We start from the raw sequence: 52,506 nt of genomic DNA, 5'->3' as shown, positions 1-52,506 counted from the left end.
CGCGCCAGGGCGCCCGGTTCTACCGCGCCCGCTCCACGCGCCGCTCGTCCCACACCGGTTCCGGGGTCTCCCGGACCCGGCCGTCGCTGCCGAAGACCAGGAAGCGGTCGAAGGAGCGGGCGAACCAGCGGTCGTGGGTGACGGCGAGGACCGTGCCGTCGAAGGCCTCCAGGCCCTCCTGAAGGGCTTCCGCGGACTCCAGGTCGAGGTTGTCGGTGGGCTCGTCGAGCAGCAGGGCGGTGACGCCCTCCAGCTCCAGCAGCAGGATCTGGAAGCGGGCCTGCTGTCCGCCCGAGAGCCGGTCGAAGGTCTGCTCGGCCTGCTGGGTCAGCTCGTAGCGGCGCAGCCGGGACATGGCCGCGCCCCGGTCCTGGGAGTGTTCCTTCCACAGGATGTCGAGCAGGGTGCGCCCGTGCAGCTCGGGATGGGCGTGGGTCTGCGCGAAGTGGCCGGGCACGACGCGCGCGCCGAGCCTCCACTCCCCCGTGTGGGCCACGTCCTCGCCGGCGAGCAGCCGCAGGAAGTGCGACTTGCCCGAGCCGTTGGAGCCGAGGACGGCGACGCGTTCGCCGTAGAAGACCTCCAGGTCGAAGGGCTTCATCAGGCCGGTCAGCTCCAGTCGCTCGCAGGTGACGGCCCTTACGCCGGTACGGCCTCCCTTGAGGCGCATGGTGATGTCCTGCTCGCGCGGCGGCTCGGGCGGCGGGCCCGCCTCCTCGAACTTGCGCAACCGGGTCTGCGCGGCGTGGTACCGGGAGGCCATCTCATGGCTGATGGACGCGGCCTGACGGAGGTTCAGCACCAGCTTCTTCAGCTGCGCGTGCTTCTCGTCCCAGCGTCTGCGCAACTCCTCGAAGCGCGCGAAGCGTTCACGGCGGGCCTCGTGGTAGGTGGCGAAGCCGCCGCCGTGCACCCAGGCGTCGGCGCCGGCCGGGCCGGGCTCCACCGAGACGATCTTCTGGGCGGCGCGGGAGAGGAGTTCACGGTCGTGGGAGACGAACAGGACCGTCTTGCGGGTCTCCTCGAGCCGCTCCTCCAGCCACCGTTTGCCCGGGACGTCGAGGTAGTTGTCGGGCTCGTCGAGCAGCAGCACCTCGTCGGTGCCGCGCAGCAGGGCCTCCAGGACCAGCCGCTTCTGCTCGCCGCCGGAGAGGGTGCGCACCTGCCGCCACTGAGCCTTCTCGTACGGCACGCCGAGCGCGGCCGTGGTGCACATGTCCCACAGGGTCTCCGCCTCGTACCCGCGCGCCTCGGCCCAGTCGGCGAGGGCCTGCGCGTACCGCATCTGGGCGGCCTCGTCGTCGACGGTCATGATGGCGTGCTCGGCCCGGTCGACGGCCCGCGCGGCCTCGCGGACGCGGGGCGGTGCCACCGACACGAGCAGGTCGCGCACGGTCGTCTCGTCGCGCACGGAGCCCACGAACTGGCGCATCACGCCGAGGCCGCCGCTGACGGTGACGGTGCCGCCGTGCGGCTTCAGCTCGCCGGAGATCAGTCGCAGCAGCGTCGTCTTGCCGGCCCCGTTGGGTCCGACCAGAGCGACGACGGCGCCTTCCCCGACCCTGAAGGACACGTCGCCGAGCAACGCCCTCCCGTCGGGGAGGTAGTACTCGAGGTGCGCGGCTTCCAGATGTCCCATGGTCAGGCATTGTGCGGGCGGCCCGCGAGGCGCGGCAAACCGTTATCCGACCGGTTCCCCCGCCGGTCCGCCCTCGCCCGCGGGACTCACCGTCGCGCCCGCCCACGACAGGGCCTTCCAGCCGTCCGCCGGAGACCCCTCCAGGACCACCGTGCCGGTGTTGGCGAGGCGGTGGGCGGCGGCGAAGGACACGTCGACGTTGTGGGCACGGGCCGCCGACCAGACGCGGATCGCGGCACCGTGGCTGACCACGGCGACGCTCCCGGCGCCGCTCCCGGCGGCCTCGGCGACCACCGCGTCGTAGCGGGCGAGGAACTCGGTGCCGTTCTCGCCGCCGGGCATGCGCAGTTCCGTGTCCCCGGCCGCCCAGGCGAAGACGGTGCGCACATACAGCCTGCCGCGCTCGGACTCGCCGGGCAGCATCTCCAGGTCGCCGGCGGTGATCTCCCGGACGCCGTCGCGGACCCGCACCTCCAGACCGCGCGCGGCGGCCAGCGGGGCGGCCGTGAGCTGGGTGCGGACGAGGGTGGAGGCGTACAGGGCGTCGATGTCCTCGCCGGCGAGGGCGTCGGGCAGCGCGGCGGCCTGCCGCTCGCCGAGCGCGGTCAGCCCCGGCCCCGGGACGGCGGTGTCCAGCAGGTGTTCCACGTTGGTGGGGGTCTCACCGTGGCGGACGAGGATCAGACGCATACGGGCCTCCGGTGTCGTGAATCGTCCCGCGCGGGAAACGGCCACCGCAGGGTACCCGCAAGGCCATGAGTCCCGATGTCGATCTGACCGCCCCCCGGCCCGGCCGCCACCCCTTGCGCGACCGGCTGCTCGCCCTCGACTGCCGTCTGTTCGAGTTCGCCGCCGAACGTCGCTGGCCCGGTGCCGAGCGGGTCCTGCCACGCCTGAGCCGCAGCGCCGACCACGGCGTGCTGTGGTTCGCGACGGCCGCCGCGATCGCGGCGAGCCGCACCCCCAGGGCCCGCCGGGCCGCCGCCCGCGGCATCGCCTCGCTGAGCCTGGCCTCGCTGACGATCAACACCCTCGGCAAGCGCTCGGTGCGCCGCCCCCGGCCCGTGCTGGATCCGGTGCCGCTGGTGCGGCAGCTCAGGCGGCAGCCGATCACCACGTCCTTCCCGTCCGGCCACTCCGCGTCGGCGGCGGCCTTCGCGGCCGGGGTCGCCCTGGAGTCGCCGGCGTGGGGCGCGGCGGTGGCACCGGTCGCGTTCTCGGTGGCCATGTCCCGCGTCTACACGGGCGTCCACTTCCCGAGCGACGTCCTCGCGGGCGCCGCCCTGGGCGCGGGCGCCGCGTTCGCCGTACGGGCCCTGGTGCCGACGCGCGCGGGGGCCGTACCGCCCGCGCGGCCGCGCACCGAGGCGCCGGCGCTGCCCGACGGGGAGGGCCTGGTCGTGGTGGCCAACTCCGCGGCCGGCACCGCCGACCGGATCCGGGCCCTGCACGACGAACTGCCCCGCGCGCGGATCGTGGAGTGCGGGCCGGGCGAGGTGCGGGCCATGGCGGAGCAGGCGGCGGCCGGCGCCCGGGCCCTCGCGGTGTGCGGCGGCGACGGCACGGTGAACACGGCCGCCGAGGTCGCCCTGCGCCACGGGCTGCCGCTCGCCGTCGTGCCCGGCGGCACGCTCAACCACTTCGCCCACGACCTGGGCGTGGAGGACGTCCGCGCGTCGGCCCGGGCGGTGCGCGAGGGCGCGGCGGTGCGCGTCGACGTCGGACGGTTCGTCTGCGGGTCACGGCAGGGCGTGTTCCTCAACACGTGCAGCCTGGGCGTCTACCCGGAGCTGGTGCGCACCCGGGACCAGTGGTCGCCCCGGATCGGCGGCTGGCCGGCCGGCATGCTCGCGGCCCTGCGGGTGCTGCGCGCGGACCGGCATCCGCTGGAGGTCGAGATGAGCGGCCGGCCCCACCCCTTGTGGCTGCTGTTCGCCGGGAACGGCACCTACCACCGGATGGGCCTCGCCCCGGGCCGCCGGGTCGACCTGGCCGACGGCCGGCTCGACGTACGGGTGGTACATGGCGGCCGCAGGCCCGCCCTGCGTCTGCTCGCCGCGGCCCTCGCGGGCCCGCTCACCCGCTCCCCCGCCCACGCGGCCGTGCAGGTGAACCGTCTGCACCTGTCGGGCGTCGCCCCCGGCACGCTTCTCGCGCACGACGGCGAGGTCACCGACGTCGAAGGGGACGTGACGCTGGAGAAGCTGCCGCAGGCGCTGACGGTCTACCGTCCCAGCATGTGACGGCCCGACACTCCGGGAACCATTGGCTGACACACCGTCAGTCCATATGCCAGGACGAACTGTCTCAACATACGGCTGCCCGCGTACGGTGACGCGTATCGCCCCGGGTACGCCTGCGCACGCCCGGGGGCCGGTCCGTCGGGAAGGGGCACAGCCATGCCGGAAGCGCGGGAGACCGCCGTCTACACGCACGGGCACCACGAGTCGGTGCTGCGGTCGCACACCTGGCGGACCGCCGCCAACTCCGCGGCCTACCTGCTCGGTTCGCTGAAACCCCAGATGCGGATCCTGGACATCGGCTGCGGGCCGGGCACCATCACCGCCGACCTCGCCGCCCTGGTCCCCGAGGGGCACGTCACCGGCGTCGACCGCGCGCCGGGCATCCTGGAGCGGGCGCGGGCCACCGCCGGCCAACGAGGCCTGACCAACACCGACTTCGCGGTCGGCGACGTACACGCCCTGGACTTCCCCGACGACACCTTCTGCGTGGTCCACGCCCACCAGGTGCTCCAGCACGTCGGCGACCCGGTGCGGGCACTGCGCGAGATGCGGCGGGTCACCCGGCCCGGCGGACTCGTCGCCGTCCGCGACGCCGACTACGCCGCCATGACCTGGTATCCGGCGTCACCCGGCCTGGACGACTGGCTGGACCTCTACCACCGGGTGGCCCGCGCCAACGGCGGCGAGCCGGACGCGGGACGCCGGTTGAAATCCTGGGCGCTGGCCGCCGGTTTCACGGACATCACCGCGACCTCTGCCACCTGGACCTTCAGCACTCCCGAGGAACGGCAGTGGTGGAGCGCCCTGTGGGCCGACCGCACCCTGGCCTCGGCGTACGCCGACCGCGCCACGCGGGGCGGGCACGCCACCGAGGAACGGCTGCGGGCCGTGTCGGAGGCCTGGCGGGAATGGGGGCGGCGGGAGGACGGCTGGTTCGCTGTTCTGCACGGAGAGATTCTGTGCCGAAAGGATGTCTGAAGCACGTCTGATTCGCGTATTCCGGGAAACCCTAAAAGCAGGAGGTTCACACTATGGTTCCCATCCTGCTCGTTCTGTTGTTGGCGCTGCTTCTTTTCGGTGCCGGATTCGCCGTCAAACTGCTGTGGTGGATCGCGCTGGCCGTTCTCGTCGTATGGCTGCTGGGATTCCTGATGCGCGGCACCACCGCGGCGGGAGGCAGGGGCCGCTGGTACAGGTGGTGAGATCACTCACGGGGTAGCAACGGTCCCAGCGGCCCGAGGTCCAGATTGAGGTCCTCGGGCCGCAGTCCGTAGCGCTCCCGCAGCTCGGTCATGCGGTCGTCGAGCAGCATCAGGGTCAGCCCGATCCGCTCCTCCTGCTCCTCGCTGAGATCCCCCTGGTCGAAGCGGCGCAGCGCCTGCCGTTCCATCAGCTGGCGCAGGAGTTCCACCACCGTGAGGACGAGCTTCACCAGATCGCGCTCGACGGTGTCGGGCTCCAGGTCGAGCCGGCCCCGCGGGGTCGGACGGTTGGGCGGGGTCGTCACACCAGCTCCCCCCAGGGCGACGGGACATTCTTGTTGACGGAACTGATCAGGGCGTTCAGGTCGATGCGGACCAGGTCGACGTCCGCGATCCGCAGCGTGATGTCCCCCGTGATGACGACCCCGCCGGCCAGCAGCCGGTCGAGGAGGTCCACGAGGGCGACCTCACGGCGCTCGACGACGGTCATACGCCCTCCTCGGATTCCACGGAAGTCCCGGAATCCTTTGTTTCATCGGTTTCCGCGAACGTTTCATCGGATTCCACGAACGAATAGGCGGCCCACGGGCCGGTGAGTTCTACGCGTATCCCGGGTTCTTCACCCTTCGTACGGTCCACGATTTCCACGAATTCCTCGGACTCCCCGCGGGGCACCAGATAGGCGGCGTTCAGCACGTTCTGTCCGGCGGCCCGGGACAGCGCGGAATTCTGCGGCGCGTGCAGCCGGGAGGCGTCCGCGTGCGCGGACAGCAGCGAGTGCAGCCGCCCGGCGAACCGCTCCGCCCGCTGCCAGCTGTCCTCCTGCGCCTTTGCCTTCATGCTCCGCTGCCGCAGGTAGTCCCGGCCCGAGCCGGCCGCCGGGGACGTGGCCGGTACGGCGGTCTCCCGTGCCCCGGCCGTCTCCGCCTCGGGCTCGATGTAGACCTTCACGCCCCATTCGACGCGCCCCTGCAACCGCTCCAGGGTGCGCCGGAAGTCCTCCTCGCGTTCCTCCATCATCACGCGCACCCCGCTGTCGTCCCGGAAGACGGTGCCGAGCCGCAGCGGCAGCGGAGTGGTGACCGCCGTGAGCGCGTCGACGACCTGCTGGTGGGCCCGGGCGGTCTCGGTGAGCCAGTCCAGGTCCTCCAGGTGGGCGCGCAGCGGCGCCTCGTCGAAGTCCTTCGCGGGCACATGGCTGAGGACGGCCACGAGGCCGTGGTGGTGCAGCATCCTCGGCGGATCGCCCGCGACGCCCGTGAGTTGGGACTGAAGCGGCGTGCCGAAGGGCCGGCACACGGCGTAGACGTACCGCAGTCCGGTCATGGGGACTCCTCCCTGGCGGGGCGCGGTTCCAGTTCCTCCAGCCTCGCCAGCCGCTCACGCAACTCGGCGTTCTCACGGGCGAGTTGGTTGCGGCGGGCCCGGGAGGACAACTCGGGGTCGTCCTCCCACCAGTCGATGCCCATCTCCTTGGCCTTGTCGACGGAGGCGACGATGAGGCGGAGCTTGACGGTGAGCAGTTCGATGTCGAGCAGATTGATCCGGATGTCGCCGGCGATGACGATGCCCTTGTCGAGGACGCGTTCCAGGATGTCCGCGAGATTGGCGCCGCTACTCTGGCCGTACGGCTCCGGCATCCGGCTCGGCATGGTCATCGCCGGCTCCCGTCGCCCTTGTCGGTCTCGTCGCCCTCGTCGGCCTCGTCGTACTGGCCGCCCTCCTCGTACTCGGCCTCAGGGGCCTCGTCCTCTTCCTCGTCCTCCTCGTCGTACTCGCCTTCGGCCTCCTCGTCCTCCTCCGGCTCGGCCTCGTCCTCCTCGTCGTACTCGTCTTCGGCCTCCTCGTACTCGGCCTCGGGCTCCTCGTCCTCCCCCGGCTCGCCCTCGTCCTCGTACTCTTCCCGGCCCTCCTGCGCTTCCTGGTCTTCGTCTTCCTGATCCTCACGGCCCTCGGGGGCCTCGTCCTCGTCGCTCTCCTCGGCCAGCGCGTCCTCGTGGGAGCGGACGACCTCGCCGTCTTGGATCTCGCCGCGCCAGCCGTCCTCGGCCTCTCCCTTGAGGGTGATGAAGCGGACGTAGTTCTTCAGGTCGAGGCGGGCGCGGCGGCCCTGGGCGCGCCACAGGTTGCCGGTCTTCTCGAACAGCCCCTGGGGGTAGTACTCGATGACCAGCAGGACGCGGGTGAGGTTGTCGGCGAGGCGGTGGAAGGAGACGACGCCCTTCGTCGTGCCCTTGGCGCCCTCCGACGTCCAGGAGATGCGATCGTCCGGTATCTGCTCGGTGGTGTGCGCCTTCCAGCTGCGGTTGGACCAGAAGACCTTCAGCTGCCAGTCGGTGTGGGTGTCGTCGTCGCGGCTCGCGCTCTTGACGCCCTTGGCGAAGGTGCTGAAGTCCTGGTACTGGGTCCACTGGTCGTAGGCCGTGCGCAGCGGCACGCCGACGTCGACGTGCTCCATGATGACCGTGGGCTTGGCGCCCGCGCGTCCCTTGCGCTTGCCCTTGTCCTTGCCGCCGGTGAGGTTGTGCAGGGCGCCGGTCACGCTGTCCTTGGCGCGTGAGGCGCCCAGCTCCAGCGCGGTGCGCAGCGGGCTCTTGCCGTCGGCCAGCTTGCGGCCGCCGTCCAGGGCCAGCTTGGCGAAACCGGGGCTCTTGCCCTCGGCGATGTCGTTCAGTCTCGCGGTGGTCTCGCCGAGCTTGCGGCCGACGCCGACCAGCACGCGCTGGGCCTGGGCGCCGAGGTACTCCTGCACCTCCGCCTTCAGCCGGTCGGCGGCCTCGCTCTGCGCCACACCGGCGAGCGGGTTGCCCCCGGCCGCCTTGCCCGCCGTCCCGCCGGCCGCCTTGCCCGCCGAAGACACCGCCGATGTCGCCGTTCCGAGTGCCTCGGTCATCGCTCACCGCCTCCCTTCGTTCCTCCGGCGCGGGCCGTCGTGCGACGCGCCGCCGCGGCCGCCGACCGGCCGGAGGCCGCGGCCTTCTTCGCGGCCGCCGCACGGCCCGAGGCCGCCTTCCTCGCGGGCGCCTTCCCGGCGGGGGCCTTCTTCCCGGGGGCCTTCTTGGCGGCCTGCTTCCCCGGCGCCTTGCCTGCCGCGGTCTTCTGTCCCTGCGGCGATTCCTCGTCGCGGTCCTCGCCGCGGTCCTCGCCGCGAGCCTCCTCACGGGCCTCGTCCTGGCTTTCCTCCCGGCCCTCCCCCTGGCCCTCCTCCCGGCTCTCCCGGCCTTCGCGACGGTCCTCGTCGCCGGCCTCGTCCGCCTGATCGGCGGTGCCCTCGAGCCGGTCGCGGACCTGCGCCGTACGGCCGTGCAGCCGGTCGGCGAGCGCGTCGAGCTGTCGCTCCACCATGGCTCCCGAGGCCGCCTTGCCGACCCCGCGCAGATCCTCCCGGAGCTGGCCCCCGACCTCCTTGAGCTGCGGGTTCTCCTTCAGCTGCCGGGACACCAGGTCCGTCAGCGCCCGCGGGCTCACACCCGCGCGCTTGCCCGCCGCCAGCGAGCCGAGCGCGAAGGCCAGCTTCATCTTCTTGGTACGTCCGAGGACGTACCCGGCCCCTACCGCGAGGCCCAGTCCCATCCGGTTCATCGTGCTGTCCCGTCGTCCGTTCCCGCGCCGCGGCGCAGGGCGATCTCCAGCCGGTCGAGAAGTTCGTCCTCCGCCTGGTCGAATTCCTCCTCGGTGATCTCTCCGGCCTCCAGCCGCTCCTCGAGCCGGGAGAGTTCGGCCCGGACCGCTGAGGGGTCGTAGTAGATCCGTTCGGCCTCGTGGAGGACCTGTTCGATCACCCACGCGCTGCCGCGCACCGGTGCGAACGGCAGCAGCAGTACTTCCGTGATCAGGCCCATCTCCCTGCTCCTCCGCTCAGTGGTCCGCTACTCGCCCGCGCCGGCCGCCTCACCGACCGTGCCCGCGGGCTGGGCCGGGCCGGGCTCGACGAAGCTGTACGGCGGCAGCGGCCCGTTGACCCGCACATCGAGGTACGGGCGGTTCTCGCGCAGTCCCTCCGCCGCGGCGATGAAGTCCCCGGCCGTGTCCCGGGCTACCAGGAACGACACATTGGCCAGCCAGCCCGTGGACTCGGGGCCCACGCTGACGGCGGCGGCCAGCGGCTCCAGGGCCTGCTGGATCTCCGTCGCGTCCTGCGCCTCGCGGGCCTTGACCGTCGCCGCCACCATCTCGCCGAGTTGCAACCGCTGCTCGTAGGTGCCGCCGCCGGCCTGCCGGTTGGCCTCGGCGAGCGCTCGCAGTTCGGGGCTCTCGGCCATGACCTGGTGCAGCACGGCCTCCTCGACGTGGGTGGCCTTGACGTTGTACTCGACCTTGCCGTCCAGGGCTCGCAGCCGCTCGGCGTAGTGCTCGGCGCGCTCGGCGAGCACACCGGTGACGGACTTGTCGTCGGGGGCGACGCTGCCGAACCGCATGGGCAGCACACAGCCCGCCGCGCCCGCCTCGGCGAGGACGTTCTGGTGCGCCAGCAGGTCCTTGCGCTTGGGGCGCAGGTTCTCCGGTGCGTCGCTGACGATCGCCGCCAGGTCGCCCTCCTTCAGCACCCGCACCGGCATGGGCGGCTCGCCCACACCGCCCATGTCTTCGGGGAGGGCCGGATGCGAGCTCGCGGTGATGCCGTAGACGTACGTGCTCACTCCTGCTCCTCCTTCCGGCGCGAGGCCGTGGACTTGCGGGGCCGCGGCCGGGACTCCGTCTCGCCGGAGGCCTCGTCACGGGCCTGCTTGAAGGCGTCGGAGACGGTCTCGGCGGCGCCGGACAGCGCCCCCTTGGACTTGCCGCGCGCGCCGGACTCGGTGATCTCGCCCACGACGTCGGGCAGCCCCGGGCTCTTGCGCGGGCCGGCCTCCAGGTCGAGTCGGTTGCACGCCTCGGCGAAGCGCAGATACGTGTCGACGCTGGCCACGACGACACGCACGTCGATCTTCAGGATCTCTATACCGACCAGGGAGACCCGCACGAACGCGTCGATGACGAGCCCCCTGTCGAGTACGAGCTCCAGGACGTCGTAGAGGCCGCTGGAGCCGCCTCCGCCACCGGACTGCTGTGCCGGGACTACGGTCATGCCGACCGCACCTCCTTGTCTGACGGGTGATGTCTGCCGGGTGATCTGGCGAATGATGTGGACGGTGCCCTTTTGGAGTGTGGCCCTGAGCCGGCTAGCGCCCGCCGGGCCGGTGGGCGTCGGCCCGCCCGCGTTCGTAGCGGCGGACGCGGCGGTAGCCGGTGAGCTGCCCCTCGGGGTCGAGTTCGACCTGGTAGCTCGCCATCAGGCTCATGGTGTCGGGCACCCGCTCCAGTTCGAGGACCTCCACCTCCAGGGACCAGCCGTCCTCCGTCTGCTCGAAGGACGAGACGCTCTCGGCGGTCATGCCGGTCAGCTCGGACAACTGGGCGCGCGCCTGACGCAGCACCTCCATAGGGCTCGGCATGTCGCCCTCGCCTTTCCGGCCGTCGTGTGAAGTCTGGGGATCAGATGTGCTTTTTGTGTTCGACATGGCCACCTCTCCTTCCGGGTGGCCGGAAGGTCCTTGGCCAAACCTTCACGAGGGCATGCGGCACCGTCACAGGTCCCCAGAGCCTGCACACCGGCGGTATGTGTATCAGCCACGCAGTGCGTCGAGGCGGCGCCGGGCGGGCCCGAGCGCGCGGCCCCGGCGCGGCAGGTCCGACCACGGCCCGGTACGGGCCTGCTCGACGGCGTCGGCGATGGTCCAGCGACGCGGCCCGAGCTCGGGATCGTCGAGCTGTGCCCAGCTGACGGGCACGGCGACGGGCGCGCCGGGCCGGGCTCGGACGGTGTAGGGGGCGACCGCGGTCTGCGCGTAGCCGTTGCGCTGCACGTCCAGGTAGAGCCGCTCGCCGCGGTCCTTCTTGCGGGCGGCGGTGGTGAGCCGGTCGGGATGTTCGGCGGCGAGCAGGTCGGCGGCGTCCCGGGCGAAGGCGCGCACCTCGTCGACGTGGTGGCGCCCGTCGAGAGGGACGACGACGTGCAGTCCGCGCGAGCCGGTCGTCATCAGGGCCGACGGCAGCCGCAGCTCGTCCAGCAGCTCGCCCAGCCACCGGGCCGCGTCACGGACGGGCGTGAAATCGTCACCGCCCGGGTCGAGGTCGAAGACCATCAGGTCCGGGTGGTCGATCCGGTCGGCCCGCGACAGCCAGCGGTGCAGGGTGAGGCAGGCCTGGTCGGCGAGGAAGGCGAGGGTGGCGGAGTCGTCGCACACGGTGTGGCGGACGGTGCCGTCCTCCTTGGGCACCTCCACCCGCCTGATCCACTCCGGGTAGTGCTCGGGGGTGTTCTTCTGCATGAACCGGGGCCCGTCCGGGCCGTCGGGGTGGCGCTCCAGCATCAGCGGACGTCCGCGCAGGTGCGGCAGCATGAACGCGGCGACCGACCGGTAGTACGCGACGAGGTCGGCCTTGGTGCGGTCCTTGCCGGTGCCGTCGCCGGGGAGGAGCACCTTGTCCGGCCGGTGCACCTCGACGGTCCGGCGGCCGGCCCGCACCCGGCGGACGTCCGCACCGCTCACGGTACGACCGCCGTCTCCACCAGCAGCCGGGCGGAGACCGCGATCGACTCGGCGTCGATGCCGGCCGCGTGCAGCTGCTCCTCGGGGCTCGCCGAGCCCGGCATGGTCCGCACGGCCAGCCGCACCAGGCGGGGCACGGGCCGGCCGTCGACGAAGGCGTCCAGGACGGCGTCCCCGAGACCGCCCTCCTCGTGGTGGTCCTCCACGGTCACCAGACAGCCGGTCTCCTCGGCGGCCCGCCGCAGACACTCCTTGTCGACGGGCTTGACCGAGTACAGGTCGACGACCCGTACGGAGATGCCCTCGCCGGCCAGTGCGTCGGCGGCCTTCAGTGCCTCGTGGACGGTGACGCCGGCCGCGACGAGGGTGAGCCGGTCCCCGTCGGACGAGCGCAGCACCTTGCTGCCGCCCACCGGGAAGTCCTCGTCGGGGCCGTAGATCACCGGCGAGGCGCCGCGCGAGGTGCGCAGGTAGCGGATGCCGTCGAGATCGGCCATGGCGGCCGTCAGCCGTGCCGTCTGGTTCGCGTCGCACGGGTACAGCACGGTCGAACCGTGCACGGCCCGCATCATCGCCAGGTCCTCCAGGCCCATCTGCGAGGGCCCGTCCTGTCCGATGGCGACCCCGGCGTGCGAGCCGACCAGGTTGATCGCGGCCCCGCTGATGGAGGCCATGCGCACGAAGTCGTAGGCGCGGGTCAGGAAGGCCGCGAAGGTGGAGGCGTACGGCACCCGGCCGCGCGCCGCCATCCCCACCGAGGCGGCGACCAGCTGCTGCTCGGCGATGTAGCACTCGAAGAAGCGGTCGGGGTGTTCCTTGGCGAAGAACTCGGTGCGGGTGGAGTCGCCGACCTCCCCGTCGAGGGCGACGACGTCGGCGCGGGCGCCGCCGAGCGCGGCCAGCGCCCGGCCGAACGCGTCACGGGTGGCGACCTCCTCGCCGCTCTCCCAGCGGGGCAGGTCGAGACGGCCGGCCGGCACGGAGTGCAGCACGCGGGCCGGGGCCGGCTCGTGCACCTCGACGCTCAGGTCACGGATCCCGCCGAGTTCCTGGATCGCCTCGTCGGCCTCCGGCAGCGGCTTGCCGTGCAGGCCCTCGCGGTCCTGGACGGACTCGACGCCCTTGCCCTTCAGGGTGCGGGCGAGGATCGCGGTGGGCTGGCCCTTGGTCGACTCGGCCTCGCCGTACGCCCGGTCGATCGCGTCGACGTCGTGGCCGTCCACCTCGACGGTGTGCCAGCCGAAGGCCTGGAAGCGGCGGGCGTAGGCGTCGAGGTCGTGGCCGTGCCGGGTCGGACCGCGCTGGCCGAGCCGGTTGACGTCGACGATCGCGACGAGGTTGTCGAGGTGCTCGTGGCCGGCGTGCTCGGCGGCCTCCCACACCGAGCCCTCGGCGAGCTCGCTGTCCCCGCACAGCACCCACACCCGGGCCTCGGAGCGGTCCAGCCGGTCGGCGGCCAGCGCGATGCCGACGCCCACCGGGAGCCCCTGCCCGAGCGAGCCGGTGGCGGTCTCCACCCACGGCAGCCGCTGCGGGGTCGGGTGCCCCTCCAGTCGGCTGCCGAGCTTGCGGAAGGTGAGCAGTTCCTCGTCGTCGACGGCGCCGGCCGCCTTGTAGGCCGCGTACAGCAGCGGGGAGGCGTGGCCCTTGGAGAGGACGAAACGGTCGTTGCCCGGGTGGGCGGGGCGGTCGAAGTCGTAGCGGAGGTGGTTCGCCAGCAGCACGGCCATCAGGTCCGCGGCGGACATCGACGAGGTCGGGTGCCCGGATCCCGCGGCGGCGGAGGCACGGACGCTGTCCACGCGCAACTGCTGTCCGAGGTCAGTGAGTTCGGCGGTGTCCATCGGGTTACTGCTCTCCTTCCGCAGGTTCTTCGGACCGCTTGACCGGACCGGGGGCGGGCCGCTCCTCGGCACGCCCGGGGCCCGGCTGATTCTTCGCCGGCTCGGAGCCGGGCTGGTTCTTCGCGGCCTCCGGCCCCGGCTGATTCTTCGCGGCCTCCGGGCCGGGCTGGTTCTTCGCCGGCTCGGGGCCGGGTTGGTTCTTCGCGATGTCCGGCGTCGGAGCGGTGATCGTCTGGGTGTCGTCGCCCTCACGGGCCCCGCCGTGCACCTGGGCACCGGACGGCCCGTGCGTCTGCGCACGGCCCCCGCCGGGCACCTCCGGCAAGACACCCGCTCCGGCAGCCGCCCCGGATCCGGAGGCCGCCGCGGCGGGCTCGCGGCCGCCCGGCACCCGGGCCAGCTCCGGGGAAGCCGTGTCCAACGGCACCGACCAGGACCGCACGAGCCCCAACTGCACGGCCTGGCGCGGCAGTACGGCGTCCAGCAGCCAGTCGGCGGCGACCCGCACCCGGTTGCCGGGCATGGCGGCGAGGTGGTAGCCGCGGGTGACCGCGCCGGCCGCCGCACCGGAGAGGTGCACGCCGAGCGGGTTGGCGGCGGCCTTGACGCCGCCGAGGTCCACGACGAACCCCATGTCCTTGTGCCGGTAGGGCCGCAGCTCCCGCCCGGTCAGGGAGGCGGCGATGTTGTGCCCGGCGACCTTGCCCTGCCGCCAGGCGTGCTGCGCCGTCATCGGCGTGTACGCGCCGGGCTTCTCCAGGTCGGGCACGGCCGCGGCGTCCCCGCACGCGAACACCTCGGGCCTGCCCGGCACCTGGAGCGTGGGCTCGACGAGCAGCCGGCCGCGTTCCAGGGGCAGTCCGAGGGACTCGGCGAGCGGATCGGGCCGTACGCCCACGCACCACACCAGGGTGCGGGTGTCGACGAACTCGCCGTCGGTGAGCAGGACTCCGTCGCGGGTGGCCTCCTTCACCGAGGTCCCCATGCGCACCTCGACACCCCGCCCGCGCAGCGCTTCGTCGGCGGTGCGCGAGAGCCGTTCGTCCAGTTCGGGCAGGACGCGCTCGGCGACGTCGAGGAGCAGCCAGCGCGGCCGCATGCCCTTGCGCAGGGGGTGGGAGCGCACCAGCGCGTCGGTGAACAACTGCCCGTGCGCGGCGACTTCGGTGCCGGTGTAACCGGCGCCGACCACCACGAACGTACAGCGCGCGGCGCATTCCTCGGCGTTGTCGGCGGTGGCCGCCAGCTCCATCTGGCGGGTGACGTGGTCGCGCAGGTAGAGCGCCTCGGACAGGCCGCGGAAGCCGTGCGCGTGCTCGGCGACCCCGGGGATCGGCAGCAGCTTGTTGACGCTGCCGGCGGCGAGCACCAGCCGGTCGTAGGCCAGGGTGCCCGGTTCGCCCTCGGGGCCGGTGTAGTGCACGGTGCGGGCGTCGAGGTCCACCTGGCCGGCCTCGCCGAGCACCAGCCGTACGTCCGGCAGGGTGCCGGTCAGGGAGACGGTCACCCGGCGCGGTTCGAGGATGCCGGCGGCCACCTGGGGCAGCAGCGGCAGGTACAGGAAGTAGTCGGTGGGGTTGAGCAGGGTGATGTCGGCCCGGCCCCGGGCCGCCCGCGCCAGGGTGCGGGCCGTCCGGTACCCGGCGAAACCGGCTCCGACGATCACGATGCGGGGTCGACTCACGGTGCGCGCCTCCGAATGGGGGTCCCCGCGCCCTCGGGGCCGCGGGGAGTCGTACGAGGCTTTCCGCGTCCCCCTGGCCAGGGCCGTCAAACGTCCGGCGGGCCGGGCGGTGCCGGTTTCCCACCCGGCCGCCGGGTACCCGGACGGCGACCGACCCACCCGCCGCACACCCAGCGGAGGTACCCCATGCCCGAGTACGGCTACTTCCTGTCCTGCGAGGAGTTCGGCCCCGCGGATCTCGTCGAGCAGGCCAGGATGGCCGAGCAGGCCGGATTCACGGCGCTGTGGATCTCCGACCACTTCCACCCGTGGAACGACGCGCAGGGCCAGAGCCCGTTCGTGTGGTCGGTGATCGGCGCGCTGTCGGAGGCGGTGTCGCTGCCCATCGAGACGGCGGTGACCTGCCCGACGGTGCGGACGCACCCCGCGGTCGTGGCACAGGCCGCCGCGACGAGCGCGGTGATGACCAACGGCCGTTTCCGGCTCGGCGTCGGCTCGGGCGAGGCGCTCAACGAGCACATCCTCGGCGGCCCCTGGCCGCCCGCGCACGTGCGGCTGGAGATGCTGGAGGAGGCGATCCAGGTGATGCGCCGTCTGTTCACGGGCGAGGAGGTCAGCCACTACGGCACCCACTACACGGTGGAGAACGCCCGCCTCTACACCGTCCCCGACGAGCCCGTGCCGATCGACATCTCCGGCTTCGGCCCCAAGGCGACGGCGCTGGCCTCCCGGGTCGGCGACGGCTACATCACGATGATGCCCGAGGAGCCGATGGTGGAGCAGTTCCGCAAGGGCGGCGGTGGCTCCAAGCCGGTCAGCGGCGGCACCAAGGTCTGTTACGGCGCGGACCGGGAGGAGGCGGTGCGCACGGTCCGTCGGCTGTGGCCGAACCAGCTGCTGCCCGGCGAGATGGGCCAGATCCTGCCCACGCCGAGCCACTTCGAGCAGCTCGCGCCGCTGGTCACCGAGGAGATGGTGCGGGAGAACACGGTGTGCGGCGACGACGTGGACGAGCACGTCGCCGCCCTGAAGGCGTTCGCCGACGCGGGCTTCGACCGGATCTACGTCAACCAGATCGGCCCCGACCAGCGCGGCTTCTTCGACTTCTACCGCACGAAGGTGCTGCCCCAACTCCCTTGAGAGCGCCGTGTGCCGCGGGTCCGCCGGCGCAGTCCGGCGGTCACCGCGGCGCCGAGCCCGGCGGCCAGCAGCCCCGTACCCATCCGGCTCCGGTTGCGTGAGGCCCACTCCTGGGGGCTGTGTGCCACGGCCTCGTCGTCGAAGCGGCCGTGCGCCCCGTGGTCGTGTCCGTGGGGGCCGTCCGCGGGACTCCACAGATTGCCCGGGCCTCCCCGGTGCTCGTCCCTCGTCGGCTGCTCCTGCTGGGAGTCGAAGCCGGTCCGGGCCAGATACCGGTCGAGGAAGCCGGGGGCCACCGCGTTGGCGATCAGCGCGGCCGCCGTCGAACCCCCCACCCAGTACTCGCGCCGCCGCGCGTGCCCGGCGGCGTGCACGATCGCCCGGGCCGCCACCTCGGGCTGGTACACGGGCGCCACCGGCCGTGCCTGCCCCGGCATCCGGCTCAGCACCCAGTCGAACTGGGGCGTGTTGACGGCGGGCAGCTGCACCATCGTGGTCCGCACCCGGCTGCGGGAGTGCAGCAGCTCGCAGCGCAGCGACTCGTTGAACCCCTGGATCGCGTGCTTGGCCCCGCAGTACGCCGACTGGAGCGGCACCCCGCGATAGGCGAGCGCGGAGCCTACCTGCACGATCGTGCCGCGGTTCCTCGGCAGCATGTGCCGCAGCGCGGCGCGGGTGCCGAACACATACCCCAGGTACGTCACTTCGGTCACCCGCCGGAACTCGTCGGGGGTGATCTCCGTGAAGGGGGCGAAGACGCCCGCGAAGGCGTTGTTGACCCATACGTCGATGCGGCCGAAGGCGTCGGCGACCTGCTGTGCCGCGTCCTCGACCGCCTTGGCGTCGGACATGTCGACGCTCACCACGAGCGCCTCACCGCCGGCGCGCTGCACCTCGTCCGCCGCCGCGGCGAGGCCCTCGCGGCCCCGCGCCAGCAGCGCGACCCGGTCGCCGCGGGCGGCGAAGGCCCGGGCCGCGGCCCGCCCCACGCCCCCGCTGGCCCCGGTCACCACGACGGCCCTGCGTCCTTCGGCCATCGGCCGCCAAGGCGTCCGCACCGCGCATCACGCCCGGTGGTGCGGCGACTCGGGGTCGATGTCGTCGGGACGCGGCGCCGCCTGGGCCTCCGGCACGCCCGCGCCGGGCGCGGTCGGCGGCATCGGCGGGTACGGCAGTCCGAGGCCGCCGGGCGGACCGGCGGGCGGGGTCCCGCCGACGACCCGGCCGGGCGGTGCGGGCACGTCGTGGTGGGCGGGGTGCCGGTGCGGCCGGGCGGCGCCGCGCAGCAGGTACGCCAGCACGCCGAGGATCGCGGCGGTGATCAGTGCGGCGACCCAGTCCGGCAGTCCGTTGCCGAGTGCCAGGCCCACGGCGAGCGCGACGGCGCCGCCCGCGTACAGGGCGAGCGCGCCGGACGCGGCGTACAGCATGGCCGTCCGGCGCTGCTTGCGGGTCTGCTCGCGCAGTTCCTCGCGGATGGTCTCGCGTGCCACCTGCGCCAGCTCGTCGACCAGGTGCTTGTCCAGATGCTCCAGGTGATCCATGCGCTCCATGGGCGTCGGGTACCCGGCGTGACGGCGGCGTAACGGGGGCGGGCCGCCGGCCGGGGGATCAGGGGATCACGTGAAGGGATCTCCGACGCGGAGCCGCCTTGGCTAGGCTCGGCGCATGGACATCCTGGGAGCCACGCTGCGTGTCTGCGTCGACGATCTGGAAGCCGCGGTCCCCTTCTACGAGCGGCTGGCCGGCACCCCGGCGCTGCGGTTCGAGCGGGCCGGGGTGCAGGTGGCGGCGGTCGGCTGCTTCCTGCTGATGAGCGGGCCGGAGGCGGAGCTGGAGGTGCTGCGCAAGGTCACGGCGACGATCGCCGTCACGGACGTGGACGAGGCGTACAAGACGCTGACCGAGCTGGGCGCGGACGTCGTCGCCGGCCCCGTTGCCACCCCGGTGGGCCGCAACCTGATCGCCCGCCATCCGGACGGTTCCGTCTACGAGTACGTGGACCGCCGCGGGGCCTGAGCCGGCGCCCGTCAGGAGCGGCCGAGGGCGGCCACGACCACGTCGGTCAGCAGGGCGCCCGCCGTGCCGTCCGGGTCCAGGTCGGGGTCGTAGATGGTGACGTTGAGGCCCGCGCAGTGCGGGGAGGCGAGCAGCGGCCTCAGCAGGGCGACGAGTTCGTCGGGCTGAAGGCCGTCCGGGTCGGGGCTGTCGACGGCGGGCATGACGTCGGGGTCGAGCACGTCGGCGTCCAAGTGCACCCAGAAACCGTCCAGTTGGGGGATCTCGAAGGCCTGTACGGTGGCCCGGGCGAGGGTGTCCGGGCCCCACTCGCGCAGCTGTCCGACCGTCACGACGGGGATCTTCAACGCGGCGAGTTCGGCGGAGTCCTCCTCGAAGCAGTCGCGGATGCCGAAGAACCGCACGTCCTCGTCGCGCAGATAGGGCCTGAGGCCCTCCAGGTTCGTCAGGTCCTCCTGTCCGCGCCCGGTGGCCAGGGCGACCTCCTCGCCGCCCGCCGCGCCGACGTGGTCGGAGTTGCCCGGATGGCGGAAGTCGTGCGAGGCGTCGACCGCGGCCAGACCGTAGCGGCCGATGCGGCGCAACGCGAGGGAGGCGCCGAGCTGGATGGAACAGTCCCCGCCGAGGACGACGGGGAAGTCACCGGCGCGCACATGCCGCTCGATACGGTCGGCGAGCTTGCGGGTGTACGTGGCGAGGGCGGCCGCGTTGAAGACGCCGTCGCCCTCCCGCCAGTCGCCGCGGTCGTAGCGCGGCGGGACGACGACCCCGCCCTCTGCGGCGCCGAGCCGCCGCACGATCCGCTGCTCGCGCAGGGCGCCGGCGAGCTTGTAGCAGCCCGGCACGGTGCCGGGGGCGGGGGGCCGCAGCCCCAGGTTGGAGGGGGCGTCCAGCACGACGAAATTCCGCATGCGCCGCATCCTCTCCGACGTATGGTCGACAGTCCACCGAGTTCCGCGGCGAGCGGCGAGCGGCAGAAGGAGCGCACGTGAGCGAGCAGCACACCTACCGGGTGATCGTCCGGGGCACCTGGGACGGTCTCACCGACGAGGCCCGCGCCCGGCTGCTCGCGGAGGCCGGCGACCACGGCCTGAGCGGCATGCGGTTCACCGAGGACGGCACGCTGTCCTACGAGCCGCCGCTGAACCACTTCTCGATGCGCTATGTGGTGGTGTCGGACGCGGCGGACGGTCCGGAGATGGCGGGCGCGCTCGCCGAGGACCGCGCCGAGACGCGGCTGCGGGAGCTGGGCTACGGCTTCACGGGGCTGCGCTCGACGGTCACGGACCTCGACACCATGAAGATCAACCGGAAGGGCGGGAAGCGCGCCGGGGCCGCGTCTCGGCGGTGATCGCCCACCGTTCGTGGTCCCGCCACGCCCCGTCGATGTAGATCATCTTCGGGGAGAAGCCCTCCAGTCGGAATCCGCAGGCGCGGGCGAGGGCGATCGAGGCGGCGTTCAGTGGCTGGACGTTGATCTCCAGCCGGTGCAGCCGCATCGGCCCGAACGCGTGCCCGACGACGAGGTCGAGTCCCTCGCGCATCAGTCCGCGCCCGGCGGCGTGCGCGAAGGCGCCGTAGCCGAGGGCTCCGCACTGGAAGCCGCCCTCGACGATGTTGTTGATGTTGATGAAGCCGGCGATGGCCCCGTCGTCCTTGGTGCAGACGAGGAACCCGGCCTTCGTGGGGTCCTCGATCAGCCGGCCCGCGTACGCGGTGTACGCCTGGGCGGTGGCCGGCGGGAACAGCCACGGGTGGTGCAGGTCCTTGCTCTCCCGGACCCGTGCGGTGAACTCGGCCCCGTCCGCGTAGGTGAAGTGGCGTATGCCCACGCGGGGGCCCTCGGCGAGGTAGCGGGACGCGGTGTGCGGCATCGGCCCAGGGTACGACCGGGTCAGTGGCGCCGTCTGCGGAGGTAGGCGGCGTACGCCCCGCACAGTGCGCCGATGAGGCCGGTGGCGAGCAGCGCCGCCCACAGCGGCATCGTCACCACGGGGATCAGCAGTCTGATCTCCGTGCTGCTGGTGTTCTCGAAGACGAAGATCAGGGTGAGGACGGCGAGCGTCAGCACCCCGATCCGGGCGGGCGTCCACACCAGCCGTCCGCCTCCCGCCCTGCGGCCGCGTTCCGAGGTCTTCCGGCTCATACCTCCAGGGTGGGACCGCGACGGCCGGCCCGCACGGCGGGGCGCCCTCCCGGTGGCGGGCACGCCGCCCGCAGGTCATCGCAGGGCGGGCGCGTCCAGGGTGAGCGTGCCCGCGTCCGCGTCCAGTTCGGCGCCCACCCCGAACGGCACGGTCAGCGCGCCCTCGCAGTGCCCGAAGCCGAGTTCCTCGACGACGGGCACACCGAGCCCGCCGAGCCGGTCGGCGAACACCGGCCGCAGCTCCTCGTAGGAGCCGCACCGGTCCCAGGAGCCGAGCGCGATCCCCGCGACCCCGTCGAGCCAGCCGGTGCGCAGCAGCTGGGTGAGCGCCCGGTCGACGCTGTACGGCTGCTCCCCCACGTCCTCCAGCAGGAGCAGCCCGCCGCGGGCGCCGGAGCGGGTGTGCGGGGTGCCGTAGCCGGTGGCCAGGAGGGCCAGGCAGCCGCCGAGGGTGACGCCCCGCGCCCGGCCCGGGGCGAGCGGGGTGACCGCGGAGGTGAGGGTGCGGACGGTCTCCGGGGCGAACAGGGTGGCCTTGAGGTGTTCCTGCGCGCGGGCGCTCTTGACGAAGTCGACGCCGGCGGCCACCGGCCCGTACAACGTGACCAGGCCGAGGCGGACGGCGAACGCCTCGTGCAGGGCGGTCGCGTCGCTGAAGCCGATGAACACCTTCGGCCCGGCGGCCCGCATCGCCTCCCAGTCGAGCAGGTCGACCACGCGCTGGGCGCCGTATCCGCCCCGCGCGCACAGCACGGCGTCGACGGCCGGGTCGCACCAGGCACGCTGGAGGTCGGCGGCCCGGTCGGCGTCGGTGCCCGCGAGGTGTCCCAGCTCCCGGTGCCGGTCCAGGACGTGGGGGGCGACGACCGGGTCGAGGTCCCAGCCGCGCAGGATGTCCACTCCGGCCGCGAGCCGCTCCTCCGCCACGGGTCCGCTGGGCGCGACGACGGCGACGCGGGCGCCGGGGGCGAGGCGGGCGGGCCGCAGAAGGTCGTTCACCGCGTGAGCTCCAACGTCGGGATGCCGGGCGGACGCAGCCCGAACACCTGAGCGTACAGGGAGAGCTCGGCCTCCAGCGCGCGCCGCACGGTGTGTGCCCGCCGGAACCCGTGCCCCTCCCCCTCGAAGACGAGGTGGGCGTGCGGCACCCCGCGGCCCGCGAGCCGGGCGAGGAGGCGTTCGGCCTGGACGGGCGGGCAGATCACGTCGTCCAGGCCCTGGAGCAGCAGGATCGGCACGGTGATGCGGTCGGCGTGCTCGACGGGGGAACGCTGCGCGTACCGGGCGGGCACCTCGGCGAGCGGTCCGACGAGGGTGTCGAGGTAGCGGGACTCGAAGTCGTGGGTGCCGCCCGTCGCCCAGGCCACCGGGTCCAGGACGGGGTAGGCGATCGTGCCGCAGGCGTAGACGTCGGTGCCGGCGAGGGAGGCGGCGGCGGTCCAGCCGCCGGCGCTGCCGCCGCGGATCGCCAGCCGGTCGCGGTCGGCGGTGCCCTCGTCGGCGAGGGCGAGGGCGACGGCCGCGCAGTCCTCGACGTCGACCACGCCCCACTGCTCGCGCAGCCGGTCGCGGTACGCGCGGCCGTACCCGGTCGACCCGCCGTAGTCGACCTCGACGACCCCGATGCCCCGGGAGGTGAGGTAGGCGATCTCCAGGTCCAGCACGAGCGGCGCCCGGTCGGTGGGCCCGCCGTGCGCCCGGACGACGTACGGCGGCAGCTCGGCGCCGGGGGCGACGCAGCCGGGGTTGTGGGGCGGGTAGACGTGCCCGTGGACCGGGCGGCCGTCGGGCCCGGTGAAGGTGCGGATCTGCGGCTCCGGGTAGTACGCCGGGTCCACGGTGTCGTGGTGCGCGGCGCCGATCACCCGGGCGTGGCCGGTCGCGGTGTCCACTTCGACCACCTCGTGGGCGCTGCGCGGGCTCGCCCCGACGGCGACGACCCGGTCGCCCAGCACGGCGAGGGTGGGCGTGAACTCGGTCCATGGTCCGGCCACGTCGACGACCGCGCCGCTGTCCGGGTCGAGGATGCCGAGCGCGGCGGCGCCCCGGCCGTGCACGACGGCGACGAGGCCGTCCGCCAGCGGGGCGAACCAGCGCAGCCCGAGCTTCCACAGCGGCCCGCCGAACTCCTCCTCGCGCGGGCAGACCGGCCGGTGGTCGCGGTACAGGTTCCACCAGCCCGTGCGGTCGCTCGCGTACAGCAGACGGCCGTCGGCCGACCAGTCGACCTGGGCGATCGACTCGTCCGGCCCGCCGGCCACCGTCCGTGCCCCGCCGAGCGTGCCGTCGGCGCCCACCTCGGCGACGACCACCTCCGTGCCGTCCCACGGCATGCGGGGGTGGTCCCAGGCCAGCCAGGCGGCCCGCCGGCCGTCCGGCGAGAGCCGCGCCCCGGTGACGAACCGCCGCCGTTCGTCGGTGAGTTCACGCACCGCGTGCCGGTCCCGGCGGGCCGAGCCGTCCAGCGGGACGGCGGCCAGCACCCGGCGCACATCGGTGGGCCCGTCCCCGGTGAACTCCTCCATGACGCACCACACCTCACCCCGGTCGAGCAGCAGCCGGGGTTCCGCCCAGCGCAGCCCGCCGCCCACCGGTGAGACCGGGGTGAGCGGTCGGGGTTCGCCGCCGGGCTCCCAGAGGTACAGCCGCTGGTCGGCGAAGTGCGCGAACACCACGACGGCCCGCCCCGCGTGCACCGCGCCCGCCCAGGGCTGTCCGCCGTACTCGAGGACGCGGCTGCGCACGTTCCAGGGGGCGGGCAGGACGGACTCCTCGGTGCCGTCCGCGCGGCGCCGCACGAGGGTGCGCCGGCCGTCCTCCGCCGGGCGGGGCTCGGTCCACCAGATCTCGTCACCGACGAAGCCGACGTACTCCGGACGCCCGTCGTGCGCGGCGGCGAGGCGGGCGTCGAGGGGTGAGGGCCAGGACCCGTGGGGCAGGATGCGCACGCTCGTCCCCGCTCGCCTAGGCCGTGCGCAGGAAGCGGTCGAGGACGTCGACGCCGAAGTGGAGGGCCTCCACCGGGACACGTTCGTCGACGCCGTGGAAGAGGGCCTGGTAGTCGTAGCCCTCGGGCAGCTTCAGCGGCGCGAAGCCGTAGCCGGTGATCCCGAGCCGCGAGAACTGCTTGGCGTCCGTACCGCCCGACATGCAGTACGGCACCACGTGCCCCTCGGGCGCGAACTCCTCGACCGCGGCCCGCATCCGGCGGTAGGTCGGTGACTCCACGGGTGCCTGGAGGGCGACCTCGCGGTGGGCGAACTCCCACTGCACGTCCGGTCCGACGAGTTCGTCGAGGGTCGCGCGGAACTCCTCCTCGCAGCCCGCGAGATACCGGCCGTCGACGTACGCGACGGCCTCCCCGGGGATCACGTTGACCTTGTAACCAGCCTCCAGCATGGTCGGGTTGGCGCTGTTGCGGACGGTCGACTCCACCAGCCGGGCGGCCGGTCCGAGCTTGTCCAGCAGCGCGTCCACGTCGTCGAGGCCGGTCTCGATGCCGTACAGCGCGGCGAGTTCGGTGAGCGCGGCCCGCACGGTCGGCGTCAGCCGCAGCGGCCACTCGTGCTCCCCGATGCGGGCGATCGCTCCGGCGAGACGGGTCACCGCGTTCTCCCGGTTGACCTTGGAGCCGTGCCCGGCCCGCCCGCGCGCGGTCAGCTTGATCCAGCCGGTGCCGCGTTCCCCGGCGGCGATCGGGTAGATCTGCCGTCCGGCGCCGTCGTGGAAGGTGAACGCGCCGGACTCGCCGACGGCCTCCGTGCAGCCCTCGAAGAGGTGCGGATGCCGGTCGGCGAGGAAGCCGGCCCCGTCCACCGCGCTGGCCTCCTCGTCGGCGGTGAACGCGACGACGAGGTCGCGCCGGGGCCGCAGCCCCTGCCGGGCCCAGGAGCGCACCACGGCGAGGATCATCGCGTCCATGTTCTTCATGTCGACCGCGCCGCGCCCCCACACCACCCCGTCGCGCACCTCGCCCGAGAAGGGGTGCACGCTCCAGTCCGCGGCCTCGGCCGGCACGACGTCCAGGTGACCGTGCAGGAGCAGCGCGTCCGCGGCCGGGTCGGTGCCCTCGATCCGGGCGACGACGTTGGTCCGGCCCGGCGTGCGCTCCACGAGGGTCGGCTCCAGGCCCGCCCCGGCGAGCAGTTCGGCGGCGTACTCGGCGGCGGGCCGCTCCCGGCAGTCCCCGCCGCCCCGGTTGGTGGTGTCGATCCGGATGAGGTCCGAGGTGAACCGCACGACCTCGTCCCTCGCCTGCGCGTCAGCCATACTGCTCCTCCACCGCCGCCGCGACGACGGTCGTGACGGCCTTGAACGTGCGAATGCCCTCGTACATGGTGCCGCTGGTGTAGCCGGCCCTGCGCTCACCGACGCGGGCCACGCCGGGCACGAGGGTCGCGGCCATCGCCAGGTGCTCGGCGTCGAACTCCACGGTGACGGTGAACGGCCCGGCGTGCACCGGTTCCTGGCGGACCGCCAGCCGGGTGGCCGCTGCGGCCGCCGCCCGGATGTCGGCGGCGGTGCGGGCCGGGGTCCGGCACACGGCCGCGTACCGCGACACATGGTCCTTGACGGCCACCTTCAGCGCCTCAGGCGCGTATCCGAGCGCGTCCTCGCAGGCCACGTCGTCCCCGGTCACCAGCACCACCGGCACTCCGTACTCGGCGACGACACGCGCGTTGAGCAGCCCCTCGCTGGCCCGTACGCCGTCCAGCCACACCCCGGTGATGGAGTTGGCGAGGTAGGTGTGGGCGAGGACGCCCTCCTCCCCGGCCCCCGCGTGATAGCCGACGAACGCGATGCCGTCGACGTCGCCGTGCTGGACGCCCTCCACCATGGACAGCGACTTGTGCCGCCCGGTGAGCAGGCGCGCCCGCTCGTCGAGCCGTTCGAGCAGCAGGTTGCGCATGGTCCAGTGGGCCTCGTTGATCAGTACCTCGTCGGCGCCCCCGTCGAAGAACCCGAGCACGGCGGCGTTGACGTCCGAGGTGAACATCGCCCGGCACCGCTCCCACTGCGGTGTCCCCGGCAGCACGTCCGCCGGCCAGGTCACCCCGGTGGCGCCCTCCATGTCGGCGCTGATGAGGATTTTCATGGTGCGTCACGTTACGCGCCGGCGAGTGGACTTCCTACGAGGACTGGGCCGGCGAGCACTCGGCGGCCCCGCCCGCCTGGAGCGCGCGGAGCAGGGCGCGGGCCTCTTCCACGCAGGATTCGGGTACCTGGATCTCCCGGTAGATGGCGAGAGCCTGTTCCAGGGCCTGCCCGGCGGCATGACGATCACCGAGTGCCTGCTGGGTCCGGCACAGGTGGATCAGGGCTTCCGCCTCGTTGTAGCGGTGGCCCAGGGCACGGTGGATGGCCAGGGCCCGTTGGTGGCAGGTGAGCGCGCGGCGGTGATCACCGGCGTCCTGGTAGGCACAGCCGAGGGTGTCCAGCGTGGCGGCCTGCCCGCGCCGGTCGCCCAGCTCTGTCTGGATGCCCAGTGCCCGGTGACAGTGGTCCACGGCTTCCTGGTGGTTGCCCTGCCGGCCATGGTCCCAGGCCACGGCGTTGAGAGCGCGTGCGAGCCCGGGACGGTGGGCGAGCGAGTCGAACAGGTCGAGGGCCTGCCGGTCGTGCCGCAGTGCCGCGTGTTGATCGCCTTCGCGCTCATAGAGCCAGCCCAGCGCGAGGTGGGTGTGGGCCTGTGACAGGGCGTCGCCGTTCTCCGCCGCGATGGTGAGGGCCCGCGTCAGCTCCGAGTATGCCGTCCGGGTGTCGCCGGCCTCGGTGCGCTCCCAGGCCAGCGCGCGGTGGGACTCCGCCTGAGCGGCCGGATTCTTCAGCCTGGTCGCGGCGGCGAGGGCGGTGGTGTGGATCGCGGCGACATCGGTCCAGCGGCCACGGCGGGTGAGGAACGTGGTCAGCGCCCAGGCCAGCTGCCAGGTGTGGGTGTCGTGTCCGGCACGTGCGGCGTGGGGGACCGCGGCGATGAGCACGGGGTGTTCGCGCGTGAACCAGGCCATGGCCTGCTCGTGGCTCGTGATGTCCTCGGGGCGTACGCCCTCCGCGGTGGGTGGTAAGTGGATCGGGTCCCGATAGGGCAGCAGCAGCCGGTCGGCCGCAACCGCCGTGAGCAGGTAGTGGTCCAGCACCCGGGTGAGTGCCGCTCGGCTCTGACAGCCGTCTGTGACATCGGCCAGTTCGATGGCGTAGGCGCGGAGGAGGTCGTGGTAGCTGAACCGTCCTGGAGCGTGCTCCTGGAGAAGGTGGGCGACCTGTAGCCGGCGCAGAACGGTGCGGAGCCGGGCGGCGGGCAGGGCTGTGAGGCTGGCTGCCGCGGGCAGCGAGATGTCGGGGCCGGGGGCTTGAGCGAGCTGCCGGAACACCTGGGCGGTCTCATGGTCGAGGGCCTGGTACGAGGAGGCGAAGACGGTCCGCACGTCCATACCGCTCTCGCCGGTCTCCAGGACGTCCAGCCGGTGGGCCGAATCGCGCAGTTCCGCCGCCAGCGCGGTGAGCGTGAGGGCGGGGTTCGTGGAGATCCGGGCGGCCAGAACACTCAGGGCCAGCGGCAGCCCGGCGCAGTGGTCCACCAGCGCGGTGGTGGCGTCGGGCTCGGCGGTGATGCGTTCCGCGTCAGCGAAGAGGCCGAGCAGTTCGCGTGCCGTGGTGTGGTCGAAGGTTCCCAGGGTGACGTGGACGGGCTGGTGCGAGGCGACCAGGCCGGTCAGCTGGTGGCGGCTGGTGATCATCACGGTGCAGGTGGGGCTGCCGGGGAGGAGCGGCAGAACGTGCCTGGTGTCGCGGGCGTTGTCCAGCATGATGAGCATGCGTTTGTCCGCCACGAGGCTGCGGTAGAGCGCGGCCTGGGTGTCGGGGTCGGCGGGGATGTCCTCGGCGTCGACTCCGAGCGTGTCCAGGAATCCCCTGATCACCAGGGACGGGTCGAGGGGTTCCGCTGAGGGGGTGTAGCCCCGCAGATCGACGAAGAGCTGCCCGTCGGGGAAGTGGCGGAGATGGTCGTGGGCCCAGCTCAGGGCCAGCCACGTCTTGCCGGTGCCCCCGGCGCCGCAGATCACGGAGACCGGCATCGCGGCGCGTCGTTGCTCCTTCGGAGCGAGCAGTTCGTCCAGGTGGCGCAGTTCACCGGCGCGGCCGATCAACCGCGTCGCAGGGGCGGGGAGCTGGCGGGGGACCGGCCTCGCCGCAAGGGCCGTCGGCGTCCTCGGCGGAGGGGCCAGCACCGCGTCGTTGGTCAGGATCTGCTGGTGAAGGGTGCGTAAGTGCGGACCCAGGTCGACGCCCAGTTCCTGCGCCAGCCGCCGCCGGACGTCCTCGTACGCGCTCAGGGCGTCAGCGGTGTGCCCACTGCGGTACAGCGCCAGCAGGTACTGGCCGGCCAGACGTTCGTCGAGGGGGTGCTGCTCCACCCATCGGGACAGCTCGGCCAGCAGCTCTCCATGGTGGCCGAGCCTCAGCAGGACGTCGTTCCGGTCCAGCACGGCGGCCCAGCGCTCGCGCAGCAGACTTTCCCGCAGCGTTCGGAACCACGGTGTATCACCGAGTTCGAGCGGCTCGCCCAGCCACAGAGTGAACGCCTGCTCGAACAGCATGGCGGCCTGGGCGGCTTCGTCGGCTGCGCGTGCCTGTTCGACGAGGAGACGGAAGCGGTGCAGGTCCACGGTGTCCCGGTCGACGACCAGTGCGTAGCCGCCGGAGCGCCGGGCGATGACCGCGTCCTTCTCCGCCGGTGCCAGCGCGCCCCGCAGGCGGGACAGGTAGCTGTACAGCGTCCCCTTGACGCGCTGCGGCGGCCGGTCCCCCCACACCCGTCCGATGAGCTGCTCCGTCGACAGGTGACGAGGCGCCTCGACGAGCAGCACCGCCAGCACCGAACGCTGCTGCGGAGGGCCCAGTTCCAGGGCCACGCCGTCGACGTACGCCGCGATGTCGTCGAGTAATCGGAATTCGACCGCCATCACACCTCCCCGTGTGCCAGCTCACCTTTCCCCAGTGGCTTTCACCAGCCAATTCAAGATTGCGACAAGGTTCGACCATGGTCGGCCGGACAGGCTGTTCAGCGTTGTCCCGGAGATCGCCTGAGCCCGTGCGGCTCTGTACGGACATATGGCGATCTGCGATGCGAGCCGTGGCCGAAAGGAGGCACCCCGTGGATGTCCGGTATCCGGCCTACTGCCTGGCGGACAAGAGGTTCTACGACTCGCCGGACCGCGTGCGGCCCGGTGGCGGATGGCTCGACTTCCGCGACAGCGTCCGCCTGCCTCCCGGATGGCAGCAGGAATCCGACGGACAGTGGACGCGCGTACGGCCGCCGGCGGGAGGCGCCGAACTGCCCGCGCAAGGCTGGAAGATTCACGTTTCGGCCACGACCGAAAACGCGGTCGCCGTCCTGGAGTGTGTATCCCGGTACTGCTTCGAACAGCGCCTTCCTTTCAAGTTCCTTCCCAACTCGCTCGTCTTCCAGTCGAGGAACGCCAAGTACGCCCCTCGGGAAGCGAGCGGCAAGTTCATCACGGTCTACCCGCGGGACGTCGCAGAGCTGGAGCGCGTGCTGCGCGGGCTCGACCGGGACCTCGCCCGCGCGCCGGGTCCGTACATCCTCAGCGACCTGCGCTGGAACGAAGGCCCGCTGTACGTGCGTTACGGCGGCTTCGCCCTGCGCTTCGCCTACGCGGAGGACGGCAGCCGGACACCGGCCATCGAGCGGCCCGACGGCGTGCTGGTGCCCGATCGGCGCGAGCCGGTGTTCACCGTTCCCGAGTGGGTCGAGATACCGAAGTTCCTGGCCGATGCGGCAGCCCCGCGGGTGAACTCGGAACAGCCCGTGGAGTTTCCGTACGAGATAACCGGCGCGTTCCACTTCTCGAACGGCGGCGGAGTCTACCGGGCGCGGAGGCTGCGCGACGGAGCGGAATTGGTTCTGAAGGAAGGCAGGCCGCACGCGGGCCTCGACCGTATTGGGCGCGACGCGCCGGCCAGGCTGCGGGCGGAGCATGCCGCGATGGTCGCTCTCAAAGACATTCGGGGTGTTCCCCGGGTCTACGACTACCACGCTCTGGGCGGTCACGAGTTCCTGGCCATGGAACACGTTCCGGGAATCTCTCTGCAGAAATGGATCACCATTAACTATCTGCATCTCAGAGAGGCGGGCGAGGGCACGACCAAGGATTACTTGACATCCGTGGGGCACATTCTCGGCCAGATCGAGGAAACGCTCACGGCGGTGCACGACCGGGGATACAGCTTCAACGACCTCCAGCCGAGCAACGTCATGATCGACGACGACCTGAACGTGTCATTGATCGACTTCGAAGCGGTGCAACCCCGGAACTACGCGGGGCCCCGCGCCCTTGGCACACCGGGCTTCGCCGCGCCACCGTCGTTGAAGGGCGCCGACGGCGACCTGTACTCGCTGAACGCGCTACGGCTGTTCCTGTATCTGCCGCTCACCTCCGTCCTGGAACTCTGCCCGCCCCAGGCGACGACGCTGATCGCCGCGGCCCGCGAGAGTCTGGGCCTCGACGACAGCATCACAGAACCGCTGGCCCGCGCGCTGGCCGCAGCCGGCCCCGCCGCCTCCGGACTGCGCCCCGCGGACCCCCCACTGGCTTTCGGATCCGCCGCGGGACCCTGGGACACCCATACGGCTGCCTTGGTCGCGTCGATCCGCGCCACAGCCACGCCCGATCGGCGCGACCGGCTGTTCCCCGGAGACATCAGTCAGTTCTACGACGGAGGCGGCGGCGTGGCATTCGGCGCCGCGGGTGTCGTGGACACGCTGTTCACCGCCGGTGAGGCCGACCTCGACGGCTACATCGAGTGGCTCGGACGCGACCTGCGCTCCGGCCCGCTGCCCCGCCTGGGCTTCTACGACGGGATGGCAGGCATCTGCCACGTTCTGTACAAAATGGGTCATTCCGACACCGCCCTCGATGTCTACGACAGGATCGTCGAGGAGAGCCGGTCCTTGCCCGGGACCAAGCTCTACGACGGGCTGTCCGGGATCGGGCTGACCAGCCTGGACTTCTACCGCCGGACGGGGAACCACAGCTATCTGGACCATGCTGTCCAGACCGGCGCCACGGTGGAGAAGGCCATCGAGGCCGGAGCCCTCGCCCTGGGCCCGCGCACCCTGCCCGCCGATGCCGCGCCGCGGAACGGCCGCGGCAATTCCGCCGACAACTTCACCGGCGGTCTGCTGTACGGGTGGTCGGGGCCGGCGCTGTTCATGGTGCGGCTCTACGAGGTCACGCGTGACGATCGCTGGCTGCGGGCCGGCCTTGCGGCGGCGCACCGGGACCTTGACGGATGCGAGCCCCTGGGCGACGGCACGCTTCAGGTGAGGAACGGATCACGGGTCCTGCCCTACCTCGCCACGGGAAGCGCCGGCGTCGCCCTCGTCGGTGACCTGCTGCTGAACCACCGGCACGACGACCGTCTCGCAGAGTCCTTCGAGTCCCTGAGCCGGGCGTGCGCCCTCGAGTTCTGCATCGGTGGTGGGCTGTTCAACGGCAGGGCGGGACTGACGGGGGCGCTGCGCCAGATCGCGCGGCGACTTGACTGGCCCGACCTGGAAACACGTGTCGACCACGGTGTCCAGGCCCTCAACCTGCACGCCCTGTCCGACGAACACGGTCTTGTCTTCGCCGGGGAGCAGAACCTGCGCGCCTCGACCGATCTGGCCACCGGTTCCGCCGGAGTTCTGCGCCTCATCAACGTACTGACCGGGCGCTGCACCGAACTCCTGCCCTTCCTGGGCCCGGACCCATGGGTCCCGGCCCGTCCGGATCCCTCGGCTGACGCCCCGCGCCCAACGGGGGAAGCAGCGCGGCAAGCAGCCGAGAGCCCTGTCGCGTCGACCCGGGAGAGGAGGTGAAGACCATGACCAACTTCGTACTCGCCCTGCAGGCGATGGAGTCGGAGCCCGGCGCTCCGGACACCCTCGCCAGTGGCTCGACGTCGTTCTGCTGCGACTGCAGCTGGATCAGCACCACCTGCTGACGCAGTCCCCGATTGCGCCGGGGTGTGGGACCGCAGGCGGTTGCCCGCCCCGGCGCAGTCGGCCGGACCGCACAGAACCAGTTCCGCGCACAAGGCAGAAGGGCCGCTCCATGGCATTGCTCGCAGGAGGTCGACGATGAGCCGGGCACAGCGCGTCGGAGTGCGCGAGCTGCTGTACTACTTGCGTGGCCATCTGCCGGTCATGGCGCTGGCGGCGCTGCTGTCCCTGCTCGCCGCGGCCGGCACGCTGCTGCAGCCGATCCTGATCCGCTCCCTGATCGACGCCATCTCCGCGGCACGATCGACAGCGGCACCGGCGGCCATGCTCACCGGCCTGCTTCTGGGAGCCGCCGCACTCAACGGGGTGCGGGACTATCTGCTGCGCCGCACCGGAGAGAGGCTGGTGCTGAGGGTGCGTGAACGGCTCGCGGCGCACGTCCTGCGACTGCCGATCGCGGAATACGACCACCGCCGCACCGGTGACCTGCTGTCCCGGGTCGGTGCCGACAGCAGCCTTCTCCGCTCGGTGGTCACCTCGGGGCTGTTCGAGCTGGCCACCGGCGGCCTCATGATCCTGGGCGCGGCCGTCGCGGCCTTCCTCGTCGACCCCGCGCTGTTCCTCGTCACCTGTGCCGGCATGACGGTGGGGCTCACCGGCGCCGCCCTGATCGCGCGCAGGACGCGTCCGCTGACCGAAGAGGCCCAGGCGCTTCTCGGCGAGATGACGTCCGGCGTCGAGCGGGCCATCCGGGGTGCCCGGACCATCCGTGCCGCCCGTGCCGAGCAGCGTGAGACCGAGGTCGTCGAGGACATCGCCCGCCGAGCTTACGGGGTGGGAGTCCACCAGGCCCGGCTGCAGGCGCTCATCAACCCGCTCGCTCACATCGCGACCCAGGGCGTCCTCCTCCTTGTGCTGGGAGTGGGGGGCAGCCGCGTCGCCGGCGGGGAGCTGTCCGTGGGCGACCTCGTGGCATTCGTGCTCTTCCTGTTCTTCCTCATCCTGCCGGTGGGGCAGGTGGTCAGCGCCAACTCCCAGTTGCAGGCCGGCCTGGGCGCGCTGCAGCGGGTCGAAGACGTGCTGTGCCTGCCGACGGAGACCGCGGACGACACCCGGGTCGACAGCGCCGCCGTGGCGCCCCGGCCGTCCCGTCACGATCCGGCGGGAGTCGCCGCGATCACCTTCGACGACGTCACCTTCGGCTACGCGTCGGGCGAGCCGGTCCTCAGGAACGTGAGCTTCACCGTCCCCGCGGGCACGCGCACGGCGCTCGTCGGCCCGTCCGGCGCGGGCAAGTCCACCGTCCTCGCCCTGGTGGAGCGCTTCTACGACGTCACCTCCGGCTCCATCCGGATCGACGGGGTCGACCTCCGCGACCTGCCGCGCGACCAGCTGCGCGCCCGGTTGGGGTACGTGGAGCAGGAGGCACCCGTGCTGGCCGGCACGATCCGCGGCAACCTCACGCTCGGCGCGCCCGAGGCCACCGACGAGCAGCTGCTGGCGGTGCTCCACACCGTCAACCTGGTCGGTATCGCGGAGCGCTCACCGCTTGGCCTGGACGCCGAGGTCGGCGAAGGCGGCGTGTTGCTCTCCGGAGGCGAACGCCAGCGTCTGGCCATCGCCCGCACGCTCCTGGCCGCTCCGCCGATCCTGCTGCTGGACGAGCCCACCAGCAACCTCGACGCGCACAACGAGGCCGCCTTCCGGCACGCGGTCGACGCCGCCTCCGCCGGCCACACGCTGCTGATCGTGGCGCACCGGCTCGCCACTGTCGTCGACGCCGACCAGATCGTCGTCATGGACGGCGGTCAGGTGGTGGCGGTCGGCAGCCACGACGAACTGACGCGGACCAACCCGCTCTATCGCGAGCTGGCCACCCACCAACTGCTGATCGCCTGAACCCAGGGAGACATGATGAGCACCTCAGAGGCGGGGGTCACTCCGAGCATCGCCATCATCGGCGCGGGGCCGCGCGGAACGTCTCTCCTCGAACGGATCGCCGCGAACGCGGCGGAGTTCCTCCCGGACGGACTCCTGGACGTGCACGTCATCGATCCCTGTCCGGCCGGCGGCGGTCTCGTGTGGCGTCACCGTCAGTCGGCCCTGCTCTGGTCGAACACGAGAGCCGACGAATGCACGCTGTTCACCGATGACACCGTGGACTGTGACGGTCCCGTCGTCCCCGGGCCGACGCTCTTCGAATGGGCCACCCAGCTGTCCCAGGGCACTCTCGACCTCCCCGACGGCTACCGCCCGAGGCCGGAGAGCCTCGCCGAGGCCCAGCGTGCGCACAGGGGCTGGTTCAGTACCCGGTCGCTCGTCGGTGACTACCTGACCTGGGTCTTTCGGCGCACGGTCCGGACCGCCGCGCCGCGGGTCCGGGTCCACACGCATCAAGCGCTCGCCCTGGACGTCTGTGACCTGCGCGCCGGACGGCAGCGGATCACCCTCGGCGGCGGCGACACGCTGGACGTCGACTTCGTCATCCACGCGCAGGGCCACATCCCCGTCCGTCCCCGTGGCGGCGAGGAAGTCCTGGCCCGGAAAGCCGCTGCTCATCGGCTCACCTATGTGCCGCCCGCGTCCACCGCCGACATCTCGCTGGATCCGATCCGGCCGGGAGAACCCGTGATCGTACGCGGCCTCGGCCTGACATTCATCGACGCCATGGTCCTGCTCACAGAGGGCCGCGGCGGCCGATTCCACCGGGACGTGGGCGGAGAACTGCGTTACACGCCGTCAGGGCGGGAACCGCTCATCTACGCGGGCTCCCGGCGCGGAGTGCCGTACCGCTGCAAGTTCGCCTACGCGCTGCGGCGGCCTCCCGCCGAGCACCCGCGGCACTTCCGGCTCGAAGTCCTGGAGAACAGGCCCCTGGACTTCACCGCGGACCTGTGGCCGCTCATCGCGAGAGAGCTGAACGAGGCCGGCTACCGCGAGCTGGCCACCTCGCACTCCGACTGCCTGGCCATGCCCCCGGACGCCTTCCTCGCTCGCCTGTCCGAGGTGGCGTGGAACACCCCCGAGTTCAAGGACCTCATCGCGCACGCGGTCCCTCACCGCGAGGACCGCATCGACATCGAAGCTCCGGACCAGCCCCTGGTGGGCCGCCGCTTTCCCGACCACGCGGCACTGCGACAGTGGATGACCGATTACCTCGCCGCTGACCTGGCAAGGGGGCGCGACCCCCGCCACAGCGCTCATCTTGCCGTCCACCACGCCCTGTTCTCCGTGATGAACACCCTCTGGGAGGTGGTGCGGAACGGGTTGATCTCTCCGGGCTCCGGGGATCAGGGCCTACCCGCCTTCGTCTCCATGTGCCGGTTCCTCACCAGCGGACCACCTGCTCCACGACTCGAACAACTCCTGGCGCTCGCGCGCTCCGGCATCGTCCGATTCCTCGGGGCCCAGATGGAGACAGCCTGCCGGGACGGTGTGTTCGAGGCGCGCTCCAGCTCCGTGGACACGACGGTGCGCGCACATGCCCTGCTGGAGGCCCGCCTGCCTCGCCGGCCTCTTTCCTCCACGACCGATCCCCTGCTGCTCCGGCTCATCGAGCGCGGCGACATCCGTGAGGAGACGCTGGTCGACCCCGCCACCGGCCGCCGACAGCCCACTGGCGTCATCGACACCGCCGACGGCCGTCCGCTGCGCGCGGACGGAACGCCCCACCCGGCCCGGCTGACGACCCATCCGGGCGACTTTCCCCGTCCCCGCGCCAACTCCCCTTTCCTGCGCCAAAGCGACACCGCGGCGCGCAAGGCGCTCCTGCACGTCGCGCAGTCCCTGTGAGTCGGAACGGGCCCCCGCGGCCCGGCGCACACGCCGCTCTGCTGTGATCTTCCCGGCGGAACCCTCCGCCGCGACCACACGAAACGGGGAACGGTCATGACCACGCCCACCCTGGCGCCGGAACGTTTCGAGGCCGAGCGGCCTCGGCTGCGGGCGATCGCCCACCGCATGCTCGGCTCGCTCGCCGAGGCCGACGACGCGGTGCAGGAGACCTGGCTGCGGGCGTCGCGCGCCGACGTCGGCGAGGTGAACGACCTCACCGCCTGGCTCACCACGGTGGTGGGCCGGGTGAGCCTGAACATGCTGCGCGCACGCCGCACACGCCGCGAGGAGCCGCTGGAGGCACACGACGCGCCGGAGGACGGTGATCCCGAGGAGGAGGCGGTGCTGGCCGACTCGGTCGGGGTGGCACTGCTGGTCGTCCTGGACACGCTGACGCCGGCCGAGCGGCTGGCGTTCGTCCTGCACGACCTGTTCGCGGTGCCGTTCGACGCGATCGCCCCGCTGATCGAGCGCACGCCCGCCGCGGCCCGGCAGCTCGCCAGCCGGGCCCGCCGACGGGTCGGCGGACGCACCCCCTCCCCCGCCGCCGACGCGGCCCGGCAGCGCGCGGCGGTCGAGGCGTTCCTCGCGGCCACCCGCGCCGGGGACTTCGAGGCGCTCGTGACGCTGCTGCATCCGGACGTGGTGCTGACCGCCGACCGGTTCGTCGTCCCGACGCCGCAGCCGGTCACGGTCACCGGTGCCCGTCCCGTCGCCGAGGGCGCGATGGCGGCGACCGGCCGGGCCCGGTTCACCGGCCTCGCGCTGCTCGACGGCCGTGTCGGCCTCGCGATGGCCCCGCTGGGCAGGCTGCGGCTGGTCCTCCTCTTCACGGTCGCCGACGACGGCATCACCCGCATCGAGGTCGTCGCGGACCGCGAGCGGCTGGACGGCGTCGAGGTGGCCGTGCTCGACGCCTGAGGAACGGGTGCGGGGTGACCGGTCGGACCGGTCACCCCGCACCCGTTCGCGCGCCCTCAGAACCCCAGGACCAGCGACGCCGCCGCGGGCGCCGCGTAGATCAGCGGGAACGGCACGTGCGAGAACCAGCGGGCCCGCACCACGGTGACGACGGCCCCGAGGAAGTACAGCACCAGACCGGCCGCGGCGAGCACGCCGACCACGGGCAGGAACAGCCCGGCCAGCAGACCCGCCGCGCCGGCGGCCTTGGCCACGCCCAACCACGGCCACCACGCGCGCGGCACGCCGTAGTCGGCGAGCGGCTTCACGGTCCACTCGGCCCGGAAGAAGACGGAACCGGCCGAGAACCCGGCCATGACGGCTCCCAGGACGGTGACGACGACGTAGGCGGTGGACATGGCGGCGGCTCCTCATCGGATCGTGGCTTCCTTCACCTGCCTGACACCCGGCGCCGCGCGCATGTGACAGGGAGAAGCCGCCGTTCTCTGTGACGGTCGTCACACGGCCCGGGCGACCACCAGCCACTTCGACGGCAGCTCGATCCGAGTGCCGTCCGCGGTGAACTCGGTGGTGGTGAGCGGGAGGTCCCCGGAGGCGAGGACGGTGAGCCCGGCGGCGCGCACATAGGCGGAGAGCGCGTCGTCGGCCACCTCACCCGGGTTGATGCCGTGCCGGAACACCGGTGTGAGCTTCGCGGGCGGCCCGTCGGGGCTCTGGGCCAGTGCGCCGAGGACGGGGCCGGCGGCCTCGGACAGCTCCACGAGGAAGCCCCGGCCGCGTTCGCCGAGCAGCGCGGCGAACCCGTCCATCAGCGCCTGCCGGTCGGCGGGCTCGCACTGGTGCAGCACGCCCCGCATGTAGACGTGGGAGTCACCGAGTTCGGCGTGCAGCGCCTTGGCCTCGGCGTCGTCGGCCGCGTCCAGCAGCCGGTACGTCGCCTGCCCGGTGGGGTCGGCGCGGCGCGCGTGGTCGAGGGCCGCGGCGGCCAGGTCGACGCCGACGACGTGCGGGAAGCGGTCGGCGAGGAAACGCGTCTGGGTGCCGTTGCCGCAGCCGAGGTCGATCAGCGGCAGCCCGAAGTCGGTGAGATGGGGCTCGAAGAAGGCGAGATGGTGGGCGGCGGTCACCGCGGGGGCCGCGTCCCAGAACACCGCGCCCGGCTCGTCGGGGGCCTCGCGCCAGAAGCCCTCCCAGGCCTCCCGGTACCGACTCGTCACGCTCATGCACAACTCCCCAGGTGAGCGGCTGATCCGCCGTAAGCGACGGGCGAGTACGGTTTATCGTTCCCCGGCGGTGCGGACAAGCACGACGGCCGGAACTTCACGCCGCGTTCGAAGGGCGTACGGCCCGATTCCCCCCGCTCAGCGCCTGGGCAGGGTCAGCTCGAACCACACGGACTTGCCCCCGCCGGTACGGCTGGTCCCCCACTCGCGGGCCAGCCTGCTGACCACCCGAAGTCCTCGCCCTGCCTCGTCGCGGGGCCCGGCGCTCAGCAGGGTCGGCAGGTCGTGGTCGTCGTCGTCCACCTCGCACAGCAGCGTGTCCCCGCGCACCAGCCGCAGGGCCACCGGCTGCGCGTGGGAGTGCCGTACGGCGTTGGTGACCAGCTCGCTGACCATCAGCTCGGCGGAGTCGACGAGCCGGGCCAGGCCCCAGTCGTGGAGCTGCTCGCGGACCACGGCGCGGGCCCGGCCGACCTGGGCCGGGTCGAGGGGGAAACGCCACTCGGCGACGTCCTCGGGCGCGATGCCGTTGAGACGGGCCATGAGCAGGGCCACGTCGTCCTTGCGGCCGCCGCGCGTGTTGAGGGCGCGGATGATGGTGTCGCAGGCGTCGTCCATGGAGGCGGCCGGGTGGGCGGCCGACTCGCAGAGCGTGGCGAGCCCCACGCCGATGTCCTCGCCGCGCACCTCGACCAGCCCGTCGGTGCACATGACCAGCCGGTCGCCGGGCCCCACGCGCACGCGTACCGCCTCGAACGGCACCCCGCCGACACCGATCGGCGCGCCCGTGGGCAGGTCCAGCAGCTCGCTGCGGCCGTCGTCGGCGCGGACCAGCACCGGCGGGATGTGGCCCGCGTTGGCGAGGTGCAGCTCGCCCGCTATCGGGTCGTAGACGGCGTACAGGCAGGTCGCGAGGTAGGTCTCGCCGAGCCGCTGGGCGAGGTCGTCCAGGTTGCGCAGCAGCCGGGCGGGCGGCAGGTCGAGCGCGGCCATGGTCTGTACGGCCGTACGCAACTGGCCCATCATGGCGGCGGAGTTGAGGCCGTGGCCCATGACGTCGCCGACGACGAGTGCGGTGCGGGCGCCGGGCAGCTTCACGGAGTCGAACCAGTCGCCGCCGACGCGCCCGAGCAGCGTGCCCGGCAGATAGCGGGTGGCGATGTCGCAGCCCGCCATCCGCGCCGGGATGTGCGGCAGCATGCTGTCCTGGAGGGTCTCGGCGACGGCCTCCTGGTAGGTGTACATGCGGGCGTTGTCGAGCACGAGGCCCGCGCGGGCGGCGAGTTCCGCGCCGGTGACCCGGTCCATGTCGTTGAACTCGGCGCGCTCGGGGTGGCGCAGCAGGATCATGAAGCCGAGGACGACGTTGCGGGCCTTCAGCGGTACGACCAGCATGGAGCGGTGCGTGATGAGCGGCCGGATGTCGCGCTTGTCGAACTGCGAGGCGATGGCGTGGCCCATCTGCTCGCTGATGCGCGGCACCAGGACCGGCTCGCCCGTCGTCATGCACTGGAAGAACGGTGTGTGCGCGGGGAAGGGCATGGCCTCGCCCACGGGCACGACGTCGTCCCAGCGGCCGGGTTCGTCGGTGTGCTCGACGGCGACCCGGTGCCACAGGGTGGTCGTGTCCGGCACGCCCTCGGGGAACCCCTCACCGGCGACGACCTGTTCGCGCAGATAGGTGCCGGCGACGTCGGTGAAGCGCGGGACGACGGCCTTGCTGACCTCGATGATCGTGCGGGACAGGTCGAGGGAGGTGCCGATCCTGCCGCTGACCTCGTTGAGGAACTCCAGGCGCTCGCGGACGGCGGCGTACTCGAGGTCCTCGCCCTCGTCGGCCGGGTCCGGCGGCAGGGGTCTGCCCTCGGCGGCGGCCCGCGCGGCCCGCTCCCGGCGCGCCCTGCGCTGCACCCGCCGGGACACCCCCCAGTCGGGGGTCACCGGAACCCGGTCGTTCTGGCTGAACTCCAGGACGGGGTAGCCGAGTTCGAGGACCTGCGCGACGATGCGGGCGCTCTCGCCGACGCTCATGCTGGGCAGGATCTCGGGGAGCCTGCGGGCGAGTTCCTCGGCGCCGGGGAAGTCGGTGTGCAGTGCGAAGCCGGGCGCGACACGCTCGACGAGCAGCCGGTCGCCCTGGTCGGGCCGGAGCAGCCCCTCGGCGTCGGCGGCCAGCACGAGCAGCCGCTCACGCCCGGGCCCGACGAGCGGGTACGCCCACCACAGCACGTCGGCACGGTCCCGGCCGGGCACGGTCAGCCGGGCCCGTCCGGACGCCGGATGGCTCAACTGGCCGTCGAGGGAGGTCTCCAGCCCGGGGCCGAGACCGTCGTAGGTCATGTGGTCGCCGTACGGGAGGTCGTCGTCCACCTCGGGGAGGGCGCCGGAGACGGGGAGCAGGTCGAGCGCGGGCCGGCCGATCGCCTCGTCCTTGGCGGCGCCGAAGAGGCGGCGGGCGCCGGCGCTCCAGTGCGAGACGAGGCCGGCGCGGTCGACGAGGACCACGGCGAGCGGGACGCGCCCGGCGCCGGAGGGTTCGGCCGCCGCACCGCTGTCGGCCCCGCGGCCGAAAGGCGCGTCCCTCTCGGTGCCGTGGTCCATGGCCCAGGCCCTCTCTCCCCAGAGCTGCGCAAGATCTGTCCGCAGCCCCCACCGTACGGCGCGCCCCGCTCGCGATGTGCGCCAATTCCGGAATTGGCGGCACCTTCCTACCGGCGGGTAGGGCCGGTAGGCGACATGCCGTCAGTCGTCGTGCCGGCAGGCGCGGATCACACTCGGTGCGGCCGCCGCCGGCCAGCTGGAGGACGGTGGCGGCCGGCGGGTAGCCCACGGCGACGACGGTGCACTCGCCGGAGGCCAGGACATCCGGTGCGCGCCGTGCAGCTCGCCGACGATCTTCGGCAGGACGGTGGCGACGATCATCGGCTCTAGCGCCGTCGGCGACAGGGCGAGCGTCAGGGCGAGGAAGACCGACCGCACGGGGGTCGGTGGCGGGGGTTCGCGGGGGCGGCACCGAGCCGGAGTGTTCGGCGGTTCCCCGTGGAGTCCGCCCTGCACCAGCGTGGTCCCGCCCACCTGCCGCTCCCCTCGTCGCACCTGCCGCACCCGGTCCGCGTGGAAGCGGCAACCCGGAGCAGGCGCGACGAGTTACGGGCCGAACCGGTCAGGGGTGAGAACCACTCGAACCGGTGAGGGGGGATCGACGGGTGGGGCCGTACGCCCCTGGTGCTACTTCTCGACCTCGGCGGCGAGCCTGGTGAGGATCGCGTCGTAGATCCGGCCGAGGCCCTTGGGCGCGAAGGTCTTCTCGAAGAAGCCGCCGATGCCGCCGGCACCGGTCCAGGTCGTGGTCACGACCACCCGGGAGGTGCCCTCGCCGGCCGGGGTGACGCGCCAGACGGTGACCATCGAGGAGTTGCGGTCCTTCTCGACGAGTTCGCCGTCGGTGGGCTCGGTGACCTCCAGGAGGCAGTCGCGCACACGCTTGCTGGTGGCCTGGAGCTTCCAGTGGACGAGGGTGCCCTCGCCGTCGCCGCCCTCGCGCACCTCGTACTCGCTGAACTGCTCGGGCAGCAGCTTCCCGCGCGTGTCGCTGTAGTCGGCGAGCGTGTCGAACACCTTGTCCGGGCTCGCCGCGACGATCCGCTCGGTGGTGGCCTCGACCTGCGCCATGGGTTCCTCCAGGTCCTTGTATCTCGGGGTCGGGCCAAGCCAACCACCCCGGTCGGCAGCCGCCCAAATCGGGGGTCGCAAGCGGTCGCCCGGCGATCGGAAAGAACCCTCGCACGATCATGGGAACAGATGTTCTATTGTGGGCCCAGTGCTACCGAGGAGGCCTCATGCGCTGGGAGAACCTCACAGTGAAGTCCCGTCACGACCGTGCCGCGGACCCCGCGCTGTTCGGGGCGGACGCGGTGACCACCCGCGCGCACTTCACTCCATGACCCTATTCAGCTGGGGAGGTTTCCCATGGTCAGCGCACCGCACGCCGACAGGGTCTGGAAGAACATGACCAGATCGATCACGGTCGGGAACGACGCCGGACCGCCACCACATCCGAGCCGGGCAGGGACGGCGGCCTACACCACCCTGCTCCGGGGCAGCGCCGAACCCACCGACGAACGCGGCGACATCCGGCCCTGGCTACTACTGCGCGAGCGCACGACTGAGCGCAGCCGCCAATCGACCCTGTGAGCCCCCGCCCCAGCGGACGACCGCAAGCCTCCACCGCGGCGGGCCCGAGGCAGACGAAACCGTGAAGACTCAGGTCACCTTCGTTAACTGACTCCATCACAGGAGTCCTTTTGCGAGGCCACCGGCCTGAGCCGCAGTACCCTCAAGCGCATCGAGTCCGGAGAAGGAGATCCCCGCTACGGCGACCTCCTTCGGATCGCGGCCGTGCTCGACACTCGCGTTTCCCTTCGTCGACCGACTGTCGGGACGCGAAAGACGCCGCCCATCCGCCACGGGGGGCGGGCAGACGGGGCCGCTCAGGGGGGACCGGGCGGCCTACAGCAGCCGGGCGACAGATGCCGGCAGGAACAGGTCGCGGGCTCGGTGCTGCGCCCACACCCCCCGGGGGTCGCCGTCGCTGCGGGCTGCGTAGTGCGGGCACTGGCCGCAGCCAGTGGTGTGGGACTCAGGTACGGCGTCAGGGTGTTCTTCCACGATGTGCCGCGCGATAGCCATCTGCTCGGTGAAGCAGCCCGCATCCGCAGTGACCGTCTCGGCCAGCGCGTCCAGCAGCTCGGCGCAGTCGTCGCACGCCCACATGAAGGGCGGTGGGACCGGCAGCTGCTCGTCAACGGGGTCCATCAGTCTCCTTCTGACGCCCGCCCCGCCGAGGTCTTCCGGATCCTGCGACGGGGCGGGCTTCTTGCGGGCCCCTCCCGCCCCGGCTTGCGGTCCGGGACGGGAGGGACGTTTCGGGGTGCGACCCTGACCCGCGGTCGCCGTGGGGGTGCGTCAGGCCAGGGTCCGCGCCAGCACCAGGACGAGGACGGGAGCGGACACAGCCGCGACGTAGAGGAGCAGCGCTGCGATGGCCTTCAGGGCCGGCCGCCGAGCTTCTCGTAGTGGGTGCGCAGCGCCACGACGGACCGCGCGAGCCGCTTAACCCGTTCAACCTCGCCGTTCAGGCCCGGGCGGTGCGCGAGGCTCAGCCGTTGGAGGGCCTCGTCGACTCCCGCCCGGGCGGCCACCGCCTGCGCGGCGTCGTCGGGGTGGGCGGCCGCCATCTGCTCGATCTGCGGGATCAGCCGCTCCAGGTACCTGGTGAAGTCGTTGGCGAACAGCGCCACGGTCTGGTGGCGCGGCAGTGTCTTCTGCGAGAGGAACCAGGCGGCTGCGGCGGCCACTCCGTGGGCGGCCGGCGGCGGGGTTTCCGTGGCGGACCGGGTGGCGTTCACCGGGTCACCACCTCACGGTGGAGCGGGCACCCGCACGGCGGGTACGCGCTGACGGTGGCCGGGCCGTCTGCGGGCACGAAGCGGGTGCCGGTGTCGGCGGTGACCGTGCCGTGCCGGTTCACGGTGTAGACCCGGATCGTGAGCCCGTGGCCCTGTGTGCGATTCGCGGGCGAGGCTGTAGCTTGCATGGTGTCGCAGCTCCTTCGCAGCTGTGGCCACGCCCCCGGACCGTTCGCCCGGTCGCGGGGGTCTTGTCTGAGCTGTCGACACTATGAGCGGCGGAGGCCGCCAGTGGGTACCGCCTCTACCCCCTTGGCGAGGGGTACGCTTCCTACCCCTACGTGATCACACGGGCACGCCCAAGTCGCGTGCCAAGCCGAGTGCGTCGTCACGGACCATGCGCGGCCCGGACTTCACCAACTCCGGCAGGACGCTGCGGGTGTGCAGGTTGTACTCGATCGTCTCTGGCGACTCCGCGTAGGCCTTCTTGAGCAGGGAGACGGCGGCCACGCGCTCGCCGGTCAGGTTGTACGCGCGGGCCGTCTCGATCAGGTGGTACGAGCGGCGGGTGGCCGACGGGATCCGGTCCAAGTCGAGGGAGTCCGCCACCTGGAGCGCCTTGCCGGGCTGCACCAAGTCGTTCCACATGGTGACGGCGTAGCCGTCGACGATGCCCCGCCCGAACATCAGCCACGGGTGCGCGTAGTCGTCCCCCAGCTGGCGGGCCGCGGCGTCGGCCTTGTCCCAGTACCACCATGCGTCCCCGGCCTGGCCGGTCTTCGCGTACGACAGGGCGGCCGCCAGGTACAGCAGGCCGCGGCGGGCGATGTGGTCCGGGTCGTCGCGGTCGGGCAGGAGCGCGGCAGCTTGCTCAGCCAGCTCTACGCGGGCTTCGGCTGCCTCTCCAGCGTCCCGGTGGACGTGGTTGACGTACCAGGCGGCGGAGGCGATGGCGCGGGGGCTGTCGGCGTCCTGAGCCGCCGTCATGGCCCGGTCCCCGGTGAGCACGACGAGTTCTGGGGCGGGCTGGAAGGACAGGAACAGCTGGGCCAGGTGGTAGGTCTCGGCGAGCGCGACGAGGGCGCGCCGGCGGTCGGTTCCCTCGAGGGCGCGCGCGGCGTGCTGGGTGTCGGCGAGCAGGTTCGGCAGCAGAGCGACGATGCGGGACCGGTTGCCCTCGACGGTGTCCCGCGGGCCCGTACGGCGGTCGCGGGCGTGCCATAGCTTCCACGCCTGCCGCAGGCGCGCGGCGAGCACGTCGGCGGGCTCCGGCTCCCGGTCGGCGAGCGCCAGCTGGTAGGTGGTCAGCGCGCGCTTCATGGCGGGCAGCGCGCCGTGCTGGGCCTTGCTGTAGGTGGTGGCGGCGATGCGCTCATCTCCGGTCAGTTCGGCGATGTCTTCGACACCGAGGACGTGCGCGAGCCGGAGAAGCTTGGGCAGGCGAGGCATTCCGATGCGGCCGGTCTCAATGGCCTTGACCCACTCGGTGGACTGATCCATGAGGCCGGCCACCACGGCCCTCGTCTTGCCGGTGCGCTCGCGGGCGCGTTGGACACGCTGCCCGAACGTCGAGGGGGCTGGAATGTCGGTATGCTCGGGCATACTGGGCTCCGTTCTGCTTCGACACCAGAACGGTACCCCTGGCACTGCCGGGGGTAGCAGCGATCGGCCCCCATCCTCATGGTGGGGGCCGTCGTCGTGTACGCCCACCTCCCGGCCGTTGTGGCCGTCGACGTCTCTCAGGCGCGCGGTGGCGTGATCGGCCGGGAGGCAGAGCAGCAGCGCGGCATCGATGCGAACACCGTGGACAACTCATCGGTGCCGACACCGGAGTCGCCGTCACGGCCACCACCGTCACGATGGTCACCGTCCATCCCTGGACCGACGACCGTAGTCAGGGCTGGCCGCCCTCCGCACCGGCGGTCAGCACTCCCGCGCCGCACTCGCCGCCATCCCTCCTTCCGCCACAGCCGCCCGGTAGCCCTCCACTTTCCGCACCCCGGCCGTCGCCGTCACAGAGCGGCACTGCATCAAGCAGCCCGGCGGAAACGGGCAGCCCCTCGGTGCCGCCCCGCCGGGGCTTCCGGCCAGGGATCGTGCCAGTCGGCGAGGAAACGCCCATCGCAGAGACGTCACTTCCCCCGGGGGCGGACCCAGTGGTGACGGCGGAACACCATCACAGGACGCCGGGTCGAGTCCGCCGTCGGCGCCCAGCCCACCGGCCGCACCACCCCCTGCGGAGAGCCCGCAGCCTGACGGCGCGGCCACCGAACCAGCGCTCTGCGTGTTCCCTGGAGGTGCCGCCCCCTCTGGACACTGACACCTGCCTGCTGAGCCAGCGCAGGCTGGACGCTGGGTGCCGCTGACCGCGGCGCCCAGCGTCAGGGGGTCTTCGGAACGATCTCGATGGAGGTGGGATCGAACTTCCGTCGGCCTGGCCCGGACCGGTGGATCGTCACGGTCATCAACATGTTGACGACCGCGCGCTTGCGCTCCAGAGGCAGCGCAGCCCACGCCGCCACGGGGTCGTCGGAACGCACGATGTCCCCCAGGACGGCCGCGCGGGCCGGGCTGGTCATCTTCTGCTCGATCTCCGCCAGGCGCTCTTTCACTCGACGTACGGCAGCCCGGAACTCCAGGGCGTCGGCCTCGTCGTCGTCCGCGAAGGCGTCGGTCATGGTTTTCAACCGTGCACGCAGGGCGGCCGCCTTGGCGGTCAGCTCATCCATGTCCGGTCGCTCGTCGTCCAGGAGCAGCCGGCCGACGTCCTCCCGCACGAACAACTGCGGCACCAACCCCAACGGCTTCCCTGGCTCCGTGCCCGCGATCAGCTCGTCGATCGGCTCTGCGCTGCGCGCCAGGTGCTTGACGGGGCCGCGGCACTTGTAGATGCGGTCTCCGTCGCGAGCGCCTTTCGAGCTCCGCTGCGCGCTGGTGACAGTGGTGCCGTCGTTGCAGACCCCGCAGCGAGCGATCCCCGACAGCAGCCACTTACGCGCCGGACCGGGCGACGTCTTGCGCTTCGGGTCGGTGAGGGTCGTGACGGCCTGGCGCCACTGGTCCTCGCTCACGATGGCCGGCCACTTCCCGGCGTACGTGGTGCCGTTGTACTCGCGCAGGCCCGCGTAGCGCGCGTTCTGAAGGAGGTAGCGCACGGCGTTGTGGGTCCACGGCTTGCCGTTGCGGTTGAGGATCTCGCGTTCGTTCAGGTCGGCGGCGATGCCGGACAGGCTGGCGCCTGCGGCGATCGCCTCGTACATCTTGCGGACCTCAGCGGCCTCGCTGTCGATGACCTCGCTGCCGTCGGCGGTGTAGCCGAAGCAGCGCGGCCCGGTGGGCGCTTGACCGCGCTCGACGCGCTGGCGCATCTCGCGCTGCTCGCGCTCTGACATCTGTTCGACTTCGAAGGTGTCGACCTCACCCAGGAGCCCGGCGAGCAGACGGCCGGCGGCGGTGGTGAGGTCCAGTTCGGGGCCCTTCACGCAGAGCACGCTCACGCCGTGCTTGCGCAGGATCTCCATCCCTTCGGCTCGTTCCCGCCGGTTTCGCCACAGGCGGCCCAGCATGTAGACGATGATGACGTCTACCTCGCCGCGCTGCACGGCGGCCATCAGCCGCTCGTAGTCAGGCCGGTGCTTGCCGTGGGTCGCCGACTTGTCGTTGTCCCGGAAGCGCCGGCCCTCGATGGGGATGTCGCGCCGCTTGGCGATCTCCTCGGTGTCCTCTCCCTGCCGCATGACGCCGTCCTCGTCGCCGGCGTCGGCCTTGGAGATCCGCTCGTAAGTGGCGCCCCGCTGAAATGGTGTCACGGGCTGAAGTATAGGTGCGTGTACTGCTTCGCCCGCAAGACGCACAGCTACCTGGACCTCGACACCGGGATCGGCTTCGACACCCAGATCGTCGTGAAGGTGAACGCGCCGGAGGTGCTGCGCCGGCAGCTCGCCTCGCCGCGCTGGCACGGCGAGCACATCGCGATGGGCACCAATGTCGACTGCTACCAGCGCGCGGAGGGCCGCTACCGGCTGATGCCGGGCATCCTGGCCGCCCTGCGCGACCACGCCAACCCCTTCTCCATCCTGACCAAGGGCACCCTGATCCTGCGCGACCTCGACCTGCTGAAGCAGTCCGCCGAGGTGACGGACATCGGCATCTCGGTGTCGGTCGGCTTCACCGACACCGAGCTGTGGCGCACGGTGGAGCCGGGCACCCCGGCCCCCGAGCGCCGCCTCGACGTCGTGCGGACCCTCACCGAGCAGGGCATCGGCTGCGGGGTGCTGATGGCCCCGGTGATCCCCTTCCTGAGCGACGAGCCGGCCCAACTGCGGGAGACCGTGCGGGCGATCGCGGCGGCCGGCGCGACCTCGGTCGCCCCGCTGGTGCTGCATCTGCGGCCCGGCGCCCGCGAGTGGTTCATGGCCTGGCTCGGACAGCGCCACCCGCACCTGGTGCGCCGCTACGAGCGGCTCTACGCCGACGGCGCGTACGCGCCCAAGTGGTACCAGCGCCGGATCACCGGTCAGGTCCACGACCTGGCCGAGGAGTACGGCATCGGCCCCACGCGCGCGGGGATGCCGCGCCGGATCCGGCCGCCGCGGCCGGTGGAGGACCCGGCCGAGTCCGGGCCGGCGTCCGGGCCCACCCAACTCACGCTGCTCTGAGCGCGTTCGAGGGCATCCGGCGACCCAATCGGGTCAAGTATCGCCAGATCGGGTTCTTCCGGGCGTTCTTTCCGGGACGATGCGCCGAGGGCCGTGACCTCCGCGGTCCCTCGACCTCCGTCCTGGGAGTACTCCATGGGAAAACGCGCAGCCGTGCTGTGCGCTGCCGCCGCCGTCGTGGCCGGGACGTTCACCGCCGCGCCCGCCGGCGCGAGCCCGTCGCCCTCCGCGCAGGCCGCCCGGGCGGCACAAATCGACTGGAAGGACTGCGGCACCACCGACTATCCGTCGCTCCAGTGCGGGTCCCTCGAGGTGCCGCTCGACCACGCCGACCCGCACGGGAAGCAGATCACCCTCGCGCTGTCGCGGGTCCCGCACACCGCGAAGCGGTACCAGGGGCCGCTGCTGGTCAACCCCGGTGGGCCCGGGGGCAGCGGGCTGCGGCTCGCCGGTTTCGTCGCCAAGACGCTGCCGAAGTCGGTCGCCGCCCAGTACGACGTCATCGGCTTCGACCCGCGCGGAGTGGGCCTGAGCAAGCCCGCCCTGAACTGCGCGCCCAACCACTTCGCCCCGGTGCGCCCCGACTCGGTCCCGGGCACCGCGGCGATCGAGCGGGCCAACCTCCGGCGCGCGAAGTCCTTCGCCGAGGCCTGCGGCAGGAAGTACGCGGACGTGCTGCCGCACGTCAACACCCTCAGCGTGGTACGGGACATGGACGCGATCCGCCGGGCCCTCGGCGCCTCGCGGCTGAACTACTTCGGGTACTCGTACGGCACCTACCTCGGCGCCGTCTACGCCAAGCTCCACCCGCAGCGGGTACGGCGCCTGGTCCTGGACTCGATCGTCGACCCGACGGGCGTGTGGTACGAGGACAACCTCCTCCAGGACCACGCCTTCAACGACCGTCACCGGGCCCTGATGGCGTGGGTCGCCAAGCACCACGGCACCTACCGGCTCGGCACCGACCCGGAGAAGGTCGAGGCCACCTGGTACGCGATGCGGGCGGCGCTGGCGAAGAAGCCGGCCGACGGCAAGGTGGGCGCCGCGGAGCTGGAGGACACGTTCCTGCCGGGCGGCTACTACAACGGCTACTGGCCCTACCTCGCCGAGGCGTTCGCCGCGTACGTCAACGACAAGAACGCCGATCCGCTGGTCGAGGCGTACGAGAACTTCGCCGCGATCGACGCGGCGGGGGTCAACGGCTACAGCGTGTACACGTCGGTGCAGTGCCGGGACGCCTCCTGGCCGCGCGACTGGGCCACCTGGCGCGCGGACAACTGGGCGGCGTACGCGAAGGCACCGTTCATGACCTGGAACAACGCCTGGTACAACGCGCCGTGCGCGTTCTGGCCGACGCGCCCGCTCGACCCGGTGGACGTCACCAACGGCGACCTGCCTCCGGCCCTGCTGTTCCAGGCGACCGGTGACGCGGCCACCCCGTACGAGGGCGGCGCGCTGGTCCACGCGCTGCTGCGCCGCTCCAGCCTCGTCGTCGAGCAGGGCGGCGGGAACCACGGCGTCACGCTGAGCGGGAACGCCTGTCTGGACAAGCATCTCGCGGAGTACCTCACCGACGGCACGGTGCCGCGCGGCACCGGCCAGGTGGACGCGGTGTGCGCCGCGCTGCCCGACCCCAAGCCGCTGAGCACGAAGGCAGCCTCGGGCACGGCCCACGGCACGGTCCTGCACGGGCTGCTCGGCTTCCGCAGCTGAGTCCGCGCCACCGGGCGACCCGCCGGGGGCGTCGTCACACCCATGGTCCACCATGGACGCATGAGTGAGCCGACCAGGATCGCCGCCCCCGACGGCGTCGCCCCCGCCGCGCAGTACTCGCATGTCGTGTGGGGCACCGGCCGCTTCGTGGCCGTCGCCGGGCAGGTGCCGCTCGACGCACACGGCCGGCTGGTCGGCGCGGGCGACCCCGGGGCGCAGGCCCATCAGGTCTTCGACAACCTGCGGCGCTGTCTCGCCGCCGCGGGCGCCTCCTTCGACGACGTCGTCAAGCTGACCTACTTCGTCACGGACATGGCGCATCTCCCGGCGATCCGCGCGGCCCGCGCCGCGCACATACCCGACGACCGTCTCCCGGCCGCCTCGGCCGTGCAGGTCGCCGCGCTGGTGCGCCCGGAGTTCCTGATGGAGATCGAGGCGTTCGCCGTGGTGGGCGAGTGAGTTCGCCCAGCGGCGGTGGGCGGGTGAGCTCGCCCGTCGTCGTGCGGGACATGACCCTCGCCGACTGTCACCGCGTCTCCGAGATCCGCGTCCGGGGCTGGCAGAGCGCCTACCGGGGGCTGATGCCGCGGACGTACCTCGACGCGCTCAGCGTCACCCGGGACGCCGAGCGCCGCCGCGCCCGCTTCCAGGAGGGCGACGCCGGCGTGGTGAACCTGGTGGCGGAGCGAGGCGGCAGGGTGGTCGGCTGGGCCGCCCACGGCCCCTACCGCGAGGGTGAACTCCGCACGCGGGACGCCGAGTTGTACGCGCTCTACGTGGACGGCGAGGAGCGCTCCACCGGCGTCGGGCGCGCTCTGCTCCAGGAGTGCGTACGGCAGGTCGGGGCCCGGGGACACGCCCGGATGTACCTGTGGGTCCTGCGGGACAACACCCCCGCCCGCCGCTTCTACGAGCGGGCCGGGTTCCACGCCGACGGCACCGAGGAGCCCTTCGAGGTGGACGGGGTCCAGGTGCCCGAGGTGCGGTACCTCGGGCACCTGCCGCTGCCGCCGCTCACCGCTGCCGGGGGATCCGCCTGAGGGCGCGTACGGCCGCCTCGGCGAGCGCCGGGTGGGCGAGGGCGTCGTTCAGCACCGGGCGGGCACGGTCGTCGCCGAGGGTGCCGAGCCCGTCGACGCAGGCGAGGGCGACGCGCCGGTAGGGGTCGTGCGGGAGCAGTCTGCGTCGCAGCGTGGTGATCAGCGCGGGGACCGACTCGGGCGCGCGCAGGTCCACCAGCAGCCGGATGGGGTGCAGGGCGTAGGCGACGCGCAGTTCATTGGTGGCGAGGGCGGCCGCGGCGCGGGCGGTGCGGGGGTCGCCGAGGCGGGCCAGGGCGTGGGCGGCGGAGGCGCAGCGCGGCGGATCGCGGTGGTTGAGCAGCAGGACGAGGGCCTCGAAGGCGCGTCGGTCCCCGGCGAGGCCCAGTCGGAACGCGGCCAGTTCCCGGGCCCACAGCGGCCGGCCCGACTCGGTGAGCACGCCTGCCAGTTCGTCGTGGTCCGCGGTGTCCGCCAGCCGCTCGAAAGCCGCCGTCCCACCCGATTCCCGCCGTAAGCGGTCCGTGAGTGATCGCAACTCTTCGTCCATGTACCGAGCGTAGAGGGTGGGCGGCGCGCGGCGGCGCACGGAAGCACGACCCGCGCACCGGCGATCGGTGCGAACGCGCCCCCGGACGGTGTGCGCCCGCTCCCCGGGCCCGGCGCGGCACCGGTCAGAACGGTCCTGTCTCCACCAGTGACGTGCAGCAACGTCCCGTCGCCCGGACAGGTGGAGCGACTCTCGGCACCAACTTCTGTCACGTGCGACCAAGTTCGGCGTGTTTTCGAAGGGGGATCCTTCGCGCGGGCGAATCCGTGACGCGGAAAGGGGTTGCCGCCCGGGTCAGTACGATGCCCAGCCAACAGCCCGCGAACGGCTGTTGTTTGACACATCTCCCGGAACATTGCCGTCAATGAGCAGTGGTCTACCCAAGAACGATCACAGAGCGTTGCTACCGATAAGTAACGGGTCGTCAGACAGGTACCGAGACCGACAGGAAAGGGTCTTCGGACTGTCCCCTGATGATGGGTGCCGTCGATGCGGAGCCGACGAGCTCCTGCACCGAGGCGCCGGCGGCGCCACCGTTTTGTCCGAAGGGCCTTGAAGACATGACACTCGACCCGTCCCGCCAGCAGGAACTGATGCGCAGTCTGTTCCACGAGGTGCAGTTCGACACGTTCGAGGCCTACGACGACCCGCGCTGCAACGTCAAGCGCATCACCCAGGAGGCCTTCACCAGGACTCTGCCCCGCCTGCCCGACGGAGTCGGCGTCAGGGAGGCGTACGAGCGGCTGATGGACGTGAGCATGCAGCTCGCGGCGGACGACCTGGCGACCCGTCAGAGGCGTTGCGGCCCGTGCGAGGTGCATCTGATCCCCCTCGTCTCCCTGTACGGCTTCCGGTTCTGCGAGGTGGACGACGAGTTCCGGCCGTGGCTGGGGCAGGTCGACCGGCTGCCGCAGTCGGAGCGGGCGGTCTACCGCCTCATCGCCTCCCTGGGGTGGACCAACGCCAGGACCGCCGAGGTGCTGGGCCGTTCGGAGGGCTGGACCAGCAAGCTCATGAAGCGGGCCAGGCACCACCTGGCGGACGCCGGCGTCTCCGTGGAGGAGCTCCAGACGGGCTTCTTCGACGTGGAGACCGAGAGAAGGAAGGAGAAGGCATGCCTCATGTGACGGCGCAACGCCGCAGGGCACGTCTGATCGACCATGCCGCGCCGCCCACTCCCGAGGAGTGGCTGGAACACGATGCCCGGTACTTCGAGGACATCACGGCCGAGATCCAGCGGCGGGCCGCGGGAGGCGACCCCGCCGACGCCCCCTGGACGTCACCGCTGTATTTCGACACGGCCGCACGCGCCGGGTCCGCCGTGGGCCGAGCCCTGCTCGCCCTGCGGCATCTGCCCGGAGAGGCGGTGGCCCGCCTCGTCGTACTGGGCCGGCTGTTCCACGGGGAGAACGTCCGGCCCGAGGCCACCGCGGGGGCCGAACGCCCCGCGGACACCGAGGGCGAGACCGGGCTTCCCGGCCGCGCACGCCGCAAGGAGGGCGCGGGGAACGCGTCCGTCCTCGGCGGCAGGACCGTCGTGACGGCACCGGCGAGCGCGGAGGCGCTGGCCGGCTGACGCCATGACGGGACCGCCGCTCCCCGGCCCCGGCCGACGGAGCGGCGGTACCGGCGCCCCCACACCCCCGTCCCCGGCGCCCCGCCCCCGCCCCGCCCCGCCCGAGAAGAGAGCGCACGACGATGGCG

51 protein-coding genes and 3 pseudogenes are annotated in these 52,506 nt (G+C 72.4%); 18 read left to right on the top strand and 36 right to left on the bottom strand.

The genetic code is table 11. The annotated features are described in order from the left end of the window. Window positions 1–19 precede the first annotated feature (19 nt). Window positions 20–1,639, bottom strand: a complete 1,620-nt coding sequence (locus tag ALMP_RS30565; protein ID WP_264934107.1) for an ABC-F family ATP-binding cassette domain-containing protein — start codon at window positions 1,637–1,639, stop codon at window positions 20–22. 42 nt (window positions 1,640–1,681) lie between these two features. After that, complete coding sequence (locus tag ALMP_RS30560) at window positions 1,682–2,329, bottom strand: histidine phosphatase family protein (RefSeq protein WP_264934105.1); 648 nt, start codon at window positions 2,327–2,329, stop codon at window positions 1,682–1,684. A 65-nt stretch (window positions 2,330–2,394) separates the two neighbouring features. On the opposite strand from ALMP_RS30560, the gene ALMP_RS30555 reads away from it, so the two are divergent. The 3 genes from ALMP_RS30555 (at window position 2,395) to ALMP_RS30545 (ending at window position 5,084) form a co-directional block, all read left to right on the top strand. Continuing rightward, on the top strand, window positions 2,395–3,882 hold the full coding sequence (locus ALMP_RS30555) for a bifunctional phosphatase PAP2/diacylglycerol kinase family protein (protein WP_264934103.1): 1,488 nt from the start codon (window positions 2,395–2,397) through the stop codon (window positions 3,880–3,882). A gap of 156 nt (window positions 3,883–4,038) precedes the next feature. Next, window positions 4,039–4,860: a class I SAM-dependent methyltransferase gene (locus ALMP_RS30550; protein ID WP_264934102.1), complete on the top strand. Its 822-nt coding sequence runs from the start codon at window positions 4,039–4,041 to the stop codon at window positions 4,858–4,860. Window positions 4,861–4,913: 53 nt separating this feature from the next. Beyond that, window positions 4,914–5,084: a hydrophobic protein gene (locus tag ALMP_RS30545; RefSeq protein ID WP_264934101.1), complete on the top strand. Its 171-nt coding sequence runs from the start codon at window positions 4,914–4,916 to the stop codon at window positions 5,082–5,084. Window positions 5,085–5,086: 2 nt separating this feature from the next. Here ALMP_RS30545 and ALMP_RS30540 read toward each other — a convergent pair whose 3' ends face one another. From ALMP_RS30540 to ALMP_RS30480, 13 genes are all read right to left on the bottom strand, one after another. After that, window positions 5,087–5,389, bottom strand: a complete 303-nt coding sequence (locus ALMP_RS30540; RefSeq protein WP_264934100.1) for a gas vesicle protein K — start codon at window positions 5,387–5,389, stop codon at window positions 5,087–5,089. Continuing rightward, window positions 5,386–5,574: a gas vesicle protein gene (locus tag ALMP_RS30535; protein ID WP_264934099.1), complete on the bottom strand. Its 189-nt coding sequence runs from the start codon at window positions 5,572–5,574 to the stop codon at window positions 5,386–5,388. Before ALMP_RS30535 ends, ALMP_RS30540 begins: the two co-directional genes overlap by 4 nt. Further along, window positions 5,571–6,410, bottom strand: coding sequence for a GvpL/GvpF family gas vesicle protein (locus ALMP_RS30530; RefSeq protein ID WP_264934097.1), 840 nt, complete (start codon window positions 6,408–6,410; stop codon window positions 5,571–5,573). Before ALMP_RS30530 ends, ALMP_RS30535 begins: the two co-directional genes overlap by 4 nt. Continuing rightward, window positions 6,407–6,742 (bottom strand): gas vesicle protein, encoded by a 336-nt coding sequence (locus ALMP_RS30525; protein WP_264934095.1) that lies wholly within the window; start codon window positions 6,740–6,742, stop codon window positions 6,407–6,409. Before ALMP_RS30525 ends, ALMP_RS30530 begins: the two co-directional genes overlap by 4 nt. Then, a complete protein-coding gene (locus tag ALMP_RS30520; protein WP_264934094.1) occupies window positions 6,739–7,977 on the bottom strand; it encodes an SRPBCC family protein in 1,239 nt (412 codons plus the stop codon). Before ALMP_RS30520 ends, ALMP_RS30525 begins: the two co-directional genes overlap by 4 nt. After that, on the bottom strand, window positions 7,974–8,657 hold the full coding sequence (locus ALMP_RS30515; RefSeq protein WP_375803551.1) for a DNA primase: 684 nt from the start codon (window positions 8,655–8,657) through the stop codon (window positions 7,974–7,976). The genes ALMP_RS30520 and ALMP_RS30515 overlap by 4 nt, the downstream gene beginning before the upstream one ends. 5 nt (window positions 8,658–8,662) lie before the next feature. Next, window positions 8,663–8,926 (bottom strand): gas vesicle protein GvpG, encoded by a 264-nt coding sequence (locus ALMP_RS30510; protein ID WP_264934091.1) that lies wholly within the window; start codon window positions 8,924–8,926, stop codon window positions 8,663–8,665. A 27-nt stretch (window positions 8,927–8,953) separates the two neighbouring features. Continuing rightward, complete coding sequence (locus tag ALMP_RS30505) at window positions 8,954–9,724, bottom strand: GvpL/GvpF family gas vesicle protein (protein WP_264934089.1); 771 nt, start codon at window positions 9,722–9,724, stop codon at window positions 8,954–8,956. Then, complete coding sequence (locus tag ALMP_RS30500; RefSeq protein WP_264934087.1) at window positions 9,721–10,152, bottom strand: gas vesicle structural protein GvpA; 432 nt, start codon at window positions 10,150–10,152, stop codon at window positions 9,721–9,723. The genes ALMP_RS30505 and ALMP_RS30500 overlap by 4 nt, the downstream gene beginning before the upstream one ends. 94 nt (window positions 10,153–10,246) lie before the next feature. Beyond that, window positions 10,247–10,585 carry a gas vesicle protein gene (locus ALMP_RS30495; protein WP_264934086.1) on the bottom strand — a complete coding sequence of 113 codons (339 nt, stop codon included), beginning with the start codon at window positions 10,583–10,585 and terminating at the stop codon, window positions 10,247–10,249. 105 nt (window positions 10,586–10,690) lie between these two features. Beyond that, window positions 10,691–11,617: a non-homologous end-joining DNA ligase gene (gene ligD / locus ALMP_RS30490; protein ID WP_264934085.1), complete on the bottom strand. Its 927-nt coding sequence runs from the start codon at window positions 11,615–11,617 to the stop codon at window positions 10,691–10,693. Continuing rightward, window positions 11,614–13,461, bottom strand: a complete 1,848-nt coding sequence (locus tag ALMP_RS30485; protein ID WP_264934084.1) for a transketolase — start codon at window positions 13,459–13,461, stop codon at window positions 11,614–11,616. Before ALMP_RS30485 ends, ligD begins: the two co-directional genes overlap by 4 nt. Window positions 13,462–13,465: 4 nt before the next feature. Further along, a complete protein-coding gene (locus ALMP_RS30480) occupies window positions 13,466–15,145 on the bottom strand; it encodes an NAD(P)/FAD-dependent oxidoreductase (protein WP_264934083.1) in 1,680 nt (559 codons plus the stop codon). 186 nt (window positions 15,146–15,331) lie between these two features. On the opposite strand from ALMP_RS30480, the gene ALMP_RS30475 reads away from it, so the two are divergent. Further along, the gene (locus ALMP_RS30475) at window positions 15,332–16,285 is read left to right on the top strand and encodes an LLM class F420-dependent oxidoreductase (protein ID WP_264934082.1); all 954 of its coding nucleotides are present in this window, start codon (window positions 15,332–15,334) and stop codon (window positions 16,283–16,285) included. On the opposite strand, the gene ALMP_RS30470 is transcribed toward ALMP_RS30475, so the two are convergent. After that, window positions 16,252–17,322: an SDR family oxidoreductase gene (locus tag ALMP_RS30470; protein ID WP_264934081.1), complete on the bottom strand. Its 1,071-nt coding sequence runs from the start codon at window positions 17,320–17,322 to the stop codon at window positions 16,252–16,254. The genes ALMP_RS30475 and ALMP_RS30470 overlap by 34 nt on opposite strands. Window positions 17,323–17,349: 27 nt before the next feature. After that, a complete protein-coding gene (locus ALMP_RS30465; RefSeq protein ID WP_264934080.1) occupies window positions 17,350–17,838 on the bottom strand; it encodes a phage holin family protein in 489 nt (162 codons plus the stop codon). Window positions 17,839–17,953: 115 nt separating this feature from the next. On the opposite strand from ALMP_RS30465, the gene ALMP_RS30460 reads away from it, so the two are divergent. Next, window positions 17,954–18,304: a VOC family protein gene (locus ALMP_RS30460; RefSeq protein ID WP_264934079.1), complete on the top strand. Its 351-nt coding sequence runs from the start codon at window positions 17,954–17,956 to the stop codon at window positions 18,302–18,304. Window positions 18,305–18,315: 11 nt separating this feature from the next. Here ALMP_RS30460 and ALMP_RS30455 read toward each other — a convergent pair whose 3' ends face one another. Next, window positions 18,316–19,215, bottom strand: a complete 900-nt coding sequence (locus tag ALMP_RS30455; RefSeq protein WP_264934077.1) for an arginase family protein — start codon at window positions 19,213–19,215, stop codon at window positions 18,316–18,318. Window positions 19,216–19,292: 77 nt separating this feature from the next. Between ALMP_RS30455 and ALMP_RS30450 the strand changes: the two genes are divergently transcribed. After that, a complete protein-coding gene (locus ALMP_RS30450) occupies window positions 19,293–19,655 on the top strand; it encodes a DUF6204 family protein (protein WP_264934075.1) in 363 nt (120 codons plus the stop codon). Here ALMP_RS30450 and ALMP_RS30445 read toward each other — a convergent pair. From ALMP_RS30445 to ALMP_RS30415, 7 genes are all read right to left on the bottom strand, one after another. Next, window positions 19,609–20,178: a GNAT family N-acetyltransferase gene (locus tag ALMP_RS30445; protein ID WP_264934073.1), complete on the bottom strand. Its 570-nt coding sequence runs from the start codon at window positions 20,176–20,178 to the stop codon at window positions 19,609–19,611. The two genes, ALMP_RS30450 and ALMP_RS30445, sit on opposite strands and share 47 nt — an antisense overlap. A gap of 20 nt (window positions 20,179–20,198) precedes the next feature. Continuing rightward, window positions 20,199–20,450 carry a LapA family protein gene (locus tag ALMP_RS30440; RefSeq protein ID WP_264934070.1) on the bottom strand — a complete coding sequence of 84 codons (252 nt, stop codon included), beginning with the start codon at window positions 20,448–20,450 and terminating at the stop codon, window positions 20,199–20,201. Between the two features lie 75 nt (window positions 20,451–20,525). Next, the gene (locus ALMP_RS30435) at window positions 20,526–21,449 is read right to left on the bottom strand and encodes an LD-carboxypeptidase (protein ID WP_264934069.1); all 924 of its coding nucleotides are present in this window, start codon (window positions 21,447–21,449) and stop codon (window positions 20,526–20,528) included. After that, complete coding sequence (locus tag ALMP_RS30430; RefSeq protein WP_264934067.1) at window positions 21,446–23,398, bottom strand: prolyl oligopeptidase family serine peptidase; 1,953 nt, start codon at window positions 23,396–23,398, stop codon at window positions 21,446–21,448. Before ALMP_RS30430 ends, ALMP_RS30435 begins: the two co-directional genes overlap by 4 nt. Window positions 23,399–23,414: 16 nt before the next feature. Further along, window positions 23,415–24,719 carry a M20/M25/M40 family metallo-hydrolase gene (locus tag ALMP_RS30425; RefSeq protein ID WP_264934066.1) on the bottom strand — a complete coding sequence of 435 codons (1,305 nt, stop codon included), beginning with the start codon at window positions 24,717–24,719 and terminating at the stop codon, window positions 23,415–23,417. Further along, window positions 24,712–25,545 (bottom strand): M55 family metallopeptidase, encoded by an 834-nt coding sequence (locus tag ALMP_RS30420; RefSeq protein ID WP_264934064.1) that lies wholly within the window; start codon window positions 25,543–25,545, stop codon window positions 24,712–24,714. The genes ALMP_RS30425 and ALMP_RS30420 overlap by 8 nt, the downstream gene beginning before the upstream one ends. Window positions 25,546–25,579: 34 nt before the next feature. Further along, window positions 25,580–28,414 (bottom strand): BTAD domain-containing putative transcriptional regulator, encoded by a 2,835-nt coding sequence (locus tag ALMP_RS30415; protein WP_264934063.1) that lies wholly within the window; start codon window positions 28,412–28,414, stop codon window positions 25,580–25,582. A 191-nt stretch (window positions 28,415–28,605) separates the two neighbouring features. Here ALMP_RS30415 and lanKC point away from each other — a divergent pair, with 191 nt between their 5' ends. The 4 genes from lanKC to ALMP_RS30395 all read left to right on the top strand — a co-directional run bounded on the left by lanKC (window position 28,606) and on the right by ALMP_RS30395 (window position 36,210). Then, window positions 28,606–31,332, top strand: a complete 2,727-nt coding sequence (lanKC, locus tag ALMP_RS30410) for a class III lanthionine synthetase LanKC (RefSeq protein ID WP_264934061.1) — start codon at window positions 28,606–28,608, stop codon at window positions 31,330–31,332. Window positions 31,333–31,593: 261 nt separating this feature from the next. Beyond that, window positions 31,594–33,354, top strand: a complete 1,761-nt coding sequence (locus ALMP_RS30405) for an ABC transporter ATP-binding protein (RefSeq protein WP_264934059.1) — start codon at window positions 31,594–31,596, stop codon at window positions 33,352–33,354. A gap of 12 nt (window positions 33,355–33,366) precedes the next feature. Further along, window positions 33,367–35,247 (top strand): FAD/NAD(P)-binding domain-containing protein, encoded by a 1,881-nt coding sequence (locus tag ALMP_RS30400; RefSeq protein WP_264934057.1) that lies wholly within the window; start codon window positions 33,367–33,369, stop codon window positions 35,245–35,247. 96 nt (window positions 35,248–35,343) lie between these two features. After that, window positions 35,344–36,210, top strand: coding sequence for a sigma-70 family RNA polymerase sigma factor (locus tag ALMP_RS30395; protein ID WP_264934056.1), 867 nt, complete (start codon window positions 35,344–35,346; stop codon window positions 36,208–36,210). Between the two features lie 56 nt (window positions 36,211–36,266). Here ALMP_RS30395 and ALMP_RS30390 read toward each other — a convergent pair whose 3' ends face one another. From ALMP_RS30390 to ALMP_RS30370, 5 genes and pseudogenes are all read right to left on the bottom strand, one after another. Then, on the bottom strand, window positions 36,267–36,608 hold the full coding sequence (locus ALMP_RS30390) for a DoxX family protein (protein ID WP_264934055.1): 342 nt from the start codon (window positions 36,606–36,608) through the stop codon (window positions 36,267–36,269). 99 nt (window positions 36,609–36,707) lie between these two features. Further along, window positions 36,708–37,433: a class I SAM-dependent methyltransferase gene (locus ALMP_RS30385; protein ID WP_264934054.1), complete on the bottom strand. Its 726-nt coding sequence runs from the start codon at window positions 37,431–37,433 to the stop codon at window positions 36,708–36,710. A 138-nt stretch (window positions 37,434–37,571) separates the two neighbouring features. Then, a complete protein-coding gene (locus tag ALMP_RS30380; protein ID WP_264934052.1) occupies window positions 37,572–40,034 on the bottom strand; it encodes a SpoIIE family protein phosphatase in 2,463 nt (820 codons plus the stop codon). A 255-nt stretch (window positions 40,035–40,289) separates the two neighbouring features. Continuing rightward, window positions 40,290–40,508: pseudogene (locus ALMP_RS30375) on the bottom strand (hypothetical protein); the annotation flags it as partial. Between the two features lie 153 nt (window positions 40,509–40,661). After that, entirely contained in the window at window positions 40,662–41,105 is a 444-nt protein-coding gene (locus ALMP_RS30370; protein ID WP_264934050.1) for an SRPBCC family protein, read from the bottom strand. Window positions 41,106–41,402: 297 nt separating this feature from the next. Between ALMP_RS30370 and ALMP_RS30365 the strand changes: the two genes are divergently transcribed. Together ALMP_RS30365 and ALMP_RS44505 are read left to right on the top strand one after the other, a co-directional pair. Then, window positions 41,403–41,627, top strand: coding sequence for a hypothetical protein (locus ALMP_RS30365; protein ID WP_264934048.1), 225 nt, complete (start codon window positions 41,403–41,405; stop codon window positions 41,625–41,627). Window positions 41,628–41,714: 87 nt separating this feature from the next. Next, window positions 41,715–41,849, top strand: a pseudogene (locus ALMP_RS44505) (helix-turn-helix domain-containing protein); the annotation flags it as partial. Window positions 41,850–41,942: 93 nt separating this feature from the next. On the opposite strand, the gene ALMP_RS30360 reads toward ALMP_RS44505, so the two are convergent. The 5 genes from ALMP_RS30360 to ALMP_RS30340 all read right to left on the bottom strand — a co-directional run bounded on the left by ALMP_RS30360 (window position 41,943) and on the right by ALMP_RS30340 (window position 46,650). Beyond that, complete coding sequence (locus ALMP_RS30360; RefSeq protein WP_264934046.1) at window positions 41,943–42,248, bottom strand: hypothetical protein; 306 nt, start codon at window positions 42,246–42,248, stop codon at window positions 41,943–41,945. 233 nt (window positions 42,249–42,481) lie between these two features. Beyond that, entirely contained in the window at window positions 42,482–42,841 is a 360-nt protein-coding gene (locus ALMP_RS30355; RefSeq protein WP_264934044.1) for a DUF6415 family natural product biosynthesis protein, read from the bottom strand. Then, window positions 42,838–43,029 carry a hypothetical protein gene (locus tag ALMP_RS30350; protein ID WP_264934042.1) on the bottom strand — a complete coding sequence of 64 codons (192 nt, stop codon included), beginning with the start codon at window positions 43,027–43,029 and terminating at the stop codon, window positions 42,838–42,840. The genes ALMP_RS30355 and ALMP_RS30350 overlap by 4 nt, the downstream gene beginning before the upstream one ends. A gap of 157 nt (window positions 43,030–43,186) precedes the next feature. Then, entirely contained in the window at window positions 43,187–44,443 is a 1,257-nt protein-coding gene (locus ALMP_RS30345) for a helix-turn-helix transcriptional regulator (protein ID WP_264934040.1), read from the bottom strand. A gap of 779 nt (window positions 44,444–45,222) precedes the next feature. Then, window positions 45,223–46,650 (bottom strand): recombinase family protein, encoded by a 1,428-nt coding sequence (locus ALMP_RS30340; RefSeq protein ID WP_264934038.1) that lies wholly within the window; start codon window positions 46,648–46,650, stop codon window positions 45,223–45,225. Window positions 46,651–46,659: 9 nt separating this feature from the next. Between ALMP_RS30340 and ALMP_RS30335 the strand changes: the two are divergent. The 4 genes and pseudogenes from ALMP_RS30335 to ALMP_RS30320 all read left to right on the top strand — a co-directional run. Continuing rightward, a pseudogene (locus tag ALMP_RS30335) lies at window positions 46,660–47,499 on the top strand (radical SAM protein); the annotation flags it as partial. Window positions 47,500–47,634: 135 nt separating this feature from the next. Then, window positions 47,635–49,212: an alpha/beta hydrolase gene (locus tag ALMP_RS30330; RefSeq protein ID WP_264934036.1), complete on the top strand. Its 1,578-nt coding sequence runs from the start codon at window positions 47,635–47,637 to the stop codon at window positions 49,210–49,212. A gap of 60 nt (window positions 49,213–49,272) precedes the next feature. After that, window positions 49,273–49,671, top strand: a complete 399-nt coding sequence (locus ALMP_RS30325; RefSeq protein WP_264934034.1) for a RidA family protein — start codon at window positions 49,273–49,275, stop codon at window positions 49,669–49,671. 50 nt (window positions 49,672–49,721) lie between these two features. Then, the gene (locus tag ALMP_RS30320) at window positions 49,722–50,252 is read left to right on the top strand and encodes a GNAT family N-acetyltransferase (RefSeq protein ID WP_375803552.1); all 531 of its coding nucleotides are present in this window, start codon (window positions 49,722–49,724) and stop codon (window positions 50,250–50,252) included. Here ALMP_RS30320 and ALMP_RS30315 read toward each other — a convergent pair. After that, entirely contained in the window at window positions 50,227–50,802 is a 576-nt protein-coding gene (locus ALMP_RS30315; protein WP_264934030.1) for an adenylosuccinate lyase, read from the bottom strand. The two genes, ALMP_RS30320 and ALMP_RS30315, sit on opposite strands and share 26 nt — an antisense overlap. A gap of 560 nt (window positions 50,803–51,362) precedes the next feature. Here ALMP_RS30315 and ALMP_RS30310 point away from each other — a divergent pair. Beyond that, window positions 51,363–51,929 carry a sigma-70 region 4 domain-containing protein gene (locus ALMP_RS30310; RefSeq protein WP_264934028.1) on the top strand — a complete coding sequence of 189 codons (567 nt, stop codon included), beginning with the start codon at window positions 51,363–51,365 and terminating at the stop codon, window positions 51,927–51,929. After that, a complete protein-coding gene (locus tag ALMP_RS30305) occupies window positions 51,917–52,378 on the top strand; it encodes a hypothetical protein (protein ID WP_264934026.1) in 462 nt (153 codons plus the stop codon). The genes ALMP_RS30310 and ALMP_RS30305 overlap by 13 nt, the downstream gene beginning before the upstream one ends. Window positions 52,379–52,506: the final 128 nt, after the last annotated feature.

Source organism: Streptomyces sp. A012304 (genome assembly GCF_026008495.1).
GTDB lineage: Bacteria > Actinomycetota > Actinomycetes > Streptomycetales > Streptomycetaceae > Streptomyces.
The sequence above is the reverse complement of the archived record's forward strand: the minus strand, read 5'-3'. Positions and strand labels throughout refer to the sequence as shown.

What these genes read in the sequence shown, in the direction of transcription:
- ALMP_RS30565 (WP_264934107.1), bottom strand. Translation starts at nt 1,639, where the DNA reads ATGGGACATCTGGAAGCCGCGCACCTCGAGTACTACCTCCCCGACGGG.
- ALMP_RS30560 (WP_264934105.1), bottom strand. Translation starts at nt 2,329, where the DNA reads ATGCGTCTGATCCTCGTCCGCCACGGTGAGACCCCCACCAACGTGGAA.
- ALMP_RS30555 (WP_264934103.1), top strand. Translation starts at nt 2,395, where the DNA reads ATGAGTCCCGATGTCGATCTGACCGCCCCCCGGCCCGGCCGCCACCCC.
- ALMP_RS30550 (WP_264934102.1), top strand. Translation starts at nt 4,039, where the DNA reads ATGCCGGAAGCGCGGGAGACCGCCGTCTACACGCACGGGCACCACGAG.
- ALMP_RS30545 (WP_264934101.1), top strand. Translation starts at nt 4,914, where the DNA reads ATGGTTCCCATCCTGCTCGTTCTGTTGTTGGCGCTGCTTCTTTTCGGT.
- ALMP_RS30535 (WP_264934099.1), bottom strand. Translation starts at nt 5,574, where the DNA reads ATGACCGTCGTCGAGCGCCGTGAGGTCGCCCTCGTGGACCTCCTCGAC.
- ALMP_RS30530 (WP_264934097.1), bottom strand. Translation starts at nt 6,410, where the DNA reads ATGACCGGACTGCGGTACGTCTACGCCGTGTGCCGGCCCTTCGGCACG.
- ALMP_RS30525 (WP_264934095.1), bottom strand. Translation starts at nt 6,742, where the DNA reads ATGACCATGCCGAGCCGGATGCCGGAGCCGTACGGCCAGAGTAGCGGC.
- ALMP_RS30520 (WP_264934094.1), bottom strand. Translation starts at nt 7,977, where the DNA reads ATGACCGAGGCACTCGGAACGGCGACATCGGCGGTGTCTTCGGCGGGC.
- ALMP_RS30515 (WP_375803551.1), bottom strand. Translation starts at nt 8,657, where the DNA reads ATGGGACTGGGCCTCGCGGTAGGGGCCGGGTACGTCCTCGGACGTACC.
- ALMP_RS30510 (WP_264934091.1), bottom strand. Translation starts at nt 8,926, where the DNA reads ATGGGCCTGATCACGGAAGTACTGCTGCTGCCGTTCGCACCGGTGCGC.
- ALMP_RS30500 (WP_264934087.1), bottom strand. Translation starts at nt 10,152, where the DNA reads ATGACCGTAGTCCCGGCACAGCAGTCCGGTGGCGGAGGCGGCTCCAGC.
- ALMP_RS30495 (WP_264934086.1), bottom strand. Translation starts at nt 10,585, where the DNA reads ATGTCGAACACAAAAAGCACATCTGATCCCCAGACTTCACACGACGGC.
- ALMP_RS30485 (WP_264934084.1), bottom strand. Translation starts at nt 13,461, where the DNA reads ATGGACACCGCCGAACTCACTGACCTCGGACAGCAGTTGCGCGTGGAC.
- ALMP_RS30475 (WP_264934082.1), top strand. Translation starts at nt 15,332, where the DNA reads ATGCCCGAGTACGGCTACTTCCTGTCCTGCGAGGAGTTCGGCCCCGCG.
- ALMP_RS30470 (WP_264934081.1), bottom strand. Translation starts at nt 17,322, where the DNA reads ATGGCCGAAGGACGCAGGGCCGTCGTGGTGACCGGGGCCAGCGGGGGC.
- ALMP_RS30465 (WP_264934080.1), bottom strand. Translation starts at nt 17,838, where the DNA reads ATGGAGCGCATGGATCACCTGGAGCATCTGGACAAGCACCTGGTCGAC.
- ALMP_RS30460 (WP_264934079.1), top strand. Translation starts at nt 17,954, where the DNA reads ATGGACATCCTGGGAGCCACGCTGCGTGTCTGCGTCGACGATCTGGAA.
- ALMP_RS30455 (WP_264934077.1), bottom strand. Translation starts at nt 19,215, where the DNA reads ATGCGGAATTTCGTCGTGCTGGACGCCCCCTCCAACCTGGGGCTGCGG.
- ALMP_RS30445 (WP_264934073.1), bottom strand. Translation starts at nt 20,178, where the DNA reads ATGCCGCACACCGCGTCCCGCTACCTCGCCGAGGGCCCCCGCGTGGGC.
- ALMP_RS30440 (WP_264934070.1), bottom strand. Translation starts at nt 20,450, where the DNA reads ATGAGCCGGAAGACCTCGGAACGCGGCCGCAGGGCGGGAGGCGGACGG.
- ALMP_RS30425 (WP_264934066.1), bottom strand. Translation starts at nt 24,719, where the DNA reads ATGGCTGACGCGCAGGCGAGGGACGAGGTCGTGCGGTTCACCTCGGAC.
- ALMP_RS30420 (WP_264934064.1), bottom strand. Translation starts at nt 25,545, where the DNA reads ATGAAAATCCTCATCAGCGCCGACATGGAGGGCGCCACCGGGGTGACC.
- ALMP_RS30415 (WP_264934063.1), bottom strand. Translation starts at nt 28,414, where the DNA reads ATGGCGGTCGAATTCCGATTACTCGACGACATCGCGGCGTACGTCGAC.
- ALMP_RS30405 (WP_264934059.1), top strand. Translation starts at nt 31,594, where the DNA reads ATGAGCCGGGCACAGCGCGTCGGAGTGCGCGAGCTGCTGTACTACTTG.
- ALMP_RS30400 (WP_264934057.1), top strand. Translation starts at nt 33,367, where the DNA reads ATGATGAGCACCTCAGAGGCGGGGGTCACTCCGAGCATCGCCATCATC.
- ALMP_RS30395 (WP_264934056.1), top strand. Translation starts at nt 35,344, where the DNA reads ATGACCACGCCCACCCTGGCGCCGGAACGTTTCGAGGCCGAGCGGCCT.
- ALMP_RS30390 (WP_264934055.1), bottom strand. Translation starts at nt 36,608, where the DNA reads ATGTCCACCGCCTACGTCGTCGTCACCGTCCTGGGAGCCGTCATGGCC.
- ALMP_RS30385 (WP_264934054.1), bottom strand. Translation starts at nt 37,433, where the DNA reads ATGAGCGTGACGAGTCGGTACCGGGAGGCCTGGGAGGGCTTCTGGCGC.
- ALMP_RS30380 (WP_264934052.1), bottom strand. Translation starts at nt 40,034, where the DNA reads ATGGACCACGGCACCGAGAGGGACGCGCCTTTCGGCCGCGGGGCCGAC.
- ALMP_RS30370 (WP_264934050.1), bottom strand. Translation starts at nt 41,105, where the DNA reads ATGGCGCAGGTCGAGGCCACCACCGAGCGGATCGTCGCGGCGAGCCCG.
- ALMP_RS30365 (WP_264934048.1), top strand. Translation starts at nt 41,403, where the DNA reads ATGGTCAGCGCACCGCACGCCGACAGGGTCTGGAAGAACATGACCAGA.
- ALMP_RS30360 (WP_264934046.1), bottom strand. Translation starts at nt 42,248, where the DNA reads ATGGACCCCGTTGACGAGCAGCTGCCGGTCCCACCGCCCTTCATGTGG.
- ALMP_RS30350 (WP_264934042.1), bottom strand. Translation starts at nt 43,029, where the DNA reads ATGCAAGCTACAGCCTCGCCCGCGAATCGCACACAGGGCCACGGGCTC.
- ALMP_RS30345 (WP_264934040.1), bottom strand. Translation starts at nt 44,443, where the DNA reads ATGCCCGAGCATACCGACATTCCAGCCCCCTCGACGTTCGGGCAGCGT.
- ALMP_RS30330 (WP_264934036.1), top strand. Translation starts at nt 47,635, where the DNA reads ATGGGAAAACGCGCAGCCGTGCTGTGCGCTGCCGCCGCCGTCGTGGCC.
- ALMP_RS30325 (WP_264934034.1), top strand. Translation starts at nt 49,273, where the DNA reads ATGAGTGAGCCGACCAGGATCGCCGCCCCCGACGGCGTCGCCCCCGCC.
- ALMP_RS30320 (WP_375803552.1), top strand. Translation starts at nt 49,722, where the DNA reads ATGACCCTCGCCGACTGTCACCGCGTCTCCGAGATCCGCGTCCGGGGC.
- ALMP_RS30315 (WP_264934030.1), bottom strand. Translation starts at nt 50,802, where the DNA reads ATGGACGAAGAGTTGCGATCACTCACGGACCGCTTACGGCGGGAATCG.
- ALMP_RS30310 (WP_264934028.1), top strand. Translation starts at nt 51,363, where the DNA reads ATGACACTCGACCCGTCCCGCCAGCAGGAACTGATGCGCAGTCTGTTC.
- ALMP_RS30305 (WP_264934026.1), top strand. Translation starts at nt 51,917, where the DNA reads ATGCCTCATGTGACGGCGCAACGCCGCAGGGCACGTCTGATCGACCAT.